This is a genomic window from Mesoflavibacter profundi (genome assembly GCF_014764305.1).
GTDB lineage: Bacteria > Bacteroidota > Bacteroidia > Flavobacteriales > Flavobacteriaceae > Mesoflavibacter > Mesoflavibacter profundi.
Genome location: NZ_CP061703.1, coordinates 2395172 through 2452842, shown reverse-complemented (window position 1 = coordinate 2452842; position 57671 = coordinate 2395172). Strand labels below are relative to the sequence as shown.

Sequence of the window (57671 nt, the reverse complement as noted above, 5' to 3'; positions counted from 1 at the left end):
TGTGCTTGCAGACCATTTACTATTGCTTTTGAAGCATCATATTCTGCTTCTGCCTTTTGAAAATTAGCACCAGAGCCAACGCCTGCTTCATACAGCTTTTGTTGACGTTCATAATTCTTTTTTAGAAAATTACTATTGCTATAAGCGTTTAAATAATCCGTTTGTAATTTTATAATATTTGGGTGCGATAGATAAGCCACTACTTGACCTTTATTAACCTTATCACCTTCAATCACTTCAATTGAAACGACATTTGCACCAACAACAGTAGTAATAGCTGCTTCGTTTTGTGGTGGTACTTCTAACGTTCCGTTTGCTTCTACATAGCCGCTCATATTACGTAATGCCAACGTATCTATTTTCATTTTTAAAGCATCGAATTGCTGTTGTGATAGCATTACTTCTTCGCTTTCATTATGTTCTTCATTAACTTCTGTTTTTTCTTCCTCATCGTGGGAATGGCCATCATTCTCGTTATGATTTTCTTTATTTCCGCAAGCTGAAACAAAAATGGTTAACACCATTACGGTAAGAATTTTATATATTTTATTTTTCATTGTCTTATTGATTAAAATATTGTAATTGAAATGTGCTTTCTAAATAGTTTACTAATGCAGTCTGTGCTTCAAGTTCCGATTGAATTGCTTCTTTTATCAACTGCGTAAATGCAGTATAATCAATTTCGCCTTCTCTATATGCCAGTAATGCACCTGTTTTTTGCTCTTTTGTTAATGGTAAAACTTGGTCTTTGTAAAACTCCCAAGACGTTTTCCATTTGAAATAATTTTCTTTAGCCTGAACAAACCTTGATTGTACTTCCTGTTTTTTGAACGCTACGTTGGTTTCTGCTATTTCTTTATCAATTCTGGCACTTCTAACTTGTGCTTTGTTAGAACCTGATAAAAACGGAATTGAAATTCCTGCTTGATAGGTGTAAAATCCTGAATTGCCATTGACACGCTGTAAGCCACCTTGAAGATTGAACTTCGGTAAATTATCTGCCTTTGCAGCTTTATATTTGGCTTCTGCTTCATCTACAATGTTCTGCGACATACTGTACAATGGATGATTTTCAATACTGAACGTTTCCATATCATTCTCCATCACTACGTCAAACTCATCTGAAACTGTAAAAACTTCTTCTGATACCAACCACAAATTGAATTGTTGTAAGGCAATAAGATAATTACTATAGGCTTGCGCTTTTTTATTCTGAATTTGAAACGCTTGATTTTTTGCTGCTGAATATTCTAATTTAGAAATGGCTTCGACTTCATAATTTAAAGCTACTGCTTGTTCAAATTTGGAATAAATGGAATCCAGTTCTTTATACAAGTTATAGTTCCGTTTCATTTGATAGCATTTAGACCACGCTTTTTTTACTTCCAATTCCAGTTCCAATTCGGAAAGTTGAAAGGCTTTTTGTGCTAACTGAATGCGTTGTTCTTGTAACTTCCTTTTTGAACCAATACCAAACACATCAATATTAGATTGACCAATACCTATGGTTGTATAAATACCATTGCCACTATTAACTTCTTCTCCACCTGTAAAAATTTGAGTCGTTCCGAAATCATAGGCAGTCGCTTTTAATTGTTCTTGTTTTGTAATTTCCAACTGCTTTTGCTTCAATAATGGATAATTACTTTTTGCGAGTTTAACAGCTTCCTGTAATGAAATTTCGGGAATTGTATCATTCAACTCTTGTGCATTACTTTGTGGTGAAAAGCCAAATAGTAATAATACAACTGCTGTTGCTGTTACTAACTTTTTATTTGGCTTAAACGTAAAAGATTTGTTTTCTACCCAATGATATAAAATTGGTAAAACAAATAAGGTAAGCAAAGTTGAAGTTAATAATCCACCAATAACTACAGTTGCCAAAGGACGCTGTACTTCTGCACCAGCTGATGATGAAATAGCCATTGGTAGAAAGCCTAATACATCTGTAAAAGCAGTTAGCATAATAGGTCTGATTCTTCGTTTAGTACCTTCAACTATTCTATCCTTTAAATTGGTTACACCTTCTTCTTTTAATTCGTTGAGTCCGCTTATCATTACCAATCCATTTAATACCGCAACACCAAACAACACAATAAAACCAACACCTGCCGAAATACTAAATGGCATATCACGCAACCATAAGGCTACTACACCACCAATAGTTGCCATTGGGATGGCTATATAAATCATTAAGGTTTGAGGTAGTGATTTTAATGCAAAGTATATTAGTATAAATATGAGTAATAAGGCGATAGGAACAACGGTTTGTAATCGGTTGCTGGCACGTTCCAGATTTTCAAATGCACCACCATAGCGAATAAAATAACCCGATGGTAGTTCCAATTGTGCATCTAATTTTGATTTTATTTCAGTTACCAACGATTTTACATCTCGACCTCTGACATTGATACCTACATAGGTTCTTCTGTTGGTATTGTCTCTACTTATTTGCATTGGTCCTGCTTTGTAACTTACATCAGCTACTTCGCGAAGTGGAATCTGTGCACCAGAAGGTAAGTTGATAAACAAATTTTGCACATCTGTTATGTCTTTACGATTATGAGAACTTAACCTAACCACCAAATCAAATCGCTTTTCTCCTTCAAATATAGTACCTGCTACTCCTCCTGCAAAAGCTGATTGCACAATTTGATTTAACGTGTTTATTTGAAGTCCGTATTGTGCCAATTTATTTCTATTGTAAGTAATGGTCATTTGTGGCAATCCTTTCGTAGCTTCTGCTCGCATATCACCTATACCTTCAGTACCTGCAATAATTTTTGATATTTCCTCTGCTTTTTGAGCGAGGATGTTTATATCTTCGCCATAAAGTTTAACAGCAATATCTTCTCTAATACCTTCAAGCAACTCGTTAAAACGCATTTCAATAGGTTGGGTAAACTCATAATTAACGCCAGGAATAATTTCGACTGCCTCTTTTATTTCTTCAATGAGTTCATCTTTTGAAGACACTGTTGTCCATTCGCTTTTAGGTTTTAGGATTACAAAAATATCCGCAAAATCCATCGGCATTGGGTCTGTAGGCACTTCGGCAACACCAATACGACTAACAATTTTTTCTACTTCTGGAAATTTTGCTTTTACTATTTGCTCTATTTTAGTGGTAGTTTCAATGGTTTCAGTAAGGGAACTACCTGGTTTTAAAATAGCGTGAAATGCAATATCACCTTCATCGAGTTGCGGGATAAATTCACCACCCATTCTTGAAAACATAAAAACGGTTATCCCAAACAACACAACTGCAATACCAATTACCCATTTACCTTTTCGCAAGGCTCTAACCAATATAGGTTGATATTTGTCTTCAACCCAATGTACAAATCTATCTCCATAAGATTTTTTATCATTTTTTGGTGCTCTTAACACTAAAGCAGACATCATTGGCACATAGGTTAAACACAGTACCATTGCACCAATCATAGCAAAAATAAAGGTCAATGCCATTGGTTTAAACATCTTTCCTTCAATACCTTGTAAGGCTAAAATGGGTAGAAAAACGATAAGGATAATCAACTGACCGAAAAACGCAGCGTTCATCATCTTTTTTGAAGCATTAGACGCCACTTTATCTCGCTCTTTGGATGTAAGCTGTTTCTTTTTTAGTACTTGTGATGCAATGAGAAATACTGTACTTTCTACAATAATTACAGCGCCATCAACTATAATACCGAAATCTATTGCTCCCAAACTCATTAAGTTTACCCAAACATCGAACACGTTCATTAAAATAAAAGCGAATAATAAGGATAATGGTATTGTTGAAGCAACGATTAAACCACCTCGCCAATTACCCAATAAGAAGATAAGCACAAAAATAACTATCAATGCACCTTCAATAAGATTTGTGGTTACAGTAGAAGTTGTTTCTCCAATTAATTTACTTCGGTCTAATAAGGGTTCAATAATTACACCTTCAGGTAATGACTTTTCAATTTGAGTCATTCGCTCTTTTACATTGGCAATAACATCATTGGAATTTGCACCTTTTAGCATCATCACCAATCCACCTACAACTTCACCTTCACCATCTTGGGTTAATGCACCGTAACGTATGGCAGAACCGAATTGCACAGTTGCAATATCATTAATAGTTACAGGAATATTATTAACGGTTTTTACCGTAATTTTTTTAATGTCTTCTAAACTCCGTACCAAGCCTTCTCCACGAATAAAATTAGCCTGATGGTTCTTTTCAATATATGCACCACCTGTATTTTGATTATTGGCTTCAAGTGCATTAAAGACATCTGTAATGGTCAATCCAATTGCGTTTAAATCGTTTGGGTCAACCGCGACTTCGTATTGTTTAATTTTACCGCCTATGGCGTTAACCTCAACCACACCTTCTACCATTGCCATTTGACGTTGTACAATCCAATCCTGCATTGAGCGTAAATCTGCAATGTCGTATTTGTCTTTATACTCTGGTGCTACTTTTAAGGTGTATTGATAAATTTCCCCTAATCCTGTGGAAATAGGTCCCATAGTAGGTTCTCCAAAACCAGCTGGAATTTGTTCTTTGACTTCGTTTAGTTTTTCGGCTACTAATTGACGAGGTAGATAGGTTCCCATATCATCGTCGAATACGATGGTAACAACCGATAAGCCAAAACGAGAGATTGACCTAATTTCCTTTACATCAGGCAGGTTGCTCATTGCAACTTCCACAGGGTAGGTTACAAATTGTTCAATATCTTCTGTACCTAAATTAGGTGCTTGTGTAATAACCTGTACTTGGTTATTGGTAATGTCTGGAACAGCATCGATTGGCACTTTGGTCATACTCCAAATACCTGCTCCAATTATGGTAAGCGTAAGCAAACCAATAATGAATTTGTTATTGATTGAAAAATCAATGATTTTATTAATCATAGTAAAATTTTAATTCAGTTAAACATATCATTTTGCGCTTCGCGCAAAATAAAAGCGAAGCAATGCTTTTGTTAAAAAGCATTGCGTAAGGATATAGCTATCCTTTAAAAAACTGAATTATACTTTAGGTGGCTGGAAAAGTGATTCCAAATATCTGGAAGTGAAGTTTACTTTATGTAAATTATATTGTTTTTTCTTTTCAAACTTTAGTCGATTGGTTAAAGCCAAATTATTGTTAGCTATAATTAACACTAAAGGGTGACAACATTGATTATGGGAATGGACTGGTGTATTCTCCTTATCTGGGTTATGATGATGCTCTCCATTTTTAGAATCGCCGTCAATGTAGTCTTCAACTACATAATCAAGGAAAGAGTCTCCATAAATTTTATGGTCTTGATAATGGGTAATTACATTTGAAATTTCTTTAATTGGACCACAAAAGTCCATATCTATGCTTATCCCTTGAAAAAAGAATAAAATAGACATTGATATGGAAACAAATATTTTCATATAATTTATACAAATATACAAATTATTGAATGCAATGGTGTTGCAAATAAATTGATTGGTAAATTACAAAAACCATAGAGCATCTTTAGCATCGTCTGGAACACCATTATTAAATCGTGGTGCTATTTGTGCTACCATTTCTGGGTATTTTATGGTAATAGGTACATTTTGTTGTCGAAGTGATTTCCAATACAATCTGCTAAATTGATATACCTGTGTTAATAACTCTAAAACCACGTCTGCATCTTCAAAAGCATCTTCATCTGGACTGCTTATTTTTATCTTTATTGGAAATGGATAACCGTCTGTATCAGAATAAAAACGGTCGTTTGGATAGCGTGCATTATTGAAAAGTAAAAATTTATTTAAACCTATACGAATGTATGTACCACTTACGGGCATTAATTTATCTCCCCAATTTACATCGTAAGCAATCATGTCTTCTGCTTCGGTTTTATTGATATTCAAAATATATAAAGGCACTCCTAATTTTAGTTTGTTCATCCCATCAATAATTGGTTTTAGTTCTTCATAGCTCATTTCTTTATAAAAATGAATGACTACTTTATCTGCTTGACTTACGGACGTAAAATCTCTAATTGCCTTTAATATGCTGCCTGCTAATAGTTCTGTTTCGTTTTGGTTGAAGTATTCAAAATTTCTGAATAATCCATTATTTTGAAAACTAAAAGCACTTGCTATATACCTTCTGTTTTCGCCTTGATTGGTAAATGCTCCTACACCTATAACCAATTCTTTCTTATCGGTTACTGCCAGCTTCCAAGGTGCTCCGCCTAATTTGGCGTGAATAGCTAATGCCATATTTTGTAATGAAAACTGAAAATTGTATTGGTCTTGGATGTTTACAATCATTTTTTCGTAATCCACTACTTGGGTTACAATGCCTTCATTTAAAAACAATTCTTTAATGTGGATGTAAATTTCCCTATCGTCTGGATGTGGTGTAAATTTATCGAAAGGACTGATGTAAAATGCTGCATACTTTATATTGTCGTGGTCAAACGTTAAACTTTCGAGTTTTTGAACGATTTCTGGAATTGGGTCGTTTTCATTTGTGAATTCAATAAAGTGTTCTTTTGAAGCTGTAGCCTTGATATTTACATAGGCTTCCAATCCTTTATAATAGTTTTTTGCGGTATTTACACCTTCTTTTAGATTTTGATAGAAAGACAACACAGAATCTTTATGTGAGGTATGGCAAATGAAAAAAATCTTGATATTTTGATTGTTTGGCCGTCTGTAAGGATTTAGGATATTCATTGCCTTTTTAGGCACAAGATGGGTTTTCTTATTACCATATTGGTCTTTACCAAACTCTAATAAACCCAAGTTAGGATTTATATGGTTTATTCGGTTACCAGGAACATCTATAAAAGCATCTTCCTTAAAAGGAAATAAGGCTTTAAATTCTTCTGTAAACAAATATTTTTCTGCAAATTTGGAAATAAGTGCTATATACTTTTGGTATTTGTTGGCTGGTCTTACTGGTTCTTCAATAGGTATATCTAATGCTCGTGCTAATGGTAAACTAAAAATTGGGAATGCTTGGTCAAACTGAATAGCATTGTAAAATTCTTGTTTTTCCTCTGTGTCGAGGTCCATTTGGTAATTGAACGTTTTTTGACCATATACACAACGCCTTATTAACTCTGAATCCTCTATATCCTTAACCGACGTTGTAAGGACTTTTGATGTGCCATCATACGATACAATAAGTTCTGGTAAGTCGGTTAATTTTGCAAATTGTATTTTAAATGAAAACTTGTAATATAAATTATAATGTTCTGTATTCCCTTTAAGAGAAGGCATCCACACTTGCACATCACCAACAAAGTTTTTTACAACTACATAGTCTTTTGCTTTAAAATAGTTTCTTAATTGGTGTTTAAGGTATTGCTTATATATTCTTAATTCTCTACCATCTACTAAATTGAGTTTAATACTTGATGCATCTGGTACTTCTGTTGTAAATGTTGTAAATATTTGGTCTGTGTTAGATAAGTCTGCATCTGGAAACACCTCTTTAATCTGCCTTGAAAATTTAGATTTATGTATAGGATGACTACCTTCAATATCTTCTAAAGTTAAATAAATGGTAGGCGCACTATTAGGCCATTTAAAGTTAAGTATGTTCGTTTTGAGGTGTTCTTGCATTGGTATTATAATTTTCTACATAAAATGTTCTTATATATTAAAGTTTAGCGTCAATTTTTGCTTTTATTTCTTTAAGCTCATTTATACTATCATTATCAGGACTGAAATAATTATTAAATTGTTTTTCAATATCACCTGCGTATTGTAAACTATAAACCTCAACATCCCAAATTTTCTTTCTTATTGTAGAAGCTAATTCTATTATATCGCGACTTCCTAAATCATCATAACCTACATCTCTTCTAATATCCATTGCATTTTTAATAAATGGTAATAAAAGATTATCTGAAATATGTCTAAAATCTGGGACTTCACCAGCATCTTGGATTTCCTGTAAATAACCATAATGTGCCGGATTATACTCGTTAATTAGACTTGACCAAGGATGTGATAAATAATCTTGTGGACCAAATTTTATTCTATAATCATCTACCAATCTTGCGTTAGCGTTTAGTAGTTCCATCATATCAGCAGCAATTTGTTTTTGTTTTGACACCTTATCTTCAATATGAAACGTATATTTTTTCTTTAAATCTTTAAACGCTTCATTGTAAAAATCTGATATTTCATAAAGGTTAACGAATTGCTTTTGCCAATCTTCTGCATCTTCACTAAAAAATGCTTGAAAAACCTTGAAATTAGATAAAATATCCATTTCGATAACTCTTTCAAAATTCTTATTAGTATTGAAATACATCGTATTCATTGCTGAAGGTTTATCTTTTTCTGACTTATAAAAAACCGCCATTCTTTCACCGTGCTTAACAATGTCCTTTTCTAAAGTTTTCAGATAATTAGTTAATAATAACAAGCGGTCTTTTAAATCTTGCTGTTTATCGTTAGCAGCATCTTGCCTTTCTATAATTATTTGCTCTCTCTGTTCATAAACTTGATAAAGCACAAAAAGAATTGACAGGAAAGCTAATATTCCACCAATTAATGAGCCATAGGCAGATATTATATGGTCTCTTGTATTGAAATCTACATCAAAGAGTTTCCAATTATCTGTTTCATATATAGCTTGAAAAGTAAGAAATACAATTAATGCTAACGTTAACCAAAACACCCATTTGATTATTTTTTTATAGCGAGATAGCGATTCCATAATAACTACTTTTTAGGTTTGCTATCTTTTGGTTTAAGCGAATTAGATGGTTTAGTGGTAGTTCTTCCTAAATCAATTTTGACATTTTTCGATTTACTTGAATTTTTCTGTTTTGCCATAGCGTCTATTTTTTAGGTTTTGAGTCTTTTGGTTTTAAAAAAGTAGGTGGCTTTGTAGTTGTTCTACCAGCTCCTACATTATCCCATATTGTATTAGGGTTTGATTTTGGTAAATTTTTGTCCTTGTCTTTCATAATTATTTCTTTTTAGGCTTATTGCTTAATTGAGATGTTGGTAATGGTGTCGTTCTGCCTTTTTGATTCTGCCGATTTTGTGCAGGATTTTGTTTTGTATTCGTCTTGGGTTTCTGTTGTGATGTGATTTTTTTTGCCATTGTATGCGTTTATTGATGTATATATTAATATGCAGAATAGACCTATAGCCAAAGTGTAAATTGAAGCTAAATTTAATCTGTTCATTTTTTTATTTCTCGAATTTATGCCACTAACTATCTCATCATATTCTTTTTCATCATCAATATCTTGAACTGCTTTAGTATTATTTTTACTTGCTATATAGTGCGATAATAAATTGATAAATAATGTTGTAGTTAACAGAAACCAACCAATAGAAATAATCCAAATACAAATAGCGTTTTCTAAAGGACTTATTTTGTCTATAAATGTAATAGTAAGACCTAAAGCGCCAGACGCAATTATTGTAATGTATTTCTCGAAATGGTCATCACTTTTACTCTTCTCTAACAGTAATGATAGTCGATAGTCATCCCAAGCCTTTATTTGTTTTTTAGTTTTTTTCAAAATGTTACATCTATGTTCAGTAAACTTAATTCATCAATCTTACTAATTTTTTCTTCAGCTATTTTGAGGATTTCCGTACGCTCTTTTTCATTTTTTAGCATTAGTACAATTTGTTCCGACATCCATAGCTTAATTAATTCGTTCTCGTCTTCTTTTAATGTTTTGGCAAATGCGACTACTTGTTCGCGTCTTGCCATACGATTTCCTCGTTCTATTTTACTTAAATAAGCAACGTCCATATTTAGGTTTGCAGCCATTTCTCTTAATAGCAAATTGCGTTTTTCACGCAATGAGCGTATATACTCTCCAAACTCCATAATAGAATTATTTAGACTTGTCAAATTTTGTCTAATTTAAGAAAAGGAAAGAAAGAAGTAAGAAAAAGATATTAACAGTTATCAACAAGGTAATGAGGAAGTTAAGGATTTAAGGAAGCCCTATCAATTTTATCCTTAAATCCTCAAAATCCTTAACTATGTCTTTGCAGGATTTGAATAGTTGTTGTGCGCTTCTCTATGTATTAAACCTGCTTCTACAAATTTGGTAATATAGCCTTCTGCGGTTTTATGTGGGATGCTCTGTTTTGCGGCTAAATCTAAATAATCTTGCCTGATAAATTGCTTTGGTAAACTTTCTAAAAAGCGTTCTTTTCTATTTAAACGTTTTGTTACTTTTTTCTCTATTGGTAAGCCGTTAAATACTTTACTACTGTGTTTTACTAAAATTGAAATTATGGTTAATGCGTTTTCAAAATCTACATCCTCACATTCTTTAGTTGCATTTACATCACCATCTTCCATAATTCGGAATGCTGTGAATAGCATCATTATCCTAAACGCAATTAAGCCTAAACGCCTTATCGTTGCGATGTACTCTTCGGGTTGTAGGTTGATGTATTTGGTCTGTAAAGATTCAAAAAACGTATTGAATTGCTGTTGTTGGGTTGTGGTTAACCGTATTTCAATCTCTGGATTGTTTTTTAGCGTTTTGTACAGTTCTAAAAACTCGCTACCCAATTGGTTGTAGTAATCGTCTAAACCTACTTTATTGCTATTTTGAAACACGTTTTTCCAAGTTGGTTTGATATTCATATAGTAGAACATAAAACGACTAAACAAACCATTTTCTGCATTAGGTATTAAGGTTGCCACTTGTTTTGGTGTCCCTGATAATACTGTTGATAAACACGGTTTTTCTATATCTACATATTCTCTATCGGTTCTACGATAATAACTTATGGTTTCGTGATGAAAGGCTTTACGAAATCCATCGGAATAATTACCATAATCGCTTTTAAAGGCTTGTGCTAATGTATCTCCTTCGGTTTCAAAAATTAATCCTCTACCATCATTATCAGAAATTAATTGATATACGCCTGTTACACTATTGTTAGCAGGAATAAACAGCATTCGTTCTGGTGGTTTACTCGGTTTTTCCAAGTTTTCATCTTTGCCTTTGTTCATATTGTAAGTAGCAGTTTCTGCTTGAAATTGCTGTTTTAATACTTTGGCTTGTTCCCGTTTTAACTTGTGAACAGGTTCTACCAAATTTTTAATTTGGTTAAGTCTTCCTTTACCTGCAGATGCAGGTGCTGTAACAAATAGATATAAATTACAAAACACTTTACGTTGGTCATAGATTCCGAAGAGTTTAGGAAAGCACGCACTAAATGCTGTTAATGCGCCTAATAACAAAATGTCCTTTTCTTCCTGACCATTAGCAGGGTTTACAACTTGTTGTAAAAACTGTGGCAAATTCTCATATACCTTTTCTGGTATTGTTGGCATTGCTTGGTTGGGTGTATCAACAATAGTTGCAACGTTTGTTGCAACTTCGTTGTTGTTTTGTTGTTTGGTCGGTTTGATACCTGATTGATGTGCGTAATGGTAAAAGGTAGCAATTGTAATTCCGTGTCCTTTTGCATTTAAGCATTTGTTGAATTGTTCATCACATTCTTTTGAATCATAGCCCGCATAGTTTTTGCTTATTCGGTGGAAATAATCTCTTCCTGTTTCTCCATATTCTTCAGCTAAAGCAAAACCTAAATCTCTCCAAGTTGCATAGTTTCCTGTTATGTCCAAACCTGATTGCTCGATTGCTGAAATGTAGGATTCAATGTCGTTATCAGCAACAGCAACAACATTAGTTGTTGCCGTGTTGCTTTTTGGTTGAGGTTGCTCTTTAGGAACTTCTAACCAATCTTTTGGGTTAAATATTTTAGTCATAATGCTTGATGTCTTTTATGTAAAAAGGCTGTTGGGTCGTATGGTAAAAAACACGCTCTGGAAACGTCTTTACCTGACTGGTCAACCTCAATGTTATAATTGTGTTTAATGTAATTTGCTACTGCTGTGAAATATTCTGAATGTGATACTTCTGAAATATCTATTCTAATAATCCATTTTAAACCATCACCAGATGGTGATATGAATAGCATTTCGGTTTCAAAATATTCATCATTTAAGAGCTGTGTTCTTAACTCTTGTAGATTCTCTAAATGGTCAAAATCAATGGTTAATAAATTAGAATGCTTTAGCAAATTTTTATCGCCTCGTTTTTCAAATATTCCTGAAAGTGTTACGTAATCAAAGCGATTTGCTTTGAATTTACGCGCTTCTTTTACATTGGTAATTGCTCTTAAATCTTCAGTAATGCTTTTGTATTTATCACTTATGATTAATGCAAATACTTGATGTAACCGCAGTGTTTCCGAAGGAAACACATTGTGAACAGGTGCTTTAAAAAAGCTACAGTTGGCATACCAGGTATCGTCTGGTTCATTAAGCCATTCCAATTCGTCTTTTCCCTTGACTTCTAAATTTAGATGTAGCTCTTGATTTATCTTCTGGAATAATTCTTCTTCATCGGTTATTCTAAAATGGTATTGTGCAAAATCGAATACATCACCTTTAAAGGCCTCTAATTCTATATCTCTATGTGTTGCTATAATACCAACAATATGAATCCGTAAGGTTTCTTTACCACCATTAAATGGATTGCGAGTTATCCCACAGTCCCTTCCTTTTACAGAAAGGACCGTTTGATTAGGATAATACTGTCTCAATACATAGGCATAGATTTTTAAACCATAATGTGTTTTGTCTAAAATTGCTTCTCTACTTATTTCCATCTTGCTTGAAATTATGGTTGTAGTAGTTATCTTGAAGCAATTGCTCTATGTCAGCAACTCTATAGTAAAATTTACCTTTTACTTTGCTGTAAGGCAAAGTGCCATTGGTTCTTAAAGTTTGCAACGTACGCTTACTAATATGTAAAGTCTGCAATACATCTTGATTGTCTATCCACGTATCCTTTAATACTTCTGCTCTCGATTGTCGCAACAATTCGATACGTGCTTTTAAGTCCTTGATATCTTGCGAGAGTGCCAAGATTAAATCGATTATTTCAGTCATAACTTCACCGCTCCTTTCTTAATTAGGTAATCGGCAGCTTGCTGTTCGATTTCATCTTGTGAATCAACACGGTTACTTAATAACCATTCTTCTAATTCGACTCTGTTAAAATAAATTTTCTTTCCATTCGGTTTATAATGTGGAATGGTTCCTGTACTTGTAAGTTTGTATAAATGGGATTGTGATAATTCCAAAAACTTACACGCTTCGTTGAAGCTCAATACGTTTTTTACAATAATGTTTCTGTCTAAAACGTGCTGTTCAATAATTTTGAGACGTTCTAATATTTCGTCCATAACTAATAAAATTTTAGTTTATAGTAAATGGACATCTGGCCAAATGTCATTCTTGGTTTTCAAGAACAGGACAAAGGTTCAAAATTGGCTTCTCGATTTTAGTAAGAGTGTAAAACAAGGGTAAGACAACAGTAAGGTTTCTTACTATTCTTACTGTTTTTTATTGCAGTTGTTGGATAATTTTATCTATTTCTTCCTTTTCTTTTGGGTTATGAACTTTGTTTTTGTGAAGATTATTAGCCTTTAATAGCGTACCTGTTTTGGTAACAAATTTTCCAGAACGTTCTATTGCCGTAGGATTGAAATAAATAAAAAATGGTTTAAGTTTTGTTACAAGGTAACTAAACTGTGTCGTCTCGCATTGAAGATAAATTTGCGATTCTGTATTTGTGAAATCTTTTGCTAATAAGAGTTCGTGCAACTGTTCTACAGTTGTACGGTTATCTAACAAATCTATTTTTAGATTTACCAGTTTGAGCACAGTTAGCAAAGTTGAAGTGTCATTACTTTTATATCCGAAAGAAGTCTTTGGTTTTGCTTTCGTTTTTGATGTTTTTTTGGTAGCAACTTTTTTAGTGGTGCTCTTTTCTATCACATTAACATCAAAAGTTTCATCATTAAAGTATTTTTCTGCAATTTCTGAAATAGAAAATGTTGTGTTTTCTGAAAACTGACCGTATTGCTCTTGTAGTTCAGCATACAATCTTATAGCAGACACTTTTAAGTAGTTTATGATATAATTATCATCATTATTTAAATCTGCTGTTATTCCTCTCTTATTGATATAAGTTGCAATGTCATTTAAGTACTTATCAAATTTATTAAGTAGAATAGTATAGCTATATTTATTTTCCGGTGTAGTTGCATTTACGGGAAATTCTTTTGAAAATGATGCTACTGTATTTTCTGTTTCAATAAAGATTAGCTTTTGGTAGTATTCTTTTTTCGCATTTAAAGGCTTTTTAAAGTTTACTTTAAAAACTGCATTATTGGCTTTTGGATTCAATTTAAAATCAGACAGTAGGTATTTAAAATCCTTTTTTTGTCTATTATCTCTATGTAAGCCATTGGTTATAGAAACCAAACTTGAAAATACACTTCCTTTCATTATAAATCCAGTTGAATACGGTTAGCAGCTTCTTTCTTTTTATCGTCAATTACTTTAGCATATATCTGTGTAGTGCGTAACTCTTTATGACCTAATAATTTTGATACTGTATATATGTCTGTACCCAATGTTAATTGTAAGGTAGCGTAGGTATGGCGCGCGCAATGGAAGGTTATATTTTTAGTAATACCTGCTTTCATCATCCATTGTTGTAGCTTTAAGTTAGACCAGGCACTATAATGTAAGCCATCAAACACTTTATCATCTGGATTACCTTTTTCTCCTAATAGATTTCTTGCTTGGTCTGATATTGGTAAGGTTTCTACACCTTTAGTTTTCTTTTGTCTAAATCGGATATAATATCCCATTTCTTTAGAGTGCTGGATTTCTGACCATATTAGTTTTTCAATATCTGACCAACGTAATCCGGTTAAAGCTGAAAAAATAAAAGCATTTTTTAAAATAGGTAGTTCACATTCTGTATTAACTGCCTTTTGTAATTCATCAAGCGTTAAAAATTCTCGTTGAGGTTCGCCTTGTTTAAAGTATTCAACACCATTTGCAGGATTTACTTTTAATATACCATCCTTTACAGCCTGTTTTAATGCTGCTGAAAATTTCCCGAAATATGAATATTTTGAATTTTGAGACAATTGCTTACCTGCTCTACCTATTGCATCTTTATCTAAATACTCTTTGAAACGCTCAACAAATGATTTGTCTATATCTTGAAAACTAACATCAGTTGGACAAAACTTTTTTAAATGTTTTAGCATACTATTCCAATTACCATAATTGCCAGAGCTTGTATTTTTCTTTTCTGCTAAAGCTGTGATGTAAGTAATAAAACTGCCTTTTAGCTTTTCAATATCTTGAAAACCATAAATACCATTTTGAATTTCTATTTGTCGCTGTGCACATATAGTTTCAGCCAATTGTTTGGTTTTCTTATTAACTTCTCTTTCAGTTTTGGTTTTAGGATTAGGTGTAAGGTATAAGCGTAAGTATTCTGTTTTACGTTTGCCTTTATGATAGTAATCTAAATACAGACTTATTTTGTAGTTCTTCTTGCGTTGTCTTAATGTTACTTTCATAATGGAATTAATTAAAGAGGTTTTCTATTTGCCATCTTGCCACAATACGCTTTCTACCAAAAGGAACTACTTTTAAACGTCCTTGTTGAATCATTCTTTGAATGGTCCATCTACTCACGCCAATAAGTTGTGAGGCTTCTGTTACGCTTAAAAAATCTTTGTTATTTACAGCATTAGGATTGTGAACTTCAACAACTTGTTTTTGCTGTTGCATATCTTTAGTAAGAGTAGCTTGGATTTTTTCTTGACGTTTGCGTGCCTTATAGGCTCTTTTTGCACAAGTATCGCCACAGTATTTAGTAACTGTTGTACGTGCTGTGAAGGCATTACCGCAATGCTTACAAGTTTTAGGAATGAATAAATTACTGCTCATAAATGGTGCTTTATGTAGCGTAATGGTGCAACGTGGTGCGTTATGGTGCATCATTTCGCCTTTATTTTGCCAACAGATTTGGGCAACAAATCCATATTTAAGGCAACAGATATACAACAAATTTAATCAAAAAAGAGTAAATAAGCAACAAATAAAAGAAGACAAAACACTATAAAATCAACAATAACAAGGGATTAACAAATAAAAGAAAGTAAGTTACTTCCCAATACAGAAATTAGCAAAAATATTACCCAAAAGATCGTCTGTTGTAATTTCTCCTGTTATTTCTCCAAAATGAAATAATGCTTGTCTAATATCTATTGCCATTAAATCTCCAGAAAGTCCGGTTTCTAAACCATATTTTACTTTTTGAATTTCTTCAAAAGCTTTTAATAAAGCATCGTAATGACGCGTGTTTGTTACAATAGTTTCGTTATTGTTTAATGCTCCAGTATTAACAAAACCTATCAATTTATCTTTTAAGTCTTCAACACCTTCATTATTTTTTGCTGAAATTGTTAATGCTTCTACATGTTGGATTGTTTTTAAAGACTGCGTTACAACATCCTTTTCTGCTTCCGATAATTGATCTACTTTATTAGCTACAATTAACATCGGTTTTAACGGAAACTTATTTTTAATCTTTTCTACCTCTACAATCAAACGTTCGCTTTGCGATTTAAATTCGTTAGCCGAAAATAAAAACACAACGACTTGCGCTTGGTCTATTTTCTCGAAAGTTTTTTTAATTCCAATATTTTCTACAACGTCTTTTGTATCTCTAATTCCTGCAGTATCAATAAATCTAAAACCAATACCATTAATCACTAATTCATCTTCAATCGTATCTCTAGTTGTTCCTGCAATGTCACTAACTATGGCGCGTTCTTCATTTAATAGCGCATTAAGCAATGTAGATTTACCTACGTTTGGTTCGCCTACAATTGCTACAGGAATTCCGTTTTTAATCACATTTCCAACCGCAAAACTGTCTATTAAACGTTTTAACACAAAAGAAATACGGTCTACCAAATCCTTGAATTGATCACGATCTGCAAACTCTACATCTTCTTCTGCAAAGTCCAATTCTAACTCTATTAGAGAAGCAAAATTTAACAGTTCTTCTCGTAGTTTAGCAATTTCAGAAGAAAATCCGCCTCGCATTTGCTGCATCGCAATTTGATGTGATGCTTCATTATCACTAGCAATTAAATCGGCAACAGCTTCGGCTTGGCTTAAATCTAACTTTCCGTTTAAAAAGGCACGTAAAGTGAATTCGCCAGGATTTGCCATTCGGCAACCTTTTCTTAAAAATAGTTGAATAATTTCTTGTTGAATATATACCGAACCATGACAAGACACTTCTACAACATCTTCGCCTGTATACGAATTTGGGTTTTTAAAAATAGACACTAGAACCTGATCTATAACGCGGTTTTCATCAATAATATATCCCAAATGTATGGTATGCGTCTTCTGTGTGTTTAGGCGTTTACTATCTTTTACTGACTTAAAGTTTTCTGCTGCTATATTAATCGCATCTTTACCCGACAATCTAATTATGGCAACTGCGCCAGCGCCAGAAGCGGTTGCTAATGCTACTATGGTATCGTTATATATCATAGTGCAAAAATATGCATATTTTATTCAACTTTTATAGTTTATATTTGTTGGAAACATATTTGTAATGAAAAACACTTTAATATTATTTATTTCGGTTTTAGCATTGTTTTCTTGTAAAGAAGAAAATAATGAAATCACCGTTTTTGGAACCAACATTGGCGATTATGCACCAACTTTTACTGCGCCTACACCTGATGGAAATTCTTTTAGTACAGCAAGTTTAGAATCTAAAGTAACTATTTTAGATTTTTGGGCTAGTTGGTGTGGACCCTGCAGAAAAGAAAACCCAAACGTGGTTAGAATGTATAACCAATACCACGACAAAGGTTTAGAAATTGTTGGAGTGTCTTTAGATAAAGCAGGACAAAAAGACCGATGGTTAAAAGCTATAGAACAAGACAAATTAACCTGGAAACATGTATCTAACCTACAAGGTTGGCAAGAACCTATAGCACAAACGTATGGCGTAAGATCTATTCCTGCGACTTACATTTTAGATAAAGACGGTAAAATTGTAGCTAAAAACCTTCGTGGTAAAGCTTTAGAAGATAAAGTTGCTGAGCTTTTAGCGAATTAAATTTTTTTATTTCACTTTCGTGAAAATCAAGAACTTCGATATTACATCGAAGTTTTTTTGTTTAGATTTTACCCAACTTTTTCATTACAAATAATAAAATAATTGGTAACGCTAAAACAACAACCATTGTTAAATTAATTTTAAACAAATAAGGAACCAGAATTAAAGTAGTTACATAACCACCGATTGCGCCTCCAAAATGTGCATCGTGACCAATATTACCAATTCGCTTTTTCATTCCGTAGATAGAATATAACAAATATCCAATACCAAAAACATAACCAGGAATTGGAACAGGAATAAAAAAGAAATACAAACTCATGTCTGGATTTAATAAAATTGCAGCATATAAAATACCTGTAACTGCTCCACTTGCGCCTACTGCGCTGTAATGATATTCATCTTTATGAAAATATAGTGACAATAATCCACCTGCAATTAAACTTATAACATAAATAATTATAAATTTAAGTGAGCCAACATAAGCAATTACATTGTTAGCAAAAAAATAAAGCGTAATCATGTTAAACAACAAATGTTGTGTATTTACATGTAAAAATCCAGAACTAAACAATCTAAATTGTTCGCCTCTTTTTATGGCACCAACATTAAATTTATACTTATCAAAAAAACCATAATCTTCAAATCCTTTATAAGATATTATAACGTTTGCGGCGATTATAATTATTGTAACAATTGCTAAATTACCCATTTCAATATTTAAGTTTCATTCAAATATACTATATATTTGCCAAGCTAAACTAAGAACGCATCATGCAATTTATTGCCTACATATTAATCTACCCTTTTTTGTGGTTAATCTCTATTTTACCTTTTAGATTACTTTACGCTTTTTCTGATGGATTATACATTTTGATCTACCGTATTATTGGCTACAGAAAAAAAACCGTAAAGGAAAATTTAAGACTTGTTTTCCCTGAAAAATCTGAAGCTGAAATAAAAACCATAACAAAAAAATTCTATCATCATCTATGTGATATGGTTGTTGAAGCTATAAAATCAATGACTATTTCTGAAAAAGAAATGAAGAAACGCTTCACTTTTAAAAATATTGAAGAGCTTAAAAAACACGAAAAAGAAGGTAGAAGCATTGTTATGATGACTGCTCATTACGCTAGCTGGGAATGGATTTTTATTCTTCAAACCTATATTAATTATACTGGTTATGCTATTTACAAACGATTAAATAACCAATATTTTGATCGCTTAGTAAAACGAATTAGAGCACGTTATAATTCCTATTTAATAACAACAAAAGAAACCTTTGAAGTTTTACAAAAAGCTAAAAATAAAGGAGAATTAACTATAAATGGATTTGCTGCAGACCAAAGTCCAAAACCAGACAAAGCTTATCATTGGTTAGATTTTATGGGAATTAAAGTTCCTGTTTACACTGGCGCAGAATTAATGGCTAAACGCCTAGATATGACTGTTGTATTTTTTGCTGTAAAGCGTGTTAAAAGAGGTTATTACGAAACTACAATTACTACACTTGCAGAAAAACCTCATGATTATAAAGATTACGAAATCACAGATCAGTTTTTCAAACTGGTAGAACAACAAATTTATGATGCTCCAGAATATTACTTATGGACGCACAAACGTTGGAAACACAGAGATAAAGTACCAGAAGCTTTCCTATAGAAAATAAAAAAGACCATTAAATAATGGTCTTTTTTTATTTTTAAAAGTTAGGACTCAGCCTATATTCTTCATAAAATTTATCTAGAATTTCTACAACTTCATCTGCTGTATCTACTAAATGTATTAAATCCATATCACCAGGACTTATATTAGCAAAGCTATCAAGTAATGTCTTTTTAACCCAATCCATTAATCCTTCCCAAAACTCGGTACCAACTAAAATAATCGGGAATTTTTCAATTTTATTAGTTTGAATAAGTGTAATTGCTTCAAATAACTCATCTAAAGTTCCAAATCCACCAGGCATAACTACAAATCCTTGCGAGTATTTTACAAACATGACTTTTCTAACAAAGAAGTAATCAAAGTCTAAGCTTTTATCAGAATCTATGTAAGGATTATCGTGTTGCTCAAAAGGTAATTCTATATTTAACCCAACAGATGTTCCGCCAGCTAAATGTGCTCCTTTATTACCAGCTTCCATTATTCCTGGTCCGCCACCAGTAATTACACCGTACCCTGCATTAACGATTTTTGAAGCTACTTCTTCTGCTAATTTATAGTATTTATGTTCTGGCTTTGTACGAGCAGATCCAAAGATAGATACGCTTGGTCCTATCGCACTCATTTTTTCAAATCCGTTAACAAACTCTCCCATGATTTTAAAAATCGCCCAAGAATCGTTTGTTTTCTTTTCATTCCAACCTTTAGGATGTTGTTCTTTTCTCATATTATTATTTTAAAAAATTCAAACAAGCAAATTTAATAGAAATAAAAGGATTACATCGTTGTATTTTGAGTTTTTAAACAAAAAAGGCTGACTAAATTTAGTCAACCTTTTTAATATTCTGTTTTTAAACGTTTTACAATTTAAAGTGGTCGTCTTCCTGATATAATATTATATAAAATTGCTATAACAGCAATTACTAATAGAATATGGATTAAACTTCCGGTTCCCATTCCTGAAACAACTCCAAAGAATCCTAGAACCCACATGATTATACAAATTACGGCTACTAGCCAAAGAATACCTCTCATAATTATTGGTTTTTGTGGTTAATGTTAAATAAAGTTACATAACCAAAACACCATAATGTGTTAACAAAATTGTAATTAGCTTATTATTAAGAGTTTAATTCTTTCTTTAAAAATCGTGCTGTATGACTCTTTTTATGTTTTGCTACTTCTTCTGGAGAACCTTCAGCAACTACTTGTCCGCCACCTTTTCCGCCTTCATAACCAATATCTATAATATAATCTACCGTTTTAATTACATCTAAATTATGCTCTATAATTAACACGGTATTACCTTTATTTGCTAATTTATTTAACACTTGCATTAACACTCTTATATCTTCAAAATGAAGTCCTGTTGTTGGTTCATCTAAAATGTAAAAAGTATTTCCTGTATCGCGTTTACTTAGCTCGGTTGCTAATTTTATACGTTGCGCTTCTCCACCAGAAAGCGTTGTACTTTGTTGTCCTAAAGTGATGTAACCTAATCCAACATCTTTTATGGTCTTAAGTTTTTTATGAATTTTAGGAATGTTTTCAAAAAAGTCTACCGCTTCATTAATGGTCATATCTAATACATCACTAATGCTTTTTCCTTTGTATCTTATTTCTAAAGTTTCGCGATTAAAGCGTTTACCTTGACACGTTTCACATTCTACATAAACATCTGGTAAAAAGTTCATTTCTATTACACGTAATCCGCCACCTTTACAGGTTTCACAACGTCCGCCAGCGACATTAAAACTAAATCTACCTGGTTTATAACCACGTATCATCGCTTCTGGTATTTTGGCAAAAAGACTACGTATTTCGTCAAAAGTTTTGGTATAGGTTGCAGGATTACTTCGTGGTGTACGACCAATTGGCGATTGGTTAATATCAATAACTTTATCAATATGTTCTAAACCTTTAATGCTTTTGTATGGCATTGGTTTTTTAACACCATTAAAGTAATGAGCGTTTAAAATTGGATACAACGTTTCATTAATTAACGTCGATTTTCCGCTTCCTGAAACACCTGTAACACCTATCATTTTTCCTAAAGGAAACTTTACAGAAACATTCTTTAAGTTATTACCTGTACAGCCTTTAAGCTCTAAAAACTTACCATTACCTTCACGACGCTTTTTAGGGATTTCTATTTCCATTTTACCATTAAGGTATTGCGCTGTAATGGTGTTACCTTTTAATAACGCATTTGGCGTACCTTCACTTATAATTTCTCCTCCATGTTTTCCTGCTCGCGGACCTATATCTATGACGTGATCGGCACGTTCTATCATATCTTTATCGTGCTCTACAACTATTACCGAATTACCAATATCACGTAAAGACACCAAACTGTTAATTAGCTTTTCGTTATCGCGTTGATGTAAGCCAATACTAGGTTCGTCTAAAATATATAACACGCCAACTAACTGCGATCCTATTTGTGTTGCTAACCTTATACGTTGTGCTTCTCCACCAGATAAGGATTTTGAGCTTCGGTTTAACGACAAATAATCTAATCCTACATCTAATAAAAATTGAATTCTAGCACGAATTTCCTTTATAATTTCTTCTGCAATTTTTAGTTGCGTTTTGCTTAAATGTTGTTCTAAATCGCCAAACCAAGCAGAAAGCTCGCTAATGTCCATATTGGCTAATTCAGCAATATTTTTTTCGTTTACTTTAAAATAAAGCGACTCTTTACGCAATCTACTGCCTTCACATTCTGGACATTCAATTTTGTCCATATAGTCTTTTGCCCAACGTTTTAATGATGTTGATTCTGCTGTATTGTATTGGTTTTCAATAAAATTAGCGACACCTTCAAAATCTATTTTATAATCTCTAGTAATGCCTAATGTTTTACTTTCAACAGAAAACTTCTCATTTCCGCCATATAAAATCACTTGCTTTGCTTCGTCAGGAATAGACTTGTACGGATCTGTTAATTTAAAATTATAGCGTTGTGCAATAGTTTCAAACTGCTTAAAAATCCAGCTCTTTTTTTCTGGTCCATGAGGAGCTAATGCACCAGCTTTTATGGATAAAGAATCGTCTGGAATTATTTTTTTCTCGTTAACTTGATACAACGTTCCTATACCGTTACATTTTGGACAAGCACCTTTTGGCGAGTTAAACGAAAAGTTGTTAGGTTCTGGATTTGGATAAGAAATCCCAGAACTTGGACACATCAAATTTCGGCTAAAATAACGTGCTTCTTGTGTATCTTGATCAATTACCATTAACACGTCATCACCATGATACATTGCTGTATTAATTGTCTCGGTTAAACGCTTATCGTTATCTACATTTTCATCTATCTTAAGGCGATCTATAACAATTTCTATATCGTGCGTTTTGTAACGATCTAGTTTCATGCCTTTAACCAAATCTCTAATTTCGCCATCTGTTCTCACCTTTACAAAACCTTGTTTTGCAATTTGCTCAAACAACTCGCGATAATGTCCTTTTCTAGACCTAATTACTGGTGCTAAGACGTTAATGCGCTTACCTTTATAACTTTCGGTAATTAATTTTTTAATTTGCTCATCACTGTAACTCACCATTTTTTCGCCTGTATTGTAACTGTAAGCGTCACTACCTCTTGCGAATAATAGTCTTAAAAAGTCGTAAATCTCGGTAATGGTACCAACGGTAGAACGTGGCGATTTGCTGGTTGTTTTTTGTTCTATAGCAATTACGGGCGACAAACCATCAATTTTATCTACATCTGGTCGTTCTAATCCGCCTAAAAATTGTCTAGCGTACGCCGAAAATGTTTCGATGTAACGACGTTGTCCTTCGGCATAAATAGTATCAAACGCTAAAGACGATTTTCCGCTTCCTGACAAACCAGTAATTACAACTAGTTTTTCTCGCGGAATAGTAACGTCTATATTTTTTAAGTTATGTGCTCTTGCGCCTTTAACTTCAATGTTTTCTTCAAAATTTGTCATAGCAATTTTTAGCAAATATCTGTGAATTGGCAAAGTTGCGAAGATACGATTTTTATCACTCTTTTTGAAGTGCAATTAGTTATCATTTTCTTAATGAAGTCTTTGTGAATTTTTATATTTTCGTTGTCACGGAAATTAAAAAACAGATACCAATGAAACTTTTAGGAATAGGATCAAGAATTAATCATACATCATACGGAAAAGGCGTTGTTACCAATGTAGATAGCCAACAATATTGGGTAACATTTATTGAAAACGGTTTAGAAACCATACCTTTAGATGATGATTTTGAAACTATTGAAGCTGCCGAAAACGAAGTTGATACGGTTAGCTTTTTTGATATTGAAAGTAGCTTGGTAAGTATCTTAAAAAAATATAGTGATGTTTCTGAAGTTGTGTATATTGGCGATAAATGGAAAGGCGGTATTATGGAGCTAAAACCTGCAGACCAAAACCTAAAAAGTAAAGAAATAAAAATTGAAGACTTTTTTCATAAAATAACAATGGTTCGTGATCGTTTGCGCGTTATGGAACAAAAAATAAATTCTAGTAATCTTGAAGAACAAGAAAAAATAGATTTACAGCAATATATTACACGTATTTATGGTAGTTTAACGACGTTTAACGTTTTATTTAAACTGAAAGAACAACAGTTTGTTGGGCAGAAGAGTAAGTAGTTAAGCTGTTAGCTGTTAGCAACAGCTATAATTATGCAGTTAAACTTTATATTTCTTAGTAATTATTAGGCAAACAAATTTGTGATAATTCGTGAAATTCGTGTCTTTATTCTGACCTTGAAGTTTTTATATCATCCAACTCTAAACCTAAAAACATAAATTTATGAAAGGTTGGTAATTGCGCATTAGTTTCGGTGGTTTTCCAGTCGCTCCAAGTTGCTTCTAAACCGCCAATTGGCAAAATATCTACCCACATTTGAAAGCTTTTAGGTTTATAATTCTCGTCTAAATGCCATAAATAAGAATCGCCTGGTGTACTTCCGCCTTTTGTGTAAGTAACTAACAAACCTTCTTCTCCGTCTTCGTTTTTGGCAATACTTCGTTTTGTGCCAGCATCAAAAACTTTGTATGGCGCTACTAACCAAAACGTATCGTTATTAAAATAATCTATTGCTTTTTGGACATATTTGTCTTTTTCTACGCCATTATACGATTGATCTTGTACAAATACTTTGGAGTTGCTTTTGTCATTTAAATCTAGTTCTACTTTAAAATGACTCCAAAACACATTACAGGTGTTTTCTAATTTGTTCCATTGGTACTTGTGTCTTTGTTTAAAAGTAAACTCTATATAATCGGTATTTTTAAAAGCCTCGTAATCTAAAGCCTCTAACATTTTATTAGCTAATACATTGGCTTTTTCTGTTGGATTTATTTGAGGTAAATCTTCTGCATATTTAAAGTATACAAATCCAAAAAACAGTAGTGATGGAAGAGTAAAAAAGATAATTACTCCTAAAATTATTTTAAATATTTTCTTTGCTTTTATTGCCATAATATTGAGATTTTCAAAAACTTATCATTCGAAATTAAAATTGTTCTCGATACAATTTTTTATTCTATTTCAAAACACTTCTACTCACTTTGACTACGATAAGTGACCAACTTTTAATTACCATCTTTTAGTCGTTACAAAAAATCACTCGAACTGACGTATTTGATGTTTTAAAATCCAACTGCGGTATCGTCTCCTCTTGGATCTGCGCCACCTTCTAATTGCCCGTTTTCTTTTACTAAAATAGCATCTACTTTACCAATTACAGGTGTACGATTTGTGTTTATAATATACCCTTTTTCTTCTAATTTATTAGTCAACTCTTCATTAAAAGCGTTTGGCTCTACTCTAATTTCGTCAGGCAACCATTGATGATGAAATCTAGGTGCTTCTACCGCTTCTTGCATACTCATGTCAAACTCATGCACATTAATTATAGCTTGCATCACACTAGTGATAATGGTAGATCCGCCAGGTGTACCAACAACCATATATAATTTTCCGTCTTTTTCAACAATAGTTGGCGTCATAGAACTTAGCATACGTTTTTCAGGTAAGATACTGTTTGCTTCTGCTCCAATTAATCCGTATACATTTGGTTCGCCTGGTTTACTTGAAAAATCATCCATTTCGTTATTAAAAAAGAAACCTAATCCTTCTGAATACAATTTAGAACCATAACCAGAGTTTAATGTTGTGGTTACAGCAACTGCATTACCGAATTGATCGACAATAGAATAATGCGTTGTTTCGTCACTTTCAATAACCTGAACATCGCCATGTTTTATATTTGTTGAAGGCGTTGCTGACTCAAAACTAAAATCTTTCATCCTATTAGACGCGTAACTTTCGCTAATTAATTGGTCTTGCGGAATGTTTACAAAATCAGGATCGCCTAAATAAAAACTTCGATCAGCATACGCACGTCTTTCGGCTTCTGTAATTACTTGAATGGATTTAAGGGAATTATGCCCAAACTCACTTAATTCATAAGGTTCAATTTGTTTCATAATTTGTGCTAAACAAATTCCACCACTTGATGGCGGTGACATAGAAATGATCTTTAAATCATCATAAGCAAAGGTTATTGGATCTCGCCATTTGGCTTCATACTTTGCAAGATCTTCTTTTGTGATTATTCCGCCATTTCTTTGGATGAAATTAGCGATAGAATCTGCAATTTCACCTTCATAAAAAGCATCACGACCATCTATCATAATTTTGACCAACGTTTGTGCTATCTGTTTATTTTTAATGGTATCTCCTGCTTTCCATTGTTTAGCAAACAGAATAGTGTCTTTATTAACTTCAAGAAAATCTTTTCGTTTTTCATCTAAAACAGCTTGTTGCTTTTTAGTGACCACAAAACCACGATTAGCCAAATCTATCACAGGTTGCATAATGGTTTGAATGGGTAAACTTCCAAACTTGTCATGTACTGCAAATAAACCAGCAACAGTACCTGGTACGCCAACTGCCAATCCGCCTTTTGTACTTAAATTTGGGATGACATTACCCAAACTATCCAAATACATTTGTTTTGTAGCTGCAAGTGGTGCTTTTTCACGATAATCTAACGCACCAATAGTTCCGTTTTCAAGTCGGTAAACCATAAATCCGCCGCCACCAATATTTCCAGCATACGGATAACAAACCGCCAAAGCTAAATCGGTTGCTATCATGGCATCAAAAGCATTTCCGCCTTTTTTAAGGATCTCTACTCCTATTTTTGAAGCTTCAGTTCTTGCTGAAACTATCATGGCTTTATCTGAAATTACACCTTCTTTTGTTAGTTTTTTGTCTTTATTACAATTGAAAAATGAAAGGAAAACAATTATTAAAAACAATTTATATTTCATGATAATTCTTGGTTGATTTGGATTAGTTTTTCTTCTGAAAATGCGATAAGCTCTTCAAAAAAAGAGGTGAATTCGGCTTCGAATTCGTCATAAAATAAATCAAGTTCTTTTGTGGCTAAATTCATTTGTGATCGATTTTTTGTTCGCTTATTCATTCCATCTAAAACTTTTGCTATGCCTTCTTTTGTTGCATAGCTTAATAGCCAATTTCCTGAGATTAAATGTGGCATCATTTTTAGGATGCGTTGTGGTAAAATTTCAATATTATCAGTTAAGATTTGATAAAAATTTTCGGCATAATCTTCTAAAGGCACATCAGAATATTTTGACCAGTTTTTGGCTAAAAAATGATCATATAAAATATCTACAATAATACCAGAATAATGTCCGTAATTTTCATGAAGCCTTTTGGTGCTTTGCCTAACAGTTGGATGCGCATCTGTAAAGGTATCGATTTGACGGTGTAATAATATACCTTTTTGAACTTCTATCGGGTAGGTTTTATACTTTTTTCCACGTATTCCATCGGCGATAAAGTTACCAATAGTTAGCATTTTGTTATTTCCGGAAAGGTAGATATGCGCTAAGTAGTTCATTCAATAAATATATGTATTTTTACACTTTTAAAATCAACAAAACAAAGATAACGAACATAATGACACTTATAAAATCTATATCAGGAATTAGAGGAACTATTGGCGGTAACGTTGGAGACAACTTAACACCAATTGATGCAGTAAAATTTGCATCGGCTTACGGGACGTGGCTAAAACAACAACGTGATAAAACAGATTATAAAGTTGTAGTTGGTCGCGATGCGCGTTTATCTGGTGACATGATCCAGAATTTAGTAATGAATACGCTTGTAGGTTTAGGTATAAACGTGGTTGATTTAGGTCTGTCTACAACACCAACAGTAGAACTTGCGGTACCAATGGAGCATGCAGATGGCGGCATTATTTTAACTGCAAGTCATAACCCAAAACAATGGAATGCTCTAAAGTTGCTTAACGCAAAAGGTGAATTTTTAAATGGTAAAGAAGGACAAAAAATATTAGAAATTGCCGAATCTGATAACATGACATTTGCAGAAGTTGATGATTTAGGTGAAATTACTAAAAACGACGCTTACTTTGATTTGCATGTTGAGGAAGTGTTAGCTTTAGATTTAGTGAATAAAAAAGCAATAGAAGACGCCAATTTTAAGGTTGTTGTTGATGGTGTAAATAGTACTGGCGGCATTGCTATTCCATTACTTTTAGAACATTTAGGTGTAGAAACCGTTAAATTATATTGTGATCCAACAGGTCATTTTCCTCATAACCCAGAACCTTTAAAAGAACATTTAGGCGATTTAAGTGATGCTGTAAAAAAACATCACGCAGACTTTGGTATTGTTGTAGATCCAGACGTAGATCGTTTAGCGTTTATGGATGAAAACGGAAATATGTTTGGTGAAGAATATACGCTTGTAGCTTGTGCGGACTGGGTTTTAAGTCAAACACCTGGTAATACTGTTAGTAACATGAGCTCGACTAGAGCCTTAAGAGATGTTACCGAAAAGCATGGTGGAACTTACCAAGCTTCAGCTGTTGGAGAAGTAAATGTGGTTGAATTAATGAAGAAAAACAACGCTGTTATTGGTGGAGAAGGTAATGGCGGAATTATTTATCCTGCGTCGCATTACGGTCGTGATGCCTTAGTTGGAGTAGCTTTATTTTTAAGTCTTTTAGCTGATAAAAAAATGAGTGTTAGCGAACTTAGAAAAACTTACACTAGCTACTTTATGAGTAAGAAAAAGATAGAATTAACGCCTACTCTAGATGTTGATGCTATTTTAAAAGCAATGGAAGACAAATACAGTAATGAAAATTTAACCACTATAGATGGTGTGAAAATTGATTTTGCTGAATGTTGGGCTCATTTAAGAAAAAGTAACACAGAACCAATTATTAGAATATATACTGAAGCAAAATCTCAAAAAGAAGCAGATACTTTGGCAGAAAAAATTATTTCTGAAATTAAAGAAATCGCTAATATTTAGTATATTATTACGTAAAACAACCAAGCTATGTATTCTACAAACAAAAAAACTCAAGAAGCATCTAGTTTAGAATCTTATTTCTCTCAATTTAGAGAACATATTATAGGAATAGACCAAGAATTTGAATCGCCTTACGGAAATCAAAAAATGGTATATACAGATTGGACAGCTTCCGGTAGATTGTACAGACCAATTGAAGAAAAATTAATTAATTTATTTGGTCCTTTTGTAGCCAATACACATACCGAAACTACAGTATCTGGTACTGCAATGACAAATGCGTATCATAAAGCAAGACAAATTATTAAAGGTCATGTTAATAGTAATAAAGATGATGTTTTAATAGTTGCTGGAAATGGTATGACTAGCGTAGTCAATAAATTTCAACGTATTTTAGGAATAAAAGTTCCTGAAAATTTAAGCAAATACACTAACATACCTAACGAACTTAAACCTGTTGTGTTTGTTACACATATGGAGCATCATTCTAACCAAACGTCTTGGTTAGAAACTATGGCTAAAGTTGAAGTTATTCCTGCAGGAGAAGATGGTTTATTCTGTATGAAAAACCTTGAAATTTTACTTGAACAATACAAAGACTGTCCATTAAAAATTGCTTCTGTAACTGCAGCATCCAATGTTACTGGTTTAAAAACTCCATACCACCAAATTGCTAAAACTATGCATCAACATGGTGGTGTTTGTTTTGTAGATTTTGCTTGCGCAGCACCTTACGTAGATATTAATATGCATCCAGAAGATGAAGAGGCTTATTTAGACGCAGTATTTTTCTCTCCTCATAAATTTTTAGGCGGACCAGGAACATCTGGCGTTTTGGTTTTCAATAAAAAATTATATAAAAATATGATTCCGGATTGTCCTGGTGGCGGTACTGTAAGCTGGACAAATCCTTGGGGAGAACATAAATATATAGATAGTATCGAAGATCGCGAAGATGGTGGTACGCCAGGTTTTTTACAAACAATTAAAACGGCTTTAGCTATAAAGCTAAAAGACCAAATGGGCGTAAAAAACATATTAGATAGAGAACACGAAATGTCTTCGCAAATATTTAAGCGTTTAAATCAAATTAATGGATTACACATTTTGGCTAAAGAACATGAAGACCGCTTAGGTATTTATTCCTTTTACATTGAAGATTTACACTTTAATTTAGGTGTTAAATTATTGAACGATAAATTTGGTATTCAAACACGTGGTGGATGCAGTTGTGCAGGTACTTACGGACATTATTTATTGCATGTAGACAAAGAAAAATCTCACTCGTTAACCTGCGAAATTACTGCTGGTAATTTATCTCAAAAACCAGGTTGGATACGTATGTCTATACATCCTACAACCACTTGTGATGAAGTAGATTATGTATGTAATAGCATAGAAGCTTTAGCCAAAAACCATAAAGAATGGGCTGAAGATTATGAATACAACAAAGCGAATAATGAGTTTATTCATAAAAGTTTTATTCCTAATCAAGAGACAAGAGTCTCAAGCTGGTTTGAGTTGTAAAAGTGTATTAATTCTAACTTTTATAACATAAACATTTCTAAAAATTATAAGATTTAAAAAAATTTCACGTTATTTAAACTAAAAATTGCGAAGCTTACACTATTATATAAAAGTGTGATTTTCACCCTAAATCATTATATAGTATCGTATTGAAAAATTACTTCTTATTATTTATATGTTTATGCACATCTGTATTGAGTTTTAGTCAAAATAAAATTGATATAAATGCTGTATTTAACACTGCTAAACATAGTATTGCCATTAGTCAAGAACTAACTTACACAAATACAAGCAATAAAGTTTTAGATACCATTTACTTAAATGATTGGAGCCATAGTTACAGTTCTAAAACTACACCATTAGCAGAAAGATTTGCAGATGAATTTAAAACTACTTTTCATTTTGCTAAAAATGAGGATCGAGGTTTTACCGCAATAACCAGCATCAATCAAAACAATACACCTGTTTTTTTTGAAAGATTAGACAAAAAACATCCAGATGTAATAAAAGTCGCTCTTAACCAGCCTCTAAAACCTAACAATAGTTACACTTTACAATTAAAATATATTGTACAAATACCTAATAATAAGTTTACACGATATGGTGTAACAGATAATGGCGATTATAACTTAAGGTTTTGGTACATTACTCCTGCTATATTTGATGGAGAATGGCAGTATTACAGCAATAAAGATTTAGACGATTTATACCTGCCGGTTTCTTCAATTAACTTAACAGTATCGTATCCTAACAACTTTACAGCATTAACAGATCTAGAAACAAAATCAACTATAACTAGAGATACTATTATCACTACAGAGTTTACTGGTAATGATAGGCTTTCATCTAAATTTTCATTAGTAAAAAATAACGATTATAAAACAATCCAAACCGATTTTTTCAACATTCAATCAAATATAGATACAGAAGATTTAAAACCTGAAGAAGTTGCAATTGCTACCGATAAAGTTACTCAGTTTATTACAGAGCATTTAGGTGATTATCCTCATGATAAAATGTTATTAACATGGATAGATTATAAAAAAGATCCTATTTATGGATTAAACTTATTACCTGATTTTATAAGACCTTTTGAAGACACTTTTCAATATGAACTTAAAATTTTAAAAACCGCTTTACGCAGTTATTTAGAAAACACTTTACATGTTAATCCAAGAAAAGATTATTGGCTAATAGATGGTATTCAAATTTACTACTTAATGAAGTATGTAGAAACTTATTATCCAGACCAAAAAATTTTAGGAAAACTAGCAAATATTTGGGGCGTAAGAGCATTTCATGCTTCAGATTTAAATTTTAATGATCAATATCCATTTTTGTATATGCATATGGCAAGAACAAATCTGGATCAACCTTTGACTATGACTAAGGACAGTCTATTAAAATTTAATAAAAATATATCTAGTAAGTATAAAGCTGCTGTAGGATTAAATTATTTAGACGATTATATAGGAAATAACTTAGTAGATTCTAAACTATCAGATTTTGTAAAAACCAATAAGTTTAAACCTATAAACTCAGCAACTTTTAAAAAGCTAATAAATAGCAATACAAACAAGGATACAAAGTGGTTTTTTGATGATTATTTAACTACAAATACTAAAATAGATTATAGAATTAAAAAAGTTAAAAAGAAAAAAGACTCTTTAGAAATTTCTATAAAAAACCTTAGAGATAATAATATGCCAATTGCGCTTTTTACATTAAAAAATGATAGCGTAACATCCAAACAATGGATAAATGGTTTTAAAGGCACAAAAAGTATTGTTATTCCTAATTCAGATCCAGATGTATTAGCTTTAAATTACGATAATGTTGTTCCAGAATTTAATCAGCGTAATAATTTTAAAAAACTTAACGGATTTTTCTTAACCAATAAACCTTTACAATTTAGATTATTTAAAGACATAGAAGATCCTAATTATAGTCAAGTTTTTTTCATGCCAGAATTTGAATATAATTTTTACGACGGATTATCACCTGGATTAAAACTTTACAATAAAACGTTATTAACAAAACGATTAAATTACAAGCTAAGCCCAAAATTTGGTGTAAAAAGCAAACAGTTAGTAGGAAGCGCATCGGTTTCTTACAGTGCAAGACCAGAAGATTCAGACAACTTTAGAACAAGATATGGGTTATCAGGAAATTATTATAATTATGCTCCTAATTTATCATACACAAGCTTTACACCGTTTATAGATTTCACCTTTAGAGACCATAAAAATTTAAGAGATAATAAAAGAGAATTTTTAACATTTAGATATGTAAACATTAACCGAGAAGTTGACCCTACAGGAGAATTTGAAACCATTGGTCAACCTAAATACGCTGTATTTAATGGTAGATATGGTATAAATGATAGAAACCTTAAAGAATCTCAATATTGGAACATAGATTTACAATTTGCAGAAAATTTTGGAAAACTTTCAACAACACTAGAATTTAGAAATCTAAACGAAAAAAATAAACAATTTAACGTACGCATATTTACTGGTTTATTTCTGTATAACAAAACGTATCAAGAATCGGATTTTTTTAGTTTTGCTTTAGACAGACCAACAGATTATTTATTTGATTACGATTATTTAGGAAGAAGCGAAGAACAAGGATTACTTAGTCAACAACTTATTATTGCAGAAGGAGGATTTAAATCCAAATTACCTCAACCATTTGCCAACCAATGGATTACCACTTTAAACACTAGTGCAACGTTATGGCGATACATTATGGTTTATGGTGATGTTGGAATAATAAAAAACCAAAATTTTCATCCAAAGTTTGTCTACGATTCTGGTATAAGATTAAATCTAGTAGAAGATTATTTTGAATTATATCTACCTATATACTCTAATTTAGGTTGGGAAATTGGGCAACCAAATTATGATCAAAAAATAAGATTTATTGTCACTTTATCTCCAAAAACACTGTTAGGATTATTTACAAGAAGATGGTATTAATCACTACTAATTATTTTAAAAAATTCTTAACAGAAATGCTATATTTGAAACAATAATGCATTTTTAACAAAAAAATATAACTTAAATTATATTTTTCTCATAATTTTAAGACAAAACCAAATTGCAAAAATCAGATTAAATACCTATTTTTGCTCGTAACTTATTCCTTAATTTATGCAAACAAAATCTAACACAAAAAATGCACTTTCTTTTGAAGACTTCAAAACAGAAGTTTTAAACGACTATAAAGTAGCTATAACTAGTAGAGAATGTAGCTTACTTGGACGTAGAGAAGTGTTAACCGGAAAAGCAAAATTCGGTATTTTTGGTGATGGTAAAGAAGTACCACAACTAGCTTTAGCAAAAGCATTTAAAAATGGGGATTTTAGATCTGGATACTATCGCGATCAAACATTTATGATGGCAATAGGAGAATTATCTATAGAGCAATTTTTTGCAGGTCTATATGCAAATACAGATCTTAAGGAAGAACCTATGAGTGCTGGACGACAAATGGGCGGACATTTTGCTACGCATAGTTTAGATGAAAAAGGAAACTGGAAAGATCTAACCAAACAAAAAAATTCTAGTTCTGATATATCACCAACAGCTGGGCAAATGCCTAGATTATTAGGTCTAGCACAAGCTTCTAAAATTTATAGACATGTTGAAGGTATAGATACCGAAAAATTTTCAAATCAAGGTAACGAAGTTGCATGGGGAACAATTGGTAACGCAAGTACTAGTGAAGGATTATTTTTTGAAACTATAAACGCTGCTGGTGTACTTCAAGTACCAATGGTTATAAGCGTTTGGGATGACGAATACGGTATTTCTGTACACGCAAAACACCAAACTACTAAAGAAAATATATCTGAAATTTTAAAAGGATTTCAACGTGATAAAGACAACCAAGGATATGAAATTCTTCGTGTAAAAGGTTGGGATTACGTTAACTTAATCGAAACCTATGAAATGGCAGGTAAAATTGCCAGAGAAGAGCACGTACCTGTATTAATACATGTGCAAGAATTAACTCAACCACAAGGTCATTCTACTTCTGGATCGCACGAGCGTTATAAATCTCAAGACCGTTTAACATGGGAAAGAGAACACGATTGCAACGTAAAGATGCGTGACTGGATGATATCTCACAACATTGCAACAGAAGATGAGCTAGAGACCATTGAAAAAAACATAAAAAAGCAAGTTAGAGATGGTAAGAAAGCAGCTTGGACAAGTTATTTAAAACCAATTTTAAATGAAAAAAACGAAGCTGTAACTTTATTAAACACATTAGCAAGTACAAGCAGTAATAAAGTGTTTATTGAAAAACTGATAAACGATTTAAATGAAATAAAAGAACCAAATCGTAAAGACGTTATTTCTACTGCAAGAAAAGCATTACGTTATGTGATTACTGAAGAAAGCCAAGCAAAAAACCAGTTAATCACTTGGATTGAAAACTATTTTGCTGAAATTCAACCAAAATATAGCTCAGATCTATTAAACGAAACAGAAACTGCTGCAATCCATATAGAAGAAGTTAAACCTACTTACGATGATAATCCAGAACAAGTTGATGGTAGAGTTGTTATTCGTGATAATTTTGACGCTATATTTAGCAAGTATCCAGAAACTTTAATTTTTGGAGAAGACTCTGGTAATATTGGTGATGTAAACCAAGGACTAGAAGGATTACAAGAAAAATATGGAGATTTACGTATCGCAGATGCTGGAATTAGAGAAGCTACTATATTAGGACAAGGTATAGGAATGGCTATGCGTGGTTTACGTCCAATTGCAGAAATTCAGTATTTAGATTACTTAATGTACGCATTACAAATAATTAGTGACGATTTAGCAACAGTACGTTACCGTACAAAATCAACACAAAAAGCACCATTAATTGTACGTACACGTGGACATAGATTAGAAGGAATTTGGCATTCTGGATCACAAATGGGCGGTATTTTAAACCTAGTAAGAGGTATTCATGTTTTAGTACCAAGAAATATGACAAAAGCTGCTGGTTTTTATAATACGTTACTAGAAAGCGACGAACCTGCTTTAATTGTAGAATGTCTTAACGGTTATCGTTTAAAAGAACCAAAACCTAATAATATAGGTGAATTTAAAACACCTATAGGTGTTGTAGAAACAGTAAAAGAAGGTACAGACATCACCTTAGTATCTTACGGTTCTACGCTTAGAATGGTAGAGCAAGCAGCTAAAGAGCTTTTAGAAGTTGGTATAGATGCAGAAGTTATAGATATACAATCTTTACTGCCGTTAGACATTAATCATGATATTGTAAAAAGTGTAGCAAAAACTAACCGATTAATGGTTATTGACGAGGATATGCCTGGTGGCGCTTCCGCTTACATTTTAGATGAAATCATCAACACTCAAGGCGCATTTAAACACTTAGATAGTGTTCCAAAAACATTAGCTGCTAAACCGCATAGACCAGCATATGGAACAGATGGTGATTATTTTTCTAAACCATCTTTAGAAGATATTTTTGAAGCTGTTTATGCTGTTATGCACGAAGCTAATCCAACAAATTATCCTAAATTGAGATAAATAACTTTACGTTTTAATTAAAAAAAGCGCATCTAAATTAGATGCGCTTTTTTTTAGTTTTTTATAAACTTCTATTCTTCTAAAAACTTAATTAATAGATTATTTAATTCTTCTTTATGTGTGATATTTAAACCATGTGGCGCACCTTTTATAATATGAAACGTATTATTTGATATTCCTTCGGTAGCTTGCTTTGCAGAAGTTTCTATTGGCACAGTATTATCTGCATCTCCATGAATGATTAACGTAGGTACGTCTACATTTTTTAATTCATCTCTAAAATCGGTATGCATCCAAGCTTTAGCCGCTTCAATTGTTCCGCGTGGCGATGCATGAGATGCTACGATAAAATCATAATCTAATTGAGCTTGACAAACTTTATCTTTATTGTCTTCATAATTATAAAAACCTTTAGAGAATTCTTTTAAGAAACCAACTCGATCATTTTCTAAAGCATCTTTAATTCCTAATAAATCCTTTTCTGGTACGCCTGTTGGATTGTCTTCTTTTTGTTTAACTAAAGGAATAATGCTACTTATTAATGCTGCTTTTTCAATGTTTTTGGTTCCGTAATCGGTACAATACCTAACAACTTCTCCTCCACCCATAGAAAAACCAACAATAATGGCATTTTCTAATTCTAATTGTGTGATAATTTCATTTAAATCACTAGCTAATGAAGAGTAATCGTAACCATTCCAAGGAAAAGAACTAATCCCAAATCCACGTCTATCATAAGATATACAACGGTAACCAGCTTCAACAATTTTCCATACTTGATGTTCCCAAGATTTTCTACTAAGTGGCCAACCGTGAATTAGAATAACTGGTTGTCCTTCACCATAATCTTCATAAAAAATATCTACGATTTCTTCTGTATTTTCATTTGTAATAAAAGGCATAATTAAATTTTAATTGGTTATTTATTAAAGGTAACTCACTTATTATCAACCTAGAGTTAAACTAATAATAAACATATATTAAATTATGTTAATATGTTTAAGTCTAAATAGTTATATTTAATCTTTTCTAAGTAATATGACTAATAACAATACCGATTTAACCACTAGAGATTGGTTAGCTATAGAACGTACAAAACTAGCTAACGAACGAACTTTTTTAGCCTACTTTAGAACTTTTCTGGTTATTTTAGGTACAGGCGTTACGATTATTAAATTAGATGTATTTGCAGACATTAGAACATATGGTGTTTTACTAATTTGTATTGCTCCAGTAATTTTATTAATTGGTATTTATAGACTTTTTAGAGTTAAAAACACAATTAGAAAACACTACAAAATATAGATGAAATCTGCTACTGTTGCCAACATACGTAAAGAATTAAAACATAAATCTAACGAAGAATTAGCCGAGCTTTGTCTACGTTTATCTAGATTTAAAAAAGAAAATAAAGAATTACTTACCTACTTACTTTTTGAAGCAGATTACGAAGCTGGCTATATCGAAACTATAAAAACTGAAATTGATGAACAGTTTGACCAAATTAACACGAGTAGCTTTTTTTACATAAAGAAAAGCGTTAGAAAAATATTACGTAATACAAAAAAGTACATCCGTTACTCACTTAACAAAGAAACTGAAGTTGAACTTCTTTTATATTTCTGTCAAAAATTAAATGCTATGACGCCTTCAATATCTAGAAACACGACGTTGACCAATCTTTACGACAGAAATATTATAGCAATTAAAAAGAAAGTAAAAAATCTACACGAAGATTTACAGTATGATTATAATAATAAATTAGATGAACTAAATGAATTTTAATTACCTTTATGTATATTAATTTTTTCATTGCTTATAAAAACTAACATATTTAAATGGTGTATAGTAATTCTATTCACCGCTACGGTTCATTCTCAAAATGAATCTGCTAACTGGTATTTTGGAGATAATGCAGGTTTAAACTTTAATTCCTCCAATCCTACTCCTTTAATTGATGGAGCTTTAAATACAAAAGAAGGTTGCGCAACAATATCTGACCCATTAGGAAATCTATTATTCTATACAGATGGAAAGACTGTTTATGATAGAAATCATAATATTATGCCTAATGGTACTGGTTTAATGGGTGATAGTTCAAGTACAGAATCTGCTATTATAATTCCCAAGCCTGGATCTTCTTCTAAATTTTACATTTTCACTACAGATAAACCTAGTTATTTTTTAACACCAAACGATCCTATAGATGGTTTAAATTTTTCTGAAGTAGATATGCAACTAAATAATGGTTATGGAGATATAATAGTTTCTACTAAAAATACTCATCTAATTACTTATAATCCAAATGATGCAGAGCAAAACGAGTATAAAAATTCTGAAAAATTAACCGCTGTATCGCATGATAATGGTTTAGATGTTTGGGTAATTACCCAATTTATGAATAAATTCTATTCCTTTTTAGTTACACCTAATGGTGTAGAAACTTCTCCTGTTGTATCTACAGTAACCCAAACGGTATTTCCTAGAATTAATGATGATGGCGCCAATATTACAGCTATTGGTTATTTAAAAGTGTCTCCTGATGGCAAAAAAATTGCAATAGCGCATAGCTCTACCTCATTAGGAAGTCCTACAACAGGACAAAGAAAATCAGGAAAAGTACTAATATATGATTTTAATAATTCTACTGGATATGTGACTAATGAAGAATTGATTTTGGATAACACTTACCCTTATGGTGTTGAGTTTTCTCCTAATTCAAAAATATTATATGTAACAGCTTCTAAATTTGATATAGATAATATATTTATAAGCAGTGATCTTTTACAATATAATCTAGAGTCTAACAACATTCCTAACAGTAAACTAATTATAAACACATCAACAAACGTCGCTGGTGCTTTACAACTTGCAATAGACGGTAAAATTTACAGAGCAGGATATGTAATTTTTGGTTCTGGTACTCATCTTTCTGTAATTAATAATCCAAACGTACTTTCGTCAAGTTGTAACTACAGTCACAATTCGGTGTTTTTAAATAACAAAACTGCTCAAATAGGTCTTCCTCCTTTTATTCAATCAATTTTTAAATTTTCTTTTAATTATGAAAATGTTTGTTTAAATGAAAGCACTCATTTCCTAATCACTTCAGAAGATCCTTATGATTCTGTCTTTTGGGATTTTGGAGACGGAACTACATCAAACTTAGAAGAACCGATTCATAATTATTCTCAAGCAGGCATTTACACCGTTAGTTTAACAATGACAATTAATGGCATAGATTATGAGCCTCTAATTAAACAAGTACAAATTGTTGAAGCGCCTCAAGTTATTCAAAATGAATATGAGTTAACCGAATGTGATCTATACGACAATAATAGTAATGACGGCATTACACAATTTAATTTACAATCTGCTAATCCCTATTTAGTTACAAATTCCACGAGTAACTTTAATGTGTTTTATTACAACTCATTAAACGAGGCGATTAATGATATAAATAATACATCTGCATTACCAAATATTTACGAAAACCAATTTAATAACGAATTAATTTATGCTAAGGTAGTAACACCTAATACAAACTGTTACAATATTGTAAATGTTAGATTAAAAACTACTCAAGCTATAAACTTAGGCCAATTTTATTTAGAATCATGTGATATAGACTATACAAACACAGGTCTTTTTAATTTAAATGAAATTAGAAATCAAATTCTAAATACAGTTAATTTACAAGGACAAATAACAATTAATTTTTATGAGAATCTTGATGATGCCTACAATATGACAAACCAATTACCTGATTCTTATGAAGCGAATAACTCAAATATTATTATTGATATTAAAAACAATAATGTTTGTTACGGGACAGGTTTCTTACAATTAACTGTAAACGATTTCCCCTATTTAGAAAATCAAGTTATTGAAGTTTGTGGTTCTAATTACCCAATTACTATAGATTCTGGTATTGATTACAATTTGATTAATGATTATTCATTTTCATGGAATACAAATCAAACTACATCTAATATCAGCATAACTAATCCTGGTAATTATAGTGTTTCTGTGATTAACAACATAACTAATTGTAACAAAATTATAAATATAACAGTAAATAATATAGCTGCACCAATAATACAAGACGTAATAATAGAAGACTATAATATAACTATACTTCTTGACAATTTAAATGAAGATTATCTATTTGCAATCGATGATCCAAATGGAAATTTTCAATCTTCTAATTATTTTGTAAATGTAAGTCCTGGAAATCATACTATTTATATAAAAGATGAATTTAATTGTAATAACCTAAGTATACCTATTAAAGTAATTGGATTTCCTAAATACTTTACTCCTAACAATGATAATATTAATGATTTTTGGAATGTTAAAGGTTTAGATTTAAATAACGGTAATCCAGTTTTATCAATATATAACAGGTTTGGAAAACTAATTTACTCTTTTAACCCTTTAAACAATATAGGTTGGGACGGCACATATAATAATCAATATTTACCTACAGATGATTACTGGTTTTTATTAGAAATCCCTAATAATGAATATTATAGTGGACATTTTACCCTAAAAAGATGATCACTTTTTTTCTTCCAATCGTTTTATCATTGCTTTCATCTGTTTTATTTCTTTCTCTTGAGCTTTTATAATTTCTTCTGCTAATTTTTTTACTTCAGGATCTTTAAAATTGGCATTATTACTTGTAAGAATTGCAATCGAATGATGAGGAATCATAGCTTTCATCCACTTAACGTCATTTACAGGTATCTGATTTCTTACCATAAAAGTAGATACTGCCATTAGAAACAAACTACCTAAAACTATTATTATATTTTTAGATTTATTTTTATACATATGTTGCATGAATAAAAACATAATTATAGACATTCCTCCAATACCTATAAATGTCATATACATTCGTGTCCAACTAAAAAATACGTGATCAAGTTGATATGTATTAAAGTACATAGTAATGTACATTGAAATTGCAGAACAGATAAGCATTAATAAAAATTTGGTGTACTCAGATTTCATATTTAATAGGTTTATTTTTGTTTCCTATTAAATTAATGCTTTTAAATTAATTATCATTTTTTATGTTAAAGGCTGTTAAATTAATTTACATTTCAAATAACATATTTTCTGCGTAACGTAAACCCGTAGCTATTAAATTACTTCGGTTTTTTGCTTTTTGGTTAAAGTTGTTAAGTTGTTGTCTATCTAATTTTCTTCCTCTTATAAAGACTAAACTTGGTTTTTGTAGCGTTGACAAATCTGATAATGGATTATCTTTAGTAAGTATAAAGTTTGCTGTTTTACCAACTTCAATACTTCCTAAATTATTCATTATTTTGTGTGTTTTTGAGGCATTTATTGTAGCGGTTTTTAACACTTCGTAATTTGATAATCCTGCCTCTTTATAAAATGCTAATTCCTTATGTAAGGAAAAGCCTGGTAAAGTGACGCCAATTCCAGCATCGGTACCACAAATAATTACACCATCAGCATTATTAAGTTCTTTTATAATTTTTAAATGAAAATCATGTTGTTTCTTGATAGTGGTTTCAATGTTTTCATCTCTTAATTTAGTGTTTTGCCATCTATCAAATTGTGCTTTACTATCTACTTCTTTCAGTAAAGGATTCATGTAAGCTAGTCCTTCTGAAGATAAAATTTGATCATCAATAATCATTTGATAAATGTTATTGTAAACGGTTAATGTTGGACAAAAGTGCGTGTTTTTATGATTTGAAAAATTACTAATAACCGCTTTTAACTTTACCGTGTCTAAAGTATATTCTAAAGGTTGTTGTACAATATCTTCTGCATGTTCAATAGATTTAATCTGCGGATTAAAATGATAACTATAAGGCACTTTTTGTGATGGATGAGCCACAATATCCATATCCGATGCTTGTGTTTGTTCTAAAACTGCATCAAAAATATCTTCAGATAACCCATAGTAAGTTTTTATAAAATCATACCCTTTTTCTTTGTATCGTTTTATATTTTCTTTGGCTTGCTCTGGCGATATCAAGTTTAAGTTATCGTCACCTATAAATTCTGGTCCTGTTAATTTTGGTCCCGTTGTATAAAAGTTAGGTGCTAAAATTTCGTCTTTATTTATTAACTCTTTAAATCTTAGATGCATTGGCATTCCCCAAACATTTCTAACTGATGTTACACCGTTAGAAAGATACAGTCCAAGCTCATATTTATCCCAAATATGAACGTGCATATCTATTAAACCTGGCGACAAATACTTTTGTTGCCCATCAAAAATTTCTATGTTTTCAACTTTTATATGATCTGCTATTTGTTGGATTACACCTTCTTTTACATATACCATTTTATTTGTCAAAACAGTATCTATATGCATTGGGATAACATTTACGTTCTTTATAATGTAAGAGTTATTTTTTGCTGTTGGATTGTTATTTACTTTTAAATAACTTGTATTGTTATTATCTACAGCTACAATAATTAAAAGCGATAGAACTAATAGTAAGATTAAGGCTAAAAAAACCTTAAAGATTTTTTTTAGAATTTTCATGAAGATGATTTTTTGATGATTGATTATTAGCGATTTAAAACTATAAATAAAGTTTTAAAGTGTAAATATAGTTATTATCTTCAATTGAATTGAAATAAAAAAAGCAAGCTGTTATAACTTGCTTTTTTATACTAAAAATTAAAATTAAATCTAACCAATTTTTACACTAGTCATAGATAAAGATCCTCCTAAATACTGATCGTTAAATAGTAGTTTTTCATCTTTATTGTTTGCCATAGCCATTACATAAATTAATGGTAAATAATGTTCTGGTGTTGGTATGGCTAAATTAAATGCTTGCGTTTGATTTTTAAAATCTATTAACTGTTTATGGTTACTACTTAAAATCCATTCTTTCATTTTTGTATTAGCTTCTATTGCCCAATCGTAACCATAATTATCATTAATTTTTGACCATTCTAAACGTCTTAAATTATGCACCATATTACCACTACCTACAATTAAAACTCCTTTATCTCTTAATCGGTTTAACTGTTGTGCTAAATCAAAATGCTGTTGTCCGTTTAGTGTGAAATCTAAACTTAACTGTATAACAGGCACATCTGCTTTTGGAAACATATGTTTTACTACGGTCCAAGCACCATGATCTAATCCCCATTGATGGTCTAAATGTACTGTATCTTCAGGTTGTACTATGGTAGAAATCTCCTTAGCCAATTCTGGATGTCCTGGAGCAGGATATTGTACTTCATAAAGCGCTTTAGGAAAACCTCCAAAATCATGAATCGTCTTTGGAAACTCCATTGCAGTCACTTTTGTTCCTTTTGTTTCCCAATGTGCCGATATAACAATAATTGAGTTTGGTTTTTCTAATAATTCTCCTTGTTTTTTAAATCCTTGAACAAATTGATTATCCTCAATTCCGTTCATAGGCGAACCGTGTCCTAAAAAAAAGACAGGCATTCGTTTTGTAGATTTAAACGTACTAGATAATTTTTCTAAAGAATTTAAAGAAGTTACCATTGGTATTGCTGCGCTTGTTAAGCCTAAATTTATTATAAAATCTTTACGATTCATAGTTAACTATAAACCTCTGTTAAATATTGCTTTACTGTTTTAGGTTTTCTTCCTAAAAATTGCTCTAAAGTATTATTTTCTAATTGTAATTCTCCTTTAGCTTGTGCTACAGAAAAAGATGTTAACATACCTATATACTCATCTGGCACATTATTTTCTTTTAAAATAGTTTGATAAGTATCTGGTTTTGGTGATGTATAATTTACAGTTTCACCTTTAATACTTGATAATTGATTTGCAATCTCTTGATAAGTCACTGCTTCATTATTTACTAGAGGATAGGTTTGATTTTTATGTCCACTTGTAGTCAATACATGCGCTGCAGCTTCTGCTAACTCGGCTCTTAATACTGAGTTTGATTTACCATCTTCTGCAGGTAATAAAATCCCATCCTTTATAACATTTTCTCCTAAAAACATTGGTAAAATATCTAAGTATAAACCGTTTTGTAAAATAGTGTAATCTATACCACTGTCTTTTATCCATTGTTCTGTTTTTTGATGTGTGTCTTGTAAAAAACCAATTGCTGAATCTTTAGCATCTACATTTCGTATAAAAGAAGTGTAAGCAATAAAATCTACTCCTGCTTCTTTTGCAGCATTAATAACATTTTTATGTTGTGCTTCTCTAGTACCAATTTCGCTACCAGATACAAACAATAATTTATCAACGCCTTTAAAAGCTTCGACTAAACTATTGTAATCATTATAATCGCCTATTTTAATATTTACGCCTTTTTCTTTTAAAGCATGAGCTTTTTCTTCAGATCTAACTAAAGCTGAAATATTTGATGGTACTACATCTTTTTCTATTAATGAATGTATTGCATGTGTACCATATTCTCCGGTTGCTCCTGTAACTAATATCATTTTTTTGTGTTTTTAATTATTATTTGAAACAAAATTAATATTTTTGCTATACAAAGTATATCTAATACTGATAAAATAGCAGTATACTTAAGTATAGTCGAATCTTAAATATCTAAAAATGAGTGAAGTAAAAGACATTTCAACAGTTAAAGCTTGCCCGAAACAATTTGTTTTAGCGATTAATGATACTTTAAATGTATTAAGCGGAAAATGGAAATTACCAATAATTGCTTCTTTACTTTACGGAAAATCAAGATTTAAAGACATACAAGAAAACATTGAAAAAATCACACCAAGAATGTTATCTAAAGAATTAAAAGATCTGGAAATGAATGGCGTTGTAAAACGTACTGTGTACGACTCTACTCCTATTTTAATCGAATATTCTTTAACCAAATCTGGTGAAGCTATCTTAAAAGTTTTAGACGCTATGGTTGATTGGGGAATTGATCACAGAAAAAACACATTAAATCCAAAATAAAAAAAGCAAGCTTAATAAGCTTGCTTTTTACTATCAATCAATCTAAAACCTATGCAGTTTGCATTTGGTGTTTACCTTCGTAAACTTCTTCTATTAATTTTTTATTAAATGCTGGTAAATCGTTAGGATTTCTACTAGTTACTAGTCCTTCATCAACTACTACTTCACTATCTTCCCACATGGCTCCTGCATTTACAATATCTCTTTTTATAGAGTCGTATGATGTTACTTTTCTATCTTGTAAAACGCCAGCTTCTGCTAATAACCATGGTGCGTGACAAATTGCAGCAACTGGCTTTTTATTTGCAAAAAACGATTTAATAAATCTTACAGCATCTTCGTTACGTCTTAAAGTATCTGGATTAATTACTCCGCCTGGTAATACTAAAGCGTTATAATCGTCTTGAGATACCTGATCTATAGTTTTATCAACTTGATACTCGTTACTCCAATTTCCGTCTTTCCACGCTTTTATTGTTCCTGTTTTTTCAGAAACAATGTGTACTTCTGCGCCAGCTTCTTTTAAAGCATTCATTGGTTCTTTTAATTCGCTTTCTTCAAATCCGTTTGTAGCTAATATTGCTACAGTTTTATTATTTAAATTTTTCATTTTTTTTGATTTTAAGGTTAATTTTTCTTTTCATCTAAATTACTCAAAATCAATCCTATTGAAGAATTTAAGCCAGCGTTTAACCTTATTTTAATAGGCTTTGTTAAAAAAGAATTGGGTTGTGTTAAAATCGTTAATGGAAATTAACAATTTTATTTAGGCTCAATAATCAAGTAAACCGAAGTACTATCACCAACATTTATAACTTCATGTATTGATAGTTGGTCTTTACTCCACGTTGTTCCTGTTGGAACTGTAATGGTTTTTGTTCCCGAAGTATCTGTAATTTTAAATGTTCCTCCTTTTAAAGTATAACCAAAATGTGGATTATGATAATGTTTTTCGTGTCCTACTCCTGGCGGAAATGTACATTTTAATATGCGTTGTTGTTTAGTGTCTTGTAAGACTTCGCATACTTTTTTACCGTTCCAACCTGCTTGTAAAGGATCTGGAAGTGTTTGTGTTGTTTTGCAAGAAAACAAGGAAAAGATTAATACAATTGAAAAAAGGTGCTTCATTAATTTAAAATCTTAACCAATAATTCCTTTAGCAAATCACCTTGTGGTACCGCATTACTATTTACACCTTTGCTTTTTACATCAAACTCTCTAAGTAGAGCAACCACTTGACTTACTTTTCGCATTGGGAAGTTTCTTGCAGCATCCAAATATTCGTTTACAAAATAAGGATTAACTCGTAATGCACTTGCCACACTACGCGGATTTCTATCTTTCATTCCGTGTAATTGTAGTAATTGAGAAAAGAAATTAAAGAGCAAAGCAACAGTAACAACCATTGGATTATCTTTTGGGTTATCTGCAAAGTATTGTACAATTTTAAATGCTTTCTTACTATCTCTTGCGCCTATTGCTTTTCTAAGCTCAAAATTGTTGTAATCCTTACTAATCCCAATATTTTCTTCGATATGCTCTGGCGTAATTTGTGTGTTTTTAGGTAAAACTATTTGAAGTTTTTCAAGTTCATTATTGATTTTCCCTAAATCTGTACCCAAAAATTCAACTAACAGTTGAGAGGCTTTTGGCGTAATCGTGTAACCTTTAGGTGATAAGACACGTTTAATCCAATCTGGTACTTGGTTATCGTATAGTTTTTTACTTTCAAAAACAACACCAGATTTTTTTATCGCCTTATAAACTGCTTTACGTTTATCTACTGTTTTGTATTTATAACAAAGCACCAAAACGGTTGATGGTTGCGGGTTTTTAGCATAATCATCCAACTTGTCAAACGTACGTGATAAATCTTGCGCTTCTTTTACAATAACCACTTGGCGTTCTGCCATCATAGGAAAACGCTTTGCATTGCTCACAATATCTTCTACTGCTACATCACGACCGTACAAAATCATCTGGTTAAAACCACGTTCTTCTTCTGCAAGAACAGTTTGTTCTATAAATTCTGAAATTTTATCAATATAATAAGGCTCTTCACCCATTAGTAAATAAATGGGTTTGATATTTCCGTTTTTTATATCTGTTACCAGTTGTTTGACGTCGTCCACAAGCTTAAAATTGCAAGTTTAAAATTCCAAAAATATGACATGGAATTTGCTTTTTTATTATTGTACCTTAACTTTGAAATAAATTATACAGCGTTAATGCTAGACCTCAATTTTCCAAAGTTTTCGTTTCGTTTCAAAAATAGCGAAAATAAAGTATCTATCTTTGATGTGATACGTAAAAAATTTATCGTTTTACAACCTGAAGAATGGGTAAGACAGCATTGCGTTCATTATTTAATTGAAGTCAAAAATTATCCAATATCTTTAATTAACGTTGAAAAGGAGCTGAAAGTAAACGACTTAAAAAAACGTTACGACATTGTTGTTTACAATACTGACGGAAGCATTAAATTAATTGTTGAATGTAAAGCGCCTAAAATTAATATTAACCAAGATACTTTTGATCAAATTGCGCGTTATAATCTTACTTTAAATGCAGAGTTTTTAATGGTAACCAACGGTATAAATCATTATTATTGCAAAATGGATTTTGATGCTGAACATTATCAGTTTTTAAGGGATATTCCGGAATATAGTCAGCAGTAGAAAGTACGTAGTTGGCAGTAATAGAAAAAAACACATCAACAAACAACCAATATTGAAAATAGCAGTAGTCATATTAAATTGGAACGGAAAAGCACTTTTAGAGCAGTTTTTGCCTTCTGTTATTGATTATTCTAAAGACGCCACAATTTATGTTGCAGATAATGCATCTACAGATACTTCTGTTGATTTTGTAAAAACCAACTTTCCTGAAGTTAAAATCATAGAAAACAAAACAAATGGTGGCTATGCAAAAGGTTATAACGATGCGTTACGTTTTGTAGATGAAGATATTTTCTGCTTATTAAACAGCGATATAGAAGTAACTAAAAACTGGCTACAACCTATTTTAAACGCTTTTAAAACAGAATCTGATACAGCAATAATTCAACCAAAAATTTTGGATTATAAAGACAAAACTAAATTTGAATATGCTGGCGCAGCAGGTGGATTTATTGATAAATACGGATATCCTTATTGTAGAGGTCGAATTTTTAATACCATAGAATCAGATACTAATCAATATCCAAACTCAAACATTTTTTGGGCTTCTGGAGCATGTTTTTTTATAAGGAAACAAGTGTTTAATCAACTAAATGGTTTTGACGAATCCTTTTTTGCTCATCAAGAAGAAATAGATTTATGTTGGCGAGCTTTCAATTTAAATTATAAGACTAAATACGTTTCAGAAAGTACCGTTTTTCATGTTGGTGGCGCTACTTTAAAAGCCACTAATCCCAAGAAAACTTACTTAAATTTTAGAAACAGCTTAATTACTCTTACTAAAAATGCATCGGGTAATATATTCTTACTAATATTTTTTAGATTAATATTAGATGGTATTGCTGCGTTTAGGTTTTTAATTTTATTAAAACCTAAACATGTATTTGCCATCTTAAAGGCTCACTTTTCTTATTATAGTCGCCTTAAATTGATATTAAAACAACGTAAACAATTATCACAAAAAAAAGACTACTACTCTTGCACTTCTATTGTTTACGCTTACTTTATTAAAAAGGTCAAAACGTTTTCTAACCTTTAAAACAACTTTTAGCAAAAGTTTTGTTAAAGCTTATTTTAACATTTTAAATATTTATACTTTTGGTATGAATAAATTAAATTTTATCCAATTAACTATGAAAAAAATCCTATTACTTAGTGCAAGTGCACTTTTATTATTAAGCTCGTGTGTTTCTAAAAAAGAATATGCAGCTTTAGAAGCAAAACATAAAGAAACACAAGACCTTTTAAATACTGCTACAGTAAAATTAAACTCTTGTTTAGCAGACAAAGCTGCTGAAGCTGCAAGAGTGAAAGAATTACAAGACCGTTTAGCAGATATGAAAGCTAACAACCAAGCGTTAATACAAAGTACTAAAGACATGACTGTATTAACTACAAAAGGTGCAGAAAACTTAGAAAAATCTTTAGAAAGCTTAAAAGAGAAAGATTTAAAAATCTCTAGATTACAAGACGCTTTAACTAAAAAAGACAGTGTTACTTTAGCTTTAGTGACAAGTTTAAAGAAAGAAGTTGGTCTTAATGATGAAGACATTGAAATTAATGTTGAAAAAAGCGTAGTATTTATCTCTTTATCTGATAAATTATTATTTAAAAGTGGAAGCTACGACATTACAGATCGTGCAAAAGAAATCTTAGGTAAAGTAGCAACGGTAATTAATGGTAAGCCTAATTTTGAAGCTATGGTAGAAGGTCATACAGACAATGTACCATACAGAAGAGGCGTATTATTAGATAACTGGGATTTAAGTGTTAAACGTAGTACATCTATTGTAAGAGCGTTACAAGAATTAGGTGTAAAACCAGAGCAATTAATTGCTGCTGGACGTGGTGATCATTTACCTTTAGTTCCTAACACAACTGCTGAAAACAGAGCAACTAACAGAAGAACAAAGATTTATATCTTACCAAAAATCGATCAGTTTTATAACATGATTGAAGAAGAAATGAAAAGCTTATCTGAAGAAGGTAACTAATCATTTTCTTATAAAATATATGAAAAGCTCAACTTTAGGTTGAGCTTTTTTTATGTTTATTATTCGCTCCAAATAGCTAATTCATTACCCGAAGGATCTAAAAACTGAAAGCGTTTTCCGCCAGGAAAAGAAAATATATCTACCGAAATTGTTGCTCCTAACTGGATTAATTTTGTTTTAATAAACTCTAAATCGTTGTGATACAAAACTACCAAAACACCATTAATAATTGGTTGGTCTGTTTTTTCAAAACCACCATCAAGTCCGCTAGATTCAAAAGCAATATAACTATCGCCATAATCTGTAAATTTCCAGCCAAAAGCGTTGTTATAAAAGGTTTTTGTCGCTTCTAAATCTGTAGATTTAAACTCGACGTAATTAATATGATTGTTTGTTGGTTGCATTTTCTGTTTTAGTTTATTCTCTACAATTACTAAAGATAAAATATATTGAAATTACTTCTCGATACAATTTACTCATACTTTGTAAATAACTCGAAGTGACGTGTTGAATTATATTGCTTAGCAATACTTTATTTCAATAAAAACTCATTAAAAAATCTCTAAACTTCCTTTACCTTCTCTCACAATTAAAGGTTCGTCTTGAGATAGATCAATTACTGTTGATGCTTGATTATCACCGTAACCGCCATCTATTACAAGATCTACAAGATTGTCCCATTTTTCATGGATTAACTCTGGATCTGTAGTGTATTCTATAATTTCATCTTCATCTCTAATAGATGTTGATACAATTGGATTACCTAATGCTTTTACAATATCTAAAGCAATATTATTGTTTGGCACACGTATACCAACTTCTTTTTTCTTTTTAAACGCAGCTGGTAATGTTTTGGAACCTGGTAAAATAAAAGTATAAGGTCCAGGTAATGCACGTTTTAAAATTTTGAATGTTTTTGTGTCTATTTGCTTAACATAATCTGATAGATTACTTAAATCGTGACAGATAAAAGAGAAATTAGCTTTTTCTAATTTTACACCTTTTATTCGAGCAATTTTTTCTAAAGCTTTTGTATTTGTGATATCACAACCTAAACCGTAAACTGTATCTGTTGGGTAAATGACTAATCCGCCTTTTTTTAAAACCTCAACCACTTGCTTAATCGCTTTTGGATTTGGGTTTTCTTCGTATATTCTAATAATATTTGCCATTTGTTTTATTATTAAATTAAAACTTCTCGATACATTTTGTTCGTGCCTCACAAAACACTCGAAGAGACGTTAGTGTTCAAACTTTGAACTAAAGTTATCCTATTACATCTAATTTTGCAAAACGTAATAACAGCTTTTTAACGCCAGCTACTTCAAATTTAATTTCTGCTTTAGTATCTGTTCCTTTACCTTCTATTTTTAAAACTTCACCTTTACCAAATCGCATGTGACTAACAATATTTCCTACTGCTAAATTACCGTCAAATAAATTGGTGTTTGGTACATCATTTTTACCTAAAGCATCAACTTTTTTAAGGTTTTTAGGTGTAGATGCTACAAACTTTTCTGGCGCTTTGTCTTTCTTTTTAAATTTTGGTTGTACTGGTTTTTTAAATCTTATTTTATTTGGCTCAACATCTCCAAAAATATCTGCAGATAACATTGGATTTATGCGTCTTTCTTCTGGTGGCGTAATATTTTCGATAAATTGATCATCGATTTCTTCTATAAATCTACTAGGATCAGAATCTACTAATTTTCCCCAACGGTAACGTGATAAAGCATACGTTAAATAGGCTTGTTTTTCGGCTCTAGTTAAGGCTACGTAAAACAGTCTTCGCTCCTCTTCCAACTCGCTACGCGTATTCATGCTCATAGCACTTGGGAATAAATCTTCTTCTAAACCTACTACAAAAACATTATTAAATTCTAGTCCTTTTGCAAGGTGAATGGTCATTAACGCTACTACATCATCATCGCCTTTTTCGTTATCTAAATCTGTAGCCAATGCAACATCTTCTAAAAACTCGGCTAAATCACCTTTGGCATCTGCTAATTCTTGCTGTCCTTCAACAAAATCTTTAACACCGTTTAGCAATTCTTCAACGTTTTCTAGCCTTGTTACACCTTCTGGAGTTCCGTCTTTATTAAACTCGCGCATCAAACCACTAGATTTCACAACGTGTTCTGCAAGTTCAAAAGCGGTAGCAGTTTGATTCATCACTTGATAACTTTCAATTAAAGTCACAAAATCACGAAGTTTATTTTTGGTACCGTTATTTATATTTACTTGAACTGTGTCAATTTCTTTTAAAATTTCCCAGATGGTTTTACCCAAACCGTTGGCTGCAACCACTAAACGATCTATTGTAGTTTGGCCAATACCTCTTCCTGGATAATTGATAATTCGTTTTAAAGCTTCTTCATCTGAAGGATTTAAAATCAAACGTAAGTAAGACAATACGTCTTTAATTTCTTTACGTTGATAGAAACTTAAACCACCATAAATTCTGTACGGAATATTTCGTTTACGTAATGCATCTTCCATTGCTCTAGATTGCGCATTGGTACGGTATAAAATGGCAAAATCGCTATTGTTTAGCTGCTGATTCATTTTGGTTTCCCAAATGGTGCTTGCTACATAACGACCTTCGTCACCATCGGTTAAACTTCGATGGACTTTTACTTTTGGTCCTTCTTCATTAGCCGTCCAAACTACTTTATCTAACTTAGTTTGGTTATGGTCAATCACTGAATTTGCTGCGCCAACAATATTTTTTGTAGAACGGTAATTTTGTTCTAATCGGTACAATTTTACATTATCATAATCACGCTGGAAATTAAGAATGTTATTAATATTTGCACCACGAAAGGCATAAATACTCTGCGCATCATCACCTACCACACAAATATTTTGAAAACGATCTGCCAATGCACGTACAATTAAATACTGACTGTGGTTTGTATCCTGATACTCGTCTACCAAAATGTATCTAAACTTGTCTTGATATTTTGCTAAAACGGTAGGAAAACGTGTTAAAAGCTCGTTTGTGCGCAATAGTAAATCGTCAAAATCCATTGCGCCAGCTTTAAAACAACGGTCTACATATGCTTTATAAATATTACCCATTTGTGGTCGCCTCGCCATAGCATCTGCTTCCATCAATTCTGGATTATTAAAGTATGCTTTTACAGTGATTAAACTGTTTTTGTAAGATGAAATTCTGCTGTAAACTTGTTTAGTTTTATACAGATCTTTATCTAAATTCATCTCTTTTATTATCGATCCTAAAAGTTTTTGAGAATCTTGCGTATCGTAAATTGTAAAATTGCTCGGAAAACCTAAATGATGTCCTTCTACTCTTAAAATACGTGCAAAAACCGAGTGAAATGTACCCATCCAAAGATTTTTAGCTTCACTTTCGCCAACAATTTGTGCAATACGCTCTTTCATTTCGCGTGCTGCTTTGTTGGTAAAGGTTAATGCTAAAATACTAAAGGAATCTACGCCTTTATGCATTAAGTAAGCTATACGATACGTTAATACTCTTGTTTTACCAGAACCTGCACCAGCAATAATAATCATTGGTCCATCTACTTGAATTGTTGGTTCTAATTGCGCGTCGTTAAGTTGAGAAAGGTACTTTTCCAAGGGTAATAATTTTTGTTGTAAAAATAACCATACCTCTTGGTTTTACTAAAGGTTTTTATCAATAATTATAAACAATTAAAGCATTGCTTCTTTTAATCCAGATCTAATACTTATCCAAATAAAATTAAATATTGATTTATGTTTAATACGCTGTATATCTTTTACGGTTGCTTTTTTAAAATTGTCTGCTTGATCTTTACTATCACTAGAGACTAGTAAATTTACAATACTGGATAGTAGTTTATTTTTTTCTTTACCATTGTCTTTTAAAACGGTAACATCAAAATTTTGATATTTTGTTTTTAAATCAATATTAGAAGTATTAGTGTTTCCATCTATGGTAAAGTACGTTTTTTGTAATTCGCCATTTAATCTTATATTTAAATTTGGTTCCATAAATTGGTTCATTTGGCTTGCTTTAAGCAAACCTAGATCGGCTTTAAATACAAACTGATCTGCAAGATTATTCACATTAAAACTCCAATTAACATTTAAAGAAGAATTATCCATAAATGTAGATGAAATATCGATAGTTGTCGTTACTGAGTCTGCATACGCATTACCCAAATTAGCAATTTTTGCATTTAAATTAGAGAATAGTAATTTACCAGCTTGTTTTTCTGCTTTCATTTTTTCTTCATAAGTAATTGAAGCGTTTTCAATCTGTACATTTTTTACTTTTAAATCGAAATTTAAATCTCTTAATTGCTTGCTATACATTTGTTTTTCAGAAAAATCATCTGCTACTAACTTATCTCTGTAAATGTTGAAATTCGGATTTTTTATTGCAATGTTTTCGCTATTAAAACTGAAAATACTGTCGTTTTTAAATCCTACTTTATAATCATTAATAGTAATTTCTTCAACTTTTAAATCATAGTAATCACGTTCTACTTTTAGATGTTTTGAGAGTTCGTGTTTATCATATTTGGTTTTGATGTTTAAATCGGTAAACGTTGCGTTGTTTTTATTGATTTCAATCTTGTGTACAGTCAAATTTTCAAAATCGTTTAAGACATAAAATGTTTGATTAGCCGAAAGATTAAAATCTTCAAATTTAAAAGGAATGTTAGCCTTAAAAGTGTCTTCATTAAACCTCATTTTTAAGGTAGACATATTTAATTGATCTGACTTAAAAAGCACAGTTTCAGTATTAAAATCGAAAATTTCAATCATGGCATTATCTACTGAAAAACGTTCAATATTTACAGGTATTTTAACCTGATTATTGATTTGAATATTAAAATCTTTAGAAGATACTTGTTTGTTATAAAAGTGAGTAATTTTTGGAGATTTCACGTTTATATTTTCAATATCAATAGTGTTATTATTCCAATAATTCCAATAGCTAACACCTTCAATACTTAACGTTTCTAGTGCTAATTGTGTGTTTATTTTATCGGTAGTTTTTCCTTTAATCGTTAATAAAGGCGCTTCCAATTTAAAATTGCCTACTAACACGTCTAAATCTATCGATTTATACTGTAAGTTGAGGTGTTCTGGTAAATTTGATATATAGTTTTCAACTTTATTAATAACTATATTTTTAGCAATAAAATAGCCAATTGTCAAAGTAATTAATGACAAAATTATTACTAGAATGGTTTTTTTTGTTTTTGTGGTCATTTACTAAAGATAGCACATCCAAATTATAACCATTCTATTTTATAATTATATTAACTAAACAAAAATGATAACTCTGTAATTTTATTATTTTTGAATAAACTTCTTATAAATGGAATCAATTTTAGACTTTCTTTCTAACATTACTTGGTGGATGTGGATTATTATTGCTTTGGCTATTGTGGCAATTAGAGATATTATACAAAATAAACATACTATTAGTCACAACTTTCCTATTGTTGGTCACTTTAGATATATGTTAGAAAGTATTGGTCCAGAATTAAGGCAATACCTTGTCGCTAATAACCGTGAAGAACTTCCTTTTAATCGTATAGAACGTGGTTGGGTTTATGCGTCTTCTAAAAATGAAAATAATTACGAAGGTTTTGGTACCGATAGAGATATTTACGCACATCAGCATATTTTTATAAATAATGCAATGTTACCTTATAAGTTAGAAGACAATCATCCTAACAAAAAGGACAAACACTTTTTACCATGTGCTAAAGTCATGGGCGAATACAATAAACGTAAAAGACCTTACAGACCAGCATCTGTAATTAACGTGTCTGCAATGAGTTTTGGATCTTTATCAGCTAAAGCTGTAGAGTCTTTAAATAAAGGCGTAAAACTTGCTGGCGCATACCATAATACTGGCGAAGGTGGATTATCACCATATCATAAAAATGGTGGCGATGTTGTGTTTCATTTTGGGACCGGATATTTTGGTGTTAGAGATGACGATGGTAATTTTTCTATGGAAAAATTACAACAATTAGTCAAAGAGAATCCTTTTGTTAGAGCAATAGAGGTTAAATTATCTCAAGGTGCAAAACCAGGAAAAGGTGGTGTTTTACCTGGTAGCAAAATCACTAAAGAAATCTCTGAAATTAGACACGTGCCAATGGGTGAAGATGTACTATCACCACCAAATCATTCGGCTTTTAATACCATTCCAGAATTAGTAGAATTTGTAGAAGCAATTGCACAAGAAACCGGTTTACCTGTTGGTATAAAAGCTGCTATTGGTAAACTTGAACAATGGGAAGAGTTAGCAGATTATATGAAAGCTAACAATAAAGGTCCAGATTTTATTACTGTAGATGGCGGCGAAGGTGGTACTGGTGCTGCGCCACCAAGTTTTGCAGATCATGTGTCTTTACCTTGGGTTTATGGTTTTGGTGATTTGTATAAATTATTTAAAGATAAAGGACTTACAGAGCGTATTGTATTTATTGGAAGTGGTAAATTAGGGTTTCCTGCTAAAGCAGCTATGGCATTCGCCATGGGCGCAGATTGTATAAATGTAGCGCGTGAAGCTATGATGAGTATTGGTTGTATACAAGCACAAGTTTGTCACACCAATCGTTGTCCTGCTGGCGTTGCAACGCAAAACAAATGGTTACAACGCGGTATAAATGTTCCTTTAAAAAGCGAACGCTTAGCGCAATACTTTAATACATTTAAAAAAGAATTATTAGAAATTACTCACGCTGCGGGTTATGAACATCCTTGTCAATTTAAAATGACTGATGTTGAAGTTAATGTAGACGACCATAATCTTAGTAAAGAATTAGACCGAACTTACAATTACAATAAAGTTGAAGTTCCGTTTAACGGTGTTCAGGCTTTAAAAGATTGTATGCATTTAGGTGGAAAAGCCTAAACTTTTTTCAATAATAAAATATATAAACAACTTACTTGTACAATACACTTAAACCCATTAAGTTTGTTACATAAATTAATTATAAATGGAAGATCAAGTTTTAACGCTATTATTATATACAATACCTGCATTAGTTACCGGTACAATTGCTTACCTATTTTTTAGAGAGCATATGAATAATGAGTTTGAGCGTCGTAAATACGAAGTTGCTAAAGAACTTAACAAACAATCTTTACCTATAAGACTTCAGGCTTACGAGCGTTTAACTTTATTCTTAGAACGAATTTCTCCTAATAAACTTTTATTACGTGTATCTCCTGTTGGAAACAACAAAGAAGCCTACGAAACTTTATTAATAAGAAACATAGAACAAGAATTTGAACACAATTTAGCACAACAAATCTATTTTAGCGACAACTGTTGGAGTGTTATCAATGCATCTAAAAGCGCGACTGTGCAATTAATTAGAAAAGTAGCCATGAGCGAAAAAATTGATAGCGCAGATAAACTTCGTGAAGCTATTTTAAACGAAATGCTTGATAAACCTGCACCAAGTAACGCTGGTTTACATTATATCAAAAAAGAAGTTGCCGAAATCTGGTAAGGTCTACACGTTTTCAGTTTCATCTTTAAACTTTTCACTTTTATCCATTGGTTGTCCTATGGCGTGTTTAGACTCGGCATAATGATAACCTTGTTGCCACCACGTTTCCATTAATTGTTTATTGAAAATTAATGAATTTTCGGTAAGTTTTGTTGGCGTAAAATATAGATTAAGCTTAACATTTCTATGTTTTGCTGCTAATCGTCCTATTGCAATATCGCCTTTTTCGACTTGATCAGACAAATGACCAAAAAGATTAATCATTAAAGAAAACGGATTTTTACCTAAAACCTTGTTATACTCTAGGTTTTCACTTTCTAAAATAATCGCATCTACTTCTGTTGCACCTCTTAAAATAGCTTCTCTAATAGGCACAACACAAGCCAATCCGCCATCTGCATACTCAAAACCATCTTTTGTTGCTAAAGACATAAAAGGTACTAAATTACAAGAT

At 31.7% G+C, this 57671-nt stretch carries 51 protein-coding genes and 1 pseudogene (2 of these 52 running past the window's edge); 16 read left to right on the top strand and 36 right to left on the bottom strand.

Annotated elements, in window-relative coordinates; all coding sequences use genetic code 11:
- From IFB02_RS11055 to mnmE, 16 genes are all read right to left on the bottom strand, one after another.
- Positions 1-557, bottom strand: partial view of an efflux RND transporter periplasmic adaptor subunit gene (locus IFB02_RS11055; protein WP_027879791.1) — the 5' end (the start) only. The gene continues 649 nt to the left of window position 1, outside the view; the window shows 557 of its 1206 coding nt (coding positions 1-557); the start codon lies at positions 555-557; its stop codon lies off the left edge, out of view.
- Between the two features lie 4 nt (positions 558-561).
- Positions 562-4896 carry a CusA/CzcA family heavy metal efflux RND transporter gene (locus IFB02_RS11050; RefSeq protein WP_106688410.1) on the bottom strand — a complete coding sequence of 1445 codons (4335 nt, stop codon included), beginning with the start codon at positions 4894-4896 and terminating at the stop codon, positions 562-564.
- Between the two features lie 117 nt (positions 4897-5013).
- A complete protein-coding gene (locus tag IFB02_RS11045; RefSeq protein ID WP_223878838.1) occupies positions 5014-5409 on the bottom strand; it encodes a hypothetical protein in 396 nt (131 codons plus the stop codon).
- A gap of 63 nt (positions 5410-5472) precedes the next feature.
- Positions 5473-7584 (bottom strand): Piwi domain-containing protein, encoded by a 2112-nt coding sequence (locus IFB02_RS11040; RefSeq protein WP_106688409.1) that lies wholly within the window; start codon positions 7582-7584, stop codon positions 5473-5475.
- 37 nt (positions 7585-7621) lie between these two features.
- Entirely contained in the window at positions 7622-8689 is a 1068-nt protein-coding gene (locus IFB02_RS11035; protein ID WP_106688408.1) for a hypothetical protein, read from the bottom strand.
- A 124-nt stretch (positions 8690-8813) separates the two neighbouring features.
- Positions 8814-8942, bottom strand: coding sequence for a hypothetical protein (locus IFB02_RS13990; RefSeq protein ID WP_255457248.1), 129 nt, complete (start codon positions 8940-8942; stop codon positions 8814-8816).
- An 18-nt stretch (positions 8943-8960) separates the two neighbouring features.
- Positions 8961-9509 carry a hypothetical protein gene (locus IFB02_RS11030; protein WP_106688407.1) on the bottom strand — a complete coding sequence of 183 codons (549 nt, stop codon included), beginning with the start codon at positions 9507-9509 and terminating at the stop codon, positions 8961-8963.
- The gene (locus IFB02_RS11025; protein WP_106688406.1) at positions 9506-9826 is read right to left on the bottom strand and encodes a helix-turn-helix domain-containing protein; all 321 of its coding nucleotides are present in this window, start codon (positions 9824-9826) and stop codon (positions 9506-9508) included. The genes IFB02_RS11030 and IFB02_RS11025 overlap by 4 nt, the downstream gene beginning before the upstream one ends.
- A 156-nt stretch (positions 9827-9982) precedes the next feature.
- Complete coding sequence (locus IFB02_RS11020) at positions 9983-11734, bottom strand: DUF3987 domain-containing protein (protein ID WP_191072761.1); 1752 nt, start codon at positions 11732-11734, stop codon at positions 9983-9985.
- On the bottom strand, positions 11731-12639 hold the full coding sequence (locus tag IFB02_RS11015) for a BT4734/BF3469 family protein (protein ID WP_106688404.1): 909 nt from the start codon (positions 12637-12639) through the stop codon (positions 11731-11733). Before IFB02_RS11015 ends, IFB02_RS11020 begins: the two co-directional genes overlap by 4 nt.
- Positions 12626-12898, bottom strand: a complete 273-nt coding sequence (locus tag IFB02_RS11010; RefSeq protein WP_223878837.1) for a helix-turn-helix domain-containing protein — start codon at positions 12896-12898, stop codon at positions 12626-12628. The genes IFB02_RS11015 and IFB02_RS11010 overlap by 14 nt, the downstream gene beginning before the upstream one ends.
- Positions 12899-12918: 20 nt before the next feature.
- Positions 12919-13218 carry a helix-turn-helix domain-containing protein gene (locus tag IFB02_RS11005; protein ID WP_036122936.1) on the bottom strand — a complete coding sequence of 100 codons (300 nt, stop codon included), beginning with the start codon at positions 13216-13218 and terminating at the stop codon, positions 12919-12921.
- Positions 13219-13378: 160 nt separating this feature from the next.
- Positions 13379-14326, bottom strand: coding sequence for a DUF6617 family protein (locus IFB02_RS11000; RefSeq protein ID WP_105473072.1), 948 nt, complete (start codon positions 14324-14326; stop codon positions 13379-13381).
- Positions 14326-15420 carry a site-specific integrase gene (locus IFB02_RS10995; RefSeq protein WP_106688403.1) on the bottom strand — a complete coding sequence of 365 codons (1095 nt, stop codon included), beginning with the start codon at positions 15418-15420 and terminating at the stop codon, positions 14326-14328. Before IFB02_RS10995 ends, IFB02_RS11000 begins: the two co-directional genes overlap by 1 nt.
- 7 nt (positions 15421-15427) lie before the next feature.
- A complete protein-coding gene (locus IFB02_RS10990; RefSeq protein ID WP_223878836.1) occupies positions 15428-15847 on the bottom strand; it encodes a helix-turn-helix domain-containing protein in 420 nt (139 codons plus the stop codon).
- 162 nt (positions 15848-16009) lie between these two features.
- Positions 16010-17416 (bottom strand): tRNA uridine-5-carboxymethylaminomethyl(34) synthesis GTPase MnmE, encoded by a 1407-nt coding sequence (gene mnmE, locus IFB02_RS10985; RefSeq protein ID WP_106688400.1) that lies wholly within the window; start codon positions 17414-17416, stop codon positions 16010-16012.
- Positions 17417-17570: 154 nt separating this feature from the next.
- On the opposite strand from mnmE, the pseudogene IFB02_RS10980 reads away from it, so the two are divergent.
- Positions 17571-17993, top strand: a pseudogene (locus tag IFB02_RS10980) (peroxiredoxin family protein); the annotation flags it as partial.
- Between the two features lie 61 nt (positions 17994-18054).
- Here IFB02_RS10980 and IFB02_RS10975 read toward each other — a convergent pair.
- Positions 18055-18705, bottom strand: a complete 651-nt coding sequence (locus tag IFB02_RS10975; protein ID WP_106688398.1) for a rhomboid family intramembrane serine protease — start codon at positions 18703-18705, stop codon at positions 18055-18057.
- Between the two features lie 62 nt (positions 18706-18767).
- On the opposite strand from IFB02_RS10975, the gene IFB02_RS10970 reads away from it, so the two are divergent.
- The gene (locus IFB02_RS10970) at positions 18768-19658 is read left to right on the top strand and encodes a lysophospholipid acyltransferase family protein (protein WP_106688397.1); all 891 of its coding nucleotides are present in this window, start codon (positions 18768-18770) and stop codon (positions 19656-19658) included.
- A gap of 40 nt (positions 19659-19698) precedes the next feature.
- Here IFB02_RS10970 and IFB02_RS10965 read toward each other — a convergent pair whose 3' ends face one another.
- The 3 genes from IFB02_RS10965 to uvrA form a co-directional block, all read right to left on the bottom strand.
- Positions 19699-20388, bottom strand: coding sequence for an LOG family protein (locus IFB02_RS10965; RefSeq protein WP_106688396.1), 690 nt, complete (start codon positions 20386-20388; stop codon positions 19699-19701).
- 140 nt (positions 20389-20528) lie between these two features.
- Positions 20529-20696: a lmo0937 family membrane protein gene (locus IFB02_RS10960; RefSeq protein WP_106688395.1), complete on the bottom strand. Its 168-nt coding sequence runs from the start codon at positions 20694-20696 to the stop codon at positions 20529-20531.
- An 86-nt stretch (positions 20697-20782) separates the two neighbouring features.
- Positions 20783-23617 (bottom strand): excinuclease ABC subunit UvrA, encoded by a 2835-nt coding sequence (gene uvrA, locus IFB02_RS10955; protein ID WP_191072760.1) that lies wholly within the window; start codon positions 23615-23617, stop codon positions 20783-20785.
- A 152-nt stretch (positions 23618-23769) separates the two neighbouring features.
- Here uvrA and IFB02_RS10950 point away from each other — a divergent pair, with 152 nt between their 5' ends.
- A complete protein-coding gene (locus IFB02_RS10950; protein WP_106688393.1) occupies positions 23770-24294 on the top strand; it encodes a hypothetical protein in 525 nt (174 codons plus the stop codon).
- 106 nt (positions 24295-24400) lie between these two features.
- Here IFB02_RS10950 and IFB02_RS10945 read toward each other — a convergent pair whose 3' ends face one another.
- The 3 genes from IFB02_RS10945 to IFB02_RS10935 all read right to left on the bottom strand — a co-directional run bounded on the left by IFB02_RS10945 (position 24401) and on the right by IFB02_RS10935 (position 27584).
- Positions 24401-25129, bottom strand: coding sequence for a hypothetical protein (locus IFB02_RS10945; RefSeq protein ID WP_106688392.1), 729 nt, complete (start codon positions 25127-25129; stop codon positions 24401-24403).
- Between the two features lie 170 nt (positions 25130-25299).
- Positions 25300-26988 (bottom strand): gamma-glutamyltransferase, encoded by a 1689-nt coding sequence (gene ggt, locus IFB02_RS10940; RefSeq protein ID WP_106688391.1) that lies wholly within the window; start codon positions 26986-26988, stop codon positions 25300-25302.
- Positions 26985-27584, bottom strand: a complete 600-nt coding sequence (locus IFB02_RS10935; protein WP_106688390.1) for an acyl carrier protein phosphodiesterase — start codon at positions 27582-27584, stop codon at positions 26985-26987. Before IFB02_RS10935 ends, ggt begins: the two co-directional genes overlap by 4 nt.
- Before the next feature lie 59 nt (positions 27585-27643).
- Between IFB02_RS10935 and glmM the strand changes: the two genes are divergently transcribed.
- From glmM to IFB02_RS10915, 4 genes are all read left to right on the top strand, one after another.
- Positions 27644-29032, top strand: coding sequence for a phosphoglucosamine mutase (glmM, locus tag IFB02_RS10930; RefSeq protein ID WP_106688389.1), 1389 nt, complete (start codon positions 27644-27646; stop codon positions 29030-29032).
- 27 nt (positions 29033-29059) lie between these two features.
- Positions 29060-30559 carry an aminotransferase class V-fold PLP-dependent enzyme gene (locus IFB02_RS10925; protein ID WP_106688388.1) on the top strand — a complete coding sequence of 500 codons (1500 nt, stop codon included), beginning with the start codon at positions 29060-29062 and terminating at the stop codon, positions 30557-30559.
- A 194-nt stretch (positions 30560-30753) separates the two neighbouring features.
- Positions 30754-33540, top strand: coding sequence for a M1 family metallopeptidase (locus tag IFB02_RS10920; protein WP_165569194.1), 2787 nt, complete (start codon positions 30754-30756; stop codon positions 33538-33540).
- A gap of 174 nt (positions 33541-33714) precedes the next feature.
- Positions 33715-36126, top strand: coding sequence for an alpha-ketoacid dehydrogenase subunit alpha/beta (locus IFB02_RS10915; RefSeq protein ID WP_191072759.1), 2412 nt, complete (start codon positions 33715-33717; stop codon positions 36124-36126).
- A gap of 71 nt (positions 36127-36197) precedes the next feature.
- On the opposite strand, the gene IFB02_RS10910 is transcribed toward IFB02_RS10915, so the two are convergent.
- A complete protein-coding gene (locus tag IFB02_RS10910) occupies positions 36198-37028 on the bottom strand; it encodes an alpha/beta fold hydrolase (RefSeq protein WP_106688385.1) in 831 nt (276 codons plus the stop codon).
- Positions 37029-37164: 136 nt separating this feature from the next.
- On the opposite strand from IFB02_RS10910, the gene IFB02_RS10905 reads away from it, so the two are divergent.
- From IFB02_RS10905 to IFB02_RS10895, 3 genes are read left to right on the top strand one after another with little or no spacing between them, the layout of a single operon-like run.
- The gene (locus IFB02_RS10905) at positions 37165-37431 is read left to right on the top strand and encodes a DUF202 domain-containing protein (RefSeq protein ID WP_106688384.1); all 267 of its coding nucleotides are present in this window, start codon (positions 37165-37167) and stop codon (positions 37429-37431) included.
- Entirely contained in the window at positions 37432-37911 is a 480-nt protein-coding gene (locus IFB02_RS10900) for a hypothetical protein (RefSeq protein WP_106688383.1), read from the top strand.
- 27 nt (positions 37912-37938) lie between these two features.
- Positions 37939-40686, top strand: a complete 2748-nt coding sequence (locus IFB02_RS10895; RefSeq protein ID WP_106688382.1) for a T9SS type B sorting domain-containing protein — start codon at positions 37939-37941, stop codon at positions 40684-40686.
- Here IFB02_RS10895 and IFB02_RS10890 read toward each other — a convergent pair whose 3' ends face one another.
- From IFB02_RS10890 to IFB02_RS10875, 4 genes are all read right to left on the bottom strand, one after another.
- Positions 40687-41142 carry a DUF305 domain-containing protein gene (locus tag IFB02_RS10890; protein WP_191072758.1) on the bottom strand — a complete coding sequence of 152 codons (456 nt, stop codon included), beginning with the start codon at positions 41140-41142 and terminating at the stop codon, positions 40687-40689. It lies immediately after the preceding gene.
- Positions 41143-41227: 85 nt separating this feature from the next.
- On the bottom strand, positions 41228-42661 hold the full coding sequence (locus IFB02_RS10885) for an amidohydrolase family protein (protein WP_106688380.1): 1434 nt from the start codon (positions 42659-42661) through the stop codon (positions 41228-41230).
- A 150-nt stretch (positions 42662-42811) separates the two neighbouring features.
- The gene (gene ygiD / locus IFB02_RS10880) at positions 42812-43699 is read right to left on the bottom strand and encodes a 4,5-DOPA-extradiol-dioxygenase (RefSeq protein WP_106688379.1); all 888 of its coding nucleotides are present in this window, start codon (positions 43697-43699) and stop codon (positions 42812-42814) included.
- A 2-nt stretch (positions 43700-43701) separates the two neighbouring features.
- A complete protein-coding gene (locus IFB02_RS10875) occupies positions 43702-44568 on the bottom strand; it encodes an SDR family oxidoreductase (protein WP_106688378.1) in 867 nt (288 codons plus the stop codon).
- 118 nt (positions 44569-44686) lie between these two features.
- Between IFB02_RS10875 and IFB02_RS10870 the strand changes: the two genes are divergently transcribed.
- Entirely contained in the window at positions 44687-45049 is a 363-nt protein-coding gene (locus IFB02_RS10870) for a winged helix-turn-helix transcriptional regulator (RefSeq protein WP_106688377.1), read from the top strand.
- 49 nt (positions 45050-45098) lie between these two features.
- Here the strand turns inward: IFB02_RS10870 and IFB02_RS10865 are convergent, their stop codons facing one another.
- The 3 genes from IFB02_RS10865 to holA form a co-directional block, all read right to left on the bottom strand.
- Positions 45099-45659 carry a type 1 glutamine amidotransferase domain-containing protein gene (locus IFB02_RS10865; protein WP_106688376.1) on the bottom strand — a complete coding sequence of 187 codons (561 nt, stop codon included), beginning with the start codon at positions 45657-45659 and terminating at the stop codon, positions 45099-45101.
- A gap of 152 nt (positions 45660-45811) precedes the next feature.
- Entirely contained in the window at positions 45812-46177 is a 366-nt protein-coding gene (locus tag IFB02_RS10860; RefSeq protein WP_106688375.1) for a cupin domain-containing protein, read from the bottom strand.
- The gene (holA, locus tag IFB02_RS10855; protein WP_106688374.1) at positions 46177-47181 is read right to left on the bottom strand and encodes a DNA polymerase III subunit delta; all 1005 of its coding nucleotides are present in this window, start codon (positions 47179-47181) and stop codon (positions 46177-46179) included. The genes IFB02_RS10860 and holA overlap by 1 nt, the downstream gene beginning before the upstream one ends.
- A gap of 96 nt (positions 47182-47277) precedes the next feature.
- Here holA and IFB02_RS10850 point away from each other — a divergent pair, with 96 nt between their 5' ends.
- From IFB02_RS10850 to IFB02_RS10840, 3 genes are all read left to right on the top strand, one after another.
- On the top strand, positions 47278-47727 hold the full coding sequence (locus tag IFB02_RS10850; RefSeq protein WP_106688578.1) for a type I restriction enzyme HsdR N-terminal domain-containing protein: 450 nt from the start codon (positions 47278-47280) through the stop codon (positions 47725-47727).
- Positions 47728-47779: 52 nt separating this feature from the next.
- A complete protein-coding gene (locus tag IFB02_RS10845) occupies positions 47780-48766 on the top strand; it encodes a glycosyltransferase family 2 protein (RefSeq protein WP_106688373.1) in 987 nt (328 codons plus the stop codon).
- 94 nt (positions 48767-48860) lie between these two features.
- Positions 48861-49721, top strand: coding sequence for an OmpA/MotB family protein (locus tag IFB02_RS10840; RefSeq protein ID WP_106688577.1), 861 nt, complete (start codon positions 48861-48863; stop codon positions 49719-49721).
- 59 nt (positions 49722-49780) lie between these two features.
- On the opposite strand, the gene IFB02_RS10835 is transcribed toward IFB02_RS10840, so the two are convergent.
- The 4 genes from IFB02_RS10835 to IFB02_RS10820 all read right to left on the bottom strand — a co-directional run bounded on the left by IFB02_RS10835 (position 49781) and on the right by IFB02_RS10820 (position 54950).
- On the bottom strand, positions 49781-50125 hold the full coding sequence (locus IFB02_RS10835; RefSeq protein ID WP_106688372.1) for a VOC family protein: 345 nt from the start codon (positions 50123-50125) through the stop codon (positions 49781-49783).
- Between the two features lie 147 nt (positions 50126-50272).
- Positions 50273-50893: an L-threonylcarbamoyladenylate synthase gene (locus IFB02_RS10830; protein WP_106688371.1), complete on the bottom strand. Its 621-nt coding sequence runs from the start codon at positions 50891-50893 to the stop codon at positions 50273-50275.
- 94 nt (positions 50894-50987) lie between these two features.
- Positions 50988-53324: an ATP-dependent helicase gene (locus IFB02_RS10825; RefSeq protein WP_106688370.1), complete on the bottom strand. Its 2337-nt coding sequence runs from the start codon at positions 53322-53324 to the stop codon at positions 50988-50990.
- Between the two features lie 75 nt (positions 53325-53399).
- On the bottom strand, positions 53400-54950 hold the full coding sequence (locus IFB02_RS10820; RefSeq protein WP_191072757.1) for a hypothetical protein: 1551 nt from the start codon (positions 54948-54950) through the stop codon (positions 53400-53402).
- A 109-nt stretch (positions 54951-55059) separates the two neighbouring features.
- Between IFB02_RS10820 and IFB02_RS10815 the strand changes: the two genes are divergently transcribed.
- Positions 55060-56613, top strand: coding sequence for an FMN-binding glutamate synthase family protein (locus IFB02_RS10815; RefSeq protein WP_106688368.1), 1554 nt, complete (start codon positions 55060-55062; stop codon positions 56611-56613).
- An 85-nt stretch (positions 56614-56698) separates the two neighbouring features.
- Entirely contained in the window at positions 56699-57217 is a 519-nt protein-coding gene (locus IFB02_RS10810; RefSeq protein WP_191072756.1) for a DUF7935 family protein, read from the top strand.
- Between the two features lie 3 nt (positions 57218-57220).
- Here IFB02_RS10810 and IFB02_RS10805 read toward each other — a convergent pair whose 3' ends face one another.
- Positions 57221-57671, bottom strand: partial view of a patatin-like phospholipase family protein gene (locus tag IFB02_RS10805; protein ID WP_106688366.1) — the 3' end only. Its footprint extends 485 nt past the window's final position; the window shows 451 of its 936 coding nt (coding positions 486-936); the start codon falls outside the window, past its right edge — the gene reads right to left on this strand; it ends in the stop codon at positions 57221-57223.

What these genes read in the sequence shown, in the direction of transcription:
- IFB02_RS11050 (WP_106688410.1), bottom strand. Translation starts at nt 4,896, where the DNA reads ATGATTAATAAAATCATTGATTTTTCAATCAATAACAAATTCATTATT.
- IFB02_RS11045 (WP_223878838.1), bottom strand. Translation starts at nt 5,409, where the DNA reads ATGAAAATATTTGTTTCCATATCAATGTCTATTTTATTCTTTTTTCAA.
- IFB02_RS11040 (WP_106688409.1), bottom strand. Translation starts at nt 7,584, where the DNA reads ATGCAAGAACACCTCAAAACGAACATACTTAACTTTAAATGGCCTAAT.
- IFB02_RS11035 (WP_106688408.1), bottom strand. Translation starts at nt 8,689, where the DNA reads ATGGAATCGCTATCTCGCTATAAAAAAATAATCAAATGGGTGTTTTGG.
- IFB02_RS13990 (WP_255457248.1), bottom strand. Translation starts at nt 8,942, where the DNA reads ATGAAAGACAAGGACAAAAATTTACCAAAATCAAACCCTAATACAATA.
- IFB02_RS11025 (WP_106688406.1), bottom strand. Translation starts at nt 9,826, where the DNA reads ATGGAGTTTGGAGAGTATATACGCTCATTGCGTGAAAAACGCAATTTG.
- IFB02_RS11020 (WP_191072761.1), bottom strand. Translation starts at nt 11,734, where the DNA reads ATGACTAAAATATTTAACCCAAAAGATTGGTTAGAAGTTCCTAAAGAG.
- IFB02_RS11015 (WP_106688404.1), bottom strand. Translation starts at nt 12,639, where the DNA reads ATGGAAATAAGTAGAGAAGCAATTTTAGACAAAACACATTATGGTTTA.
- IFB02_RS11005 (WP_036122936.1), bottom strand. Translation starts at nt 13,218, where the DNA reads ATGGACGAAATATTAGAACGTCTCAAAATTATTGAACAGCACGTTTTA.
- IFB02_RS11000 (WP_105473072.1), bottom strand. Translation starts at nt 14,326, where the DNA reads ATGAAAGGAAGTGTATTTTCAAGTTTGGTTTCTATAACCAATGGCTTA.
- IFB02_RS10995 (WP_106688403.1), bottom strand. Translation starts at nt 15,420, where the DNA reads ATGAAAGTAACATTAAGACAACGCAAGAAGAACTACAAAATAAGTCTG.
- IFB02_RS10990 (WP_223878836.1), bottom strand. Translation starts at nt 15,847, where the DNA reads ATGATGCACCATAACGCACCACGTTGCACCATTACGCTACATAAAGCA.
- mnmE (WP_106688400.1), bottom strand. Translation starts at nt 17,416, where the DNA reads ATGATATATAACGATACCATAGTAGCATTAGCAACCGCTTCTGGCGCT.
- IFB02_RS10975 (WP_106688398.1), bottom strand. Translation starts at nt 18,705, where the DNA reads ATGGGTAATTTAGCAATTGTTACAATAATTATAATCGCCGCAAACGTT.
- IFB02_RS10970 (WP_106688397.1), top strand. Translation starts at nt 18,768, where the DNA reads ATGCAATTTATTGCCTACATATTAATCTACCCTTTTTTGTGGTTAATC.
- IFB02_RS10965 (WP_106688396.1), bottom strand. Translation starts at nt 20,388, where the DNA reads ATGAGAAAAGAACAACATCCTAAAGGTTGGAATGAAAAGAAAACAAAC.
- IFB02_RS10960 (WP_106688395.1), bottom strand. Translation starts at nt 20,696, where the DNA reads ATGAGAGGTATTCTTTGGCTAGTAGCCGTAATTTGTATAATCATGTGG.
- uvrA (WP_191072760.1), bottom strand. Translation starts at nt 23,617, where the DNA reads ATGACAAATTTTGAAGAAAACATTGAAGTTAAAGGCGCAAGAGCACAT.
- IFB02_RS10950 (WP_106688393.1), top strand. Translation starts at nt 23,770, where the DNA reads ATGAAACTTTTAGGAATAGGATCAAGAATTAATCATACATCATACGGA.
- IFB02_RS10945 (WP_106688392.1), bottom strand. Translation starts at nt 25,129, where the DNA reads ATGGCAATAAAAGCAAAGAAAATATTTAAAATAATTTTAGGAGTAATT.
- ggt (WP_106688391.1), bottom strand. Translation starts at nt 26,988, where the DNA reads ATGAAATATAAATTGTTTTTAATAATTGTTTTCCTTTCATTTTTCAAT.
- IFB02_RS10935 (WP_106688390.1), bottom strand. Translation starts at nt 27,584, where the DNA reads ATGAACTACTTAGCGCATATCTACCTTTCCGGAAATAACAAAATGCTA.
- glmM (WP_106688389.1), top strand. Translation starts at nt 27,644, where the DNA reads ATGACACTTATAAAATCTATATCAGGAATTAGAGGAACTATTGGCGGT.
- IFB02_RS10925 (WP_106688388.1), top strand. Translation starts at nt 29,060, where the DNA reads ATGTATTCTACAAACAAAAAAACTCAAGAAGCATCTAGTTTAGAATCT.
- IFB02_RS10915 (WP_191072759.1), top strand. Translation starts at nt 33,715, where the DNA reads ATGCAAACAAAATCTAACACAAAAAATGCACTTTCTTTTGAAGACTTC.
- IFB02_RS10910 (WP_106688385.1), bottom strand. Translation starts at nt 37,028, where the DNA reads ATGCCTTTTATTACAAATGAAAATACAGAAGAAATCGTAGATATTTTT.
- IFB02_RS10905 (WP_106688384.1), top strand. Translation starts at nt 37,165, where the DNA reads ATGACTAATAACAATACCGATTTAACCACTAGAGATTGGTTAGCTATA.
- IFB02_RS10900 (WP_106688383.1), top strand. Translation starts at nt 37,432, where the DNA reads ATGAAATCTGCTACTGTTGCCAACATACGTAAAGAATTAAAACATAAA.
- IFB02_RS10890 (WP_191072758.1), bottom strand. Translation starts at nt 41,142, where the DNA reads ATGAAATCTGAGTACACCAAATTTTTATTAATGCTTATCTGTTCTGCA.
- IFB02_RS10885 (WP_106688380.1), bottom strand. Translation starts at nt 42,661, where the DNA reads ATGAAAATTCTAAAAAAAATCTTTAAGGTTTTTTTAGCCTTAATCTTA.
- ygiD (WP_106688379.1), bottom strand. Translation starts at nt 43,699, where the DNA reads ATGAATCGTAAAGATTTTATAATAAATTTAGGCTTAACAAGCGCAGCA.
- IFB02_RS10875 (WP_106688378.1), bottom strand. Translation starts at nt 44,568, where the DNA reads ATGATATTAGTTACAGGAGCAACCGGAGAATATGGTACACATGCAATA.
- IFB02_RS10870 (WP_106688377.1), top strand. Translation starts at nt 44,687, where the DNA reads ATGAGTGAAGTAAAAGACATTTCAACAGTTAAAGCTTGCCCGAAACAA.
- IFB02_RS10865 (WP_106688376.1), bottom strand. Translation starts at nt 45,659, where the DNA reads ATGAAAAATTTAAATAATAAAACTGTAGCAATATTAGCTACAAACGGA.
- IFB02_RS10860 (WP_106688375.1), bottom strand. Translation starts at nt 46,177, where the DNA reads ATGAAGCACCTTTTTTCAATTGTATTAATCTTTTCCTTGTTTTCTTGC.
- IFB02_RS10850 (WP_106688578.1), top strand. Translation starts at nt 47,278, where the DNA reads ATGCTAGACCTCAATTTTCCAAAGTTTTCGTTTCGTTTCAAAAATAGC.
- IFB02_RS10840 (WP_106688577.1), top strand. Translation starts at nt 48,861, where the DNA reads ATGAAAAAAATCCTATTACTTAGTGCAAGTGCACTTTTATTATTAAGC.
- IFB02_RS10835 (WP_106688372.1), bottom strand. Translation starts at nt 50,125, where the DNA reads ATGCAACCAACAAACAATCATATTAATTACGTCGAGTTTAAATCTACA.
- IFB02_RS10830 (WP_106688371.1), bottom strand. Translation starts at nt 50,893, where the DNA reads ATGGCAAATATTATTAGAATATACGAAGAAAACCCAAATCCAAAAGCG.
- IFB02_RS10820 (WP_191072757.1), bottom strand. Translation starts at nt 54,950, where the DNA reads ATGACCACAAAAACAAAAAAAACCATTCTAGTAATAATTTTGTCATTA.
- IFB02_RS10815 (WP_106688368.1), top strand. Translation starts at nt 55,060, where the DNA reads ATGGAATCAATTTTAGACTTTCTTTCTAACATTACTTGGTGGATGTGG.
- IFB02_RS10810 (WP_191072756.1), top strand. Translation starts at nt 56,699, where the DNA reads ATGGAAGATCAAGTTTTAACGCTATTATTATATACAATACCTGCATTA.